Here is a 57,671-nt window from a genome sequence, read left to right as displayed (position 1 = left end):
CCGACGGCTGCCTTTCGCCCGTCGGCCTATTGGTTCTGGCATTCCATTCCCGACGAAGCCATCTGCCGCGCGCAGCTGGCTGATTTCCAGGCAAAAGGGATCGGGACGATCCTCATTCAGGCCCGTCTTGCGCTGCCGCGCGAAGACTATCTGTCGCCTGATTATCTCGCCGCCTATCGATACGCTGCCTGCATTGCCGGTGAGCTCGGCCTGAAACTGGGCATCTATGACGATTATAACTGGGTCAGCGGTCATGCCGGAGGACGCACGGTTGATGGCTGCGATGCCGTGCGCGAACGGCACCTGTTCTGGTCGTCAACATCCGCATCTGAAGGCACGATCAGCGGCATCCATCCGCCTTTCGTCGAGACAATGGGTCCGGATATTCTGGAGTGGCAATATGAGGCGGGCAAGGTCGAGTGGTGCGACTGGACGGTCGAGGCCGCCGTCCTGCACCCCGTTTCAGGCATTGAAACTCTGGAGGCGATCTCCGATGTGACGGCGCAAATCATCATCACCGCAAGCGACGCTGTATCCTGTGCCTATGCCTTTGATGGCCGGATCGAGGCGGGTCAGGCGCTCACTGTTTTCATCAGCGCCCGCTCCTCGACGTCCCGCCTGATCAACTACCTGCTGCCGGAAGCGGCTGAGCGCTTTATAGACGTCGGCCTCAATCCGCTCGTCAAGACATTGGAGGGTCTGTTGCCGGACCCGGTCGCCTTCGTATTTTACGACCAGCCGGCGGCAGGCTTTTATCGCTGGGACCAGATGTCCGGTGATCTCGGCAACAGCCTGCTTTTTGCACCGGCATTGCAGGAAACAATGGCGCACCGAACCGGCGTGTCCTTTGCGAAAGTCCTTCTGGCGCTGCTCAAAGATATCGGCAGCGGCACGCTACGGCTGCGGGCAGAATTTTACGCCGGATATTCGGCTTTGATGAACGAAGCCTTTTTCGGCACCCTGCGACGATGGTCCGACATGCACGGCATCGCGCTGACCGGACACGAAATCCTGCCGCATATCGCGTCATGGTCGCTGAACGGCGGCTTTACCAGCATCGATCCGCGCGTGGCGCCAGCCGTCGATTTCTTCGGGATCGATGCCTATCGGCATGAAACCGCCGTGGATTCCAACAATTTCAGTGCGCAACTGGCGCCGAAACTCGGCGATTCCGTTGCGCGCTCCAATGGGCGTAGCCGCTGCATGGTCGAAACCTATGCCAGCGCCGAACGGACCACCCGGCGTGCCGCAGGCCAATGGGAACTGACGCTGGAAACGGCACGCGCACAAGCGATCCGCCTGCATTGCCTTGGCATGCGGCAATTCATCTGGCACGGCGTCTATCAGACCGATGGCCGCGACAATGACCCGACGCCGTTCGTCAATCCGAGGTTCGATTTCGCTCCCGGCATCAACTTCGAGCCATGGTGGCACTATCACGATCTGTTTGCCGGCGAGACCGCCCGGATTTCCGTCTTCATCGAACCGGCCAAACCACGCACGCCGGTTGCCATTCTCTATCCGCTCTACACCGCCTTTGCGCAGGGACCGCGCAACGGCCACGCAACGCATATCGGCGCATGGTGCGAACATCTTCTCGCGCGGGGATGCGATTTTATGTTCGTGAGCGAGGCCGATCTTGCTGCTGCAACAATCGAAAACGGGAAGCTCATCGCATCGGGGCTGGTTTTCGATGCCGTCGTGCTGCCGTCCGTAACCGTGCTTGAAACTGTCGATACCTTGCGGACACTGGAGGCTTTCAAGACAGCCGGCGGCGCGATCTGGTCATCCGGCGAACGCCTGTCCGTCATCTGCGACAGCGACGCGCCGATGACGTGTTTTAAGGTTTCCACGCATATCGAAGGGCATCCGGACAGCCGGGATATTGCCGCTCTGGTGTCGTCCCTTCCAGCCGAGGGGCCGAAAGTCGAGAGTGCTTCAGGCGGCAAACCATGGCAGTGGATCGGATATGAGGCGGACGGCTGGTGGAGACTTGTGCTGTTCAACGACGGATCGGACAAACTTGCCGTTGAAATCTCATATGGCTGTGGTTTTGAATCCGAGCAATGGTCGCCGGCGGATGGCGTGATCCATGCGCCGGTCAATCTTGAACGGTCGCTGGTCGTGCTCCAGCCGCACGAGGTTCGATGCATCCGGTTGCGCGAAGCATCCGAGTTCGTGGCGGATCAAGCAGCCACGCAGACCGGGGCCATTCACGATCCTGGGGAAACGATATCGCTTGCCGATGGCTGGCGTTTTTCTCCCGCGCTTGACGCGGATTTCCAATCCATCTCTGTCGATGCGGGCTGGGAAACGCAAGGGTTCGCGGATTTTTCCGGCACGGGCATTTACCGATGCTCCCTGACGATAGCAACGCAAGGCGATTGGCTTCTGGAATTGCCGCAGGTGGAAACAGCTGTGACCGCGTTTCTTGACGGCCAAGAGATCGGGCGCCGGGCTTGGCGGCCCTACCGGTTTGCGCTTAGCACTCTCAGCCCCGGCACGCACAGTCTGGAGCTTCACGTCGCCAACACCGCAGCAAACCGCTATTACAGCCATACGCCCTATCGCGGCGATACCGCAGATAAAAGCGGATTGACCGCCGCACCAAAACTCATCCCGCTTTCAAACTGACCGGATAAGAGCCATGCCAAAACACTCGACAATCCCCCTGATGCGCGCCTGGAACAGCTGGTCGGACCGGCCAGCCGAAATGGTTTTCCTGCCGCTTGGAGTGCGGATCACGCCGGTGCTCTATTCCACGCGCAGCAAGACGACGTCGGCGATCGAACCCCGGCGCAACCCTGTCCGCCTGGGACGTCACGCCATCGACGGCTCGACGATCGAACTCGAAACGGACCACACCGGCACAACGGTCGCCTTCTCCTCCACGAAAACGGATCCATTTGCCGTTTGCGGACGCTGGGAGGGAACGGTATCGGCTGAATGGGGCCTCCGGTTCTGGGTGACGCTGGCGATTTCATCCGATGGCGGCGAGATTGGTGTCTATGACGGCGGTGGCAATACAACCCTCCTGAAGATCGGCACCCGGTTTGTGGCTGTGGTCACCGCGCAAGCGCCGGTCCACGTCACCGGTCATGAGACGATCGAAGCGCTGCGCGTCGATTTCGAGGAAAACGGATATTTTTATACCGCAACCCGCAGCAACGAGGCACCTGTCATTGCGCTGCGCTTCAATCTCGAAATGATGCGCAAGGGCGCATACGCTGCCGCCGTCGCCGACAGTGCGGGCCTTGCCATCGCAAAAGCGCGCGCCTGCCTTGCAGAACAGATGCCGGCGCAGATACCAGATGCGCAGACAGGTCTGTTTCATGGGTCGCTTGACGCGGTTCGCGATGTGGTCGCCTGGAACACAATCTGGGACGACACCAATGCGCGGCCTTACACCGCAGTGACCCGGATCTGGAACCTCGGAAAATTTGCGGTCTGGTACAACGACCAGCTGTTCGCAGCACTTCTGGCCGGTGTTTTCGATGCGGACCTCGCGCGCGAAAACATGGCGACAGCCATGGCCAGCGCCACGCCGCAAGGCAATATCGCCTGCATCGTCACCTCCAACGATGCCTGGGTCGATCGCAGCCAGCACCCGAATGGAGCACTCGTCGCCTGGCAGCTTTATCAGCGCACCGGCGAACGCTCGATGCTGACAGCGAACTATGATGCGCTGGCCCGCAATCAACGCTGGTGGTGGGAAAACCGTGATCCCGATGCGTTCGGCCTCCTGTCCTGCGGCACCTCCAATGTCGGCGAAGGCCTCTACAAAGGGACTGCGTTCGGTGCCCGCAACGAGACAGGCATGGACAATTCGGCGACCCATGACGAGGCGATCTACGACCCCGTCACTCGCACCTTGTCGACGTTCGATCTCGGATTGAACTGCGCGGCCGCACTCGATGCCGAAATGCTGGCGAACATGGCCACGGTGCTTGGGAAGCATGCGGACGCACAGGAATTTACGCAGATTGCAGAACGCTGCCGGACGCTGATTTCCGAAACATTGTGGGATGAGAGCCGCGGTCTCTTCGCCAACCGCCAGCGCAATGGCGGCTTCGTGCGCTCGCTGTCACCCACCAGTTTCTACCCGTTGCTGTGCGGAGCGGCCACGCCGGAGCAGGCCGCGCGATTGCTGGAGCACTTAAGCAACGAGGCGACGTTCGGCGGCGATTTCGTCCTGCCGAACGCCACGCGCGACGACCCCGCCTTTGCCGACAACGTTTATTGGCGCGGGCGCATCTGGCCGAACGTCAACTATATGGTTTGGCTCGGCCTGCGCCGTTACGGCTTTATGGCAGAGGCGAGCAAGCTCGCCAGCCAGAGCTATGAACTGTTCATGACATCCTGGAGCAAGGACCGCATCGCGTCGGAGAATTATAACGCGGTGACCGGCGAGGCGATGGACCAGGGCGATACCGATCCCTTCTATATCTGGGCAGCAATGCTCCCGCTGATGGCGGCGGGCGAAATCATCGATTTCGATCCCTGGTCCGGGTGGACTGTGCGCAATACGGGTGAGGACCTGTCGATCGGCCCCATGCTATGCCCGGCGGGGACATTGCATGTCTCCGTAAACGCTACCGTTCTGTCCATGACGATCAATGACCGGATTGTGCTGCAGACGGACCTGCAGACGAGCTTGTCTCAGATCGAAATCGGCGCCGGACGGTTTGCCTTCACCATCGCGCCCGTTGCCAGCGGCGGCTTTATCGACCTGGGAGGCATCCAGGCGGGCAACGCCACTGTTGCCCGTATGGACGGAACCGTCATCCGTCACGACACAAACGCCGGAGGCATTCGCGTTGAGATCGCGGAAAGCGCTGACGTGCAACGCCTGGAGGTCTATTTTTCGTCTTAGGATGCTTCGATGACACTAAGAAGACCTTGACAGAAAAAGATTCATCCATAATAGTTTGTATACAAATAAAAAATGAAAAGACTGACGTTAAGATCAGAGGGTTTGAACTGAGGACTGAATTGGAAAACCCAAGTTTTCCGCACAGGTCCCGCATCGCGACTTGAAATGCATTGTTGGCTCGGATGTTTTGTTCCGCTCTTGTTCGGGACAGGCCTTGTCTTGCGCTGAAAATCGACATCGCGGTCACGATCACTTCCCTGATTTTACTTTGTACACAAACTATTATGGCGCGTTTTTCGCGCTGACGCTTCGGCTCTGCCGATCCCGTTGAGATCGATGACTGCGGTCACGATCACGTGCAACTGTGTATTTTCAAGAGGGGTGCCAAAAATGACAGAGATCACTAGACGCAATACTTTGAAACTGATGACCACAGCGCTGCTTTTAGCGGGCGTCGGCTTTTCCAGCCTGCCGGGCAAGGCCTTTGCGGCCGGCACCATCACGGTCCTGAACTGGCAGGGATACGGCACCGACGAAGCCTGGTCCCTCAAGGCTTTCACCGAAAAGACGGGCATTGAAGTCGTGCACGATTATTACAGCTCCGAATCGGAAATGCTGACAAAGCTGCGCACCAATCCAGGCACTTATGATCTGGTCGTTCTGAATGCGGCCCGCTGTGCACAGGCCGTCGCCGAAGATCTGCTCCAGCCGATCGATTTCACCAAGGTCCCGAACGCCAAGACCGTCGATGACAACCTCCTGTCCAATCCGAACTTCAGCAAGGACGGCAAGGGCTATGCGGTTCCCTGGGTCTGGGGCATGACGTCGCTTGCCATTCGCGAGGGCATGCCTGTTCCCGATAGCTATGCCGCTCTGGCCGATCCGGCGTACAAGGGCCGTGTCGCCATGGACGACGACGCGATCATCAATGTCGGCGTTGGCGCCCTGATGAGCGGACAGGACATCAACGATCCGAAAGATCTGGCCGCTGTGACTGCAGCGCTGAAGTCGATCAAACCGAACGTAAAGCTTCTATGGTCGACGGAAGATCAGTGGAACAAGTCTTTTGCAGCCAAGGAATTCGACCTGTCGCTGTTCTGGTCCGGTGGTTCCGTTCGTTCCAAGCGCAATTCGAAGCTGCCGGTCACCTTCGTCGTTCCAAAAGAAGGCGGCATCGGTTGGGTCGATGGTCTCGGCATTCCGGTATCGGCTCCGAACGCCGAGGGCGCGCTTGCCTTCGCCAACTGGATGATCGATCCGGCATTCTACGTCGAATGGGCAACCAAGGTCGGCGCTCCGGCGTCTTCCAACTCGGCTGCTCTGGAAGCCCTTCCCGCTGACGACCTCAGCCGCCAGGTGCACAAGCCGGAATATCTGAAGACGATGGGCATCGTATCAGGAATTCCGGATGACCGCCGCGAAGCCTTCAACAATGTCTGGCAGGAAGTGAAGGCTTTCTATGCAGAATGATCAGCTGACATTGGCGTCAGCGCGCGGACCTTCGGGTCCGCGCAGCCAGCGCTCGCTCCCGTCATGGGTCTCGACGACGGCCCTGCTCATGCCGACCTATGGCTGGCTCACGATTGCGGTTTTTCTGCCTCTCTTGACGATGTTCGCCTTCAGCTTTTTGTCGGCAACGCCGATGGGCAAGGCGCCGATCGTATTCACGTTCAAGCAGTACCGGGCCTTCATCGATCAGCCCTATCTGGTCGGGATCGGCATCACGTCGCTTTTGATCGGCTTCTGGACGACGCTGTTTTGCGCCATTCTCGGCTTTCTCGCCGCCGTTGCGCTGGTGCGCTCGACCTTCGGCAAGACGCGCGAAATGCTGCTGATCCTGATTCTCCTGCCGTTTTGGACCAACGGTCTGGTCCGCGTCTTTTCCTGGACGATGGTGCTTCGCGAAAACGGCTTTCTGGACAGCCTTTTGCACATGGTGGCGCCTGAAGCCGGATCGATCGGTTTCCTTTACACGCGCTATGCCATCGTCGTCGGCCTTGTTCACGGCTACCTGCCCTATATGATCCTGACCTGTTATATCGCGCTTTCGACGATTGATGACGCGATCATCGCGGCAGCCGCAAGCCTTGGCGCGCGCTGGTGGACCATCCTTTTCAAGATACTTCTGCCTCTGGCAGCTCCCGGCCTGATTTCCGGCGCCGTGCTGACCTTCATCCCGGTGATCGGCTCGTTCATGGAGCCCCGTATTCTCGGCGGCCGCGTCGGCGTGACCATGGGGACGGTAATCGAGGATCAGTTCACGCAGGCCTTCAACTGGCCGCTCGGCGCATCCCTGTCGTTCACGCTGCTCGCCGTGGTGCTTGCCATTTTCGCAACCTTCTCCGGCGTCCTGCGCCGTGGCACGGCACTGTGAGGAGACGCTGATGACATCGCTTGGCCGCTTCTATCTCATCGCCATCCTGGTTTTTCTCTACACCCCCATCCTCGTGATGATGGCAATGGGCTTCAACGCCTCACTGCTCTATGAGCTGCCCTTTTCGTTTTCGACCCAATGGTATGAAGCGCTCTGGAGCAATACGGTTCTTCTGAAGGCGGGCTTCAACAGTATCGTCATCGCCACCATCACCGCCGTTCTGGCAACGGCGCTGGGAACGATGGCATCGGTGGCGCTGTCGCGGCGCACCTTTCGCGGCAAGAGCCTGCTGCAACTGATGCTGCTCCCGCCGATCGCCATTCCCTGGCTGATCACCGGCACTGCAATGCTGATCTTCTTTTACTGGAGCGGGATCGGCCGTGGCATGCATGCGCTGTTGATCGGCCATGTCGCACTGGCCATCCCCTATGTCGTCCTCGTTGTCGGCACGGGCTTCAAGACGATCCGTGCCGATCTTGAAGAAGCCGCCATGAGCTTAGGCTCGACGCCGGTCCATGCCTTCTTCTCCGTGACGCTGCCGTTGCTCTATCCCAGCATTCTGGGTGCGGCACTGTTTGCCTTTGCGGTTTCGCTCGATCAGTTCGTGATTTCCTACTTTCTCGCAACGCCCGGCTACACGACGCTGCCGGTGCAGATCTATTCCTCGATCCGCAAGGGCTTCACCCCTGAAATCAATGCGATCTCGACCGTGCTTCTGCTCGGCTCCATGACCGTCATCCTGATTTTTGCGCGCTTCGCCAAGCCCGGAGACACAAGTGACAAACGTTAAAGTCGATTCCGTCGCCAAGACCTATGGCACCACACCGGTTCTCGCCGATATCACCACCGAGTTCACCGAAGGCTCCTTCACCAGCCTTCTTGGACCATCGGGCTCGGGCAAGACTACGCTGCTGCGCATCATTGCGGGCTTCATCAAGCCGGACCACGGCGTGGTGATGATCGGCAATAAGGATGTCACCGATGTCCCGGTCTGGGGCCGCAATATCGGCATGATGTTCCAGTCCTACGCCCTGTTTCCGCATATGACGATCGCCCAGAATGTTGCCTTCGGCCTGGAGCGGCGCGGCATCAAGGGAGCAGCCGCCCGCAAGGAAGTCGACCGTGCCCTGGAGATGGTACGCCTCCCCGGCTTCGGCGACCGCACGCCCAAGCAGCTGTCCGGCGGCCAACAGCAGCGCGTCGCCCTGGCGCGCGCCATCGTCATCAAGCCGAGCGTGCTCCTGCTCGACGAACCGCTATCGGCACTGGACCGGAGACTGCGCCAGGAAATGCAGGTGGAACTCCTGCGCATCCAGCGCGAGAGTGGCTTGACGACCATTTTCGTCACGCACGATCAGGAAGAAGCCCTGACGCTGTCGGACAAGGTCGCCATTCTCGACAAGGGCCGCATCGTCCAGATCGGCGAACCGGAAACGGTCTATGAAAAGCCGCTGACCCGCTTTGCCGCCGAATTCCTCGGCGATTCCAATTTCCTCAGCGGAACCGTCGAAAACGGCGCCGTTCGCCTGGCGGACGGCTCTCTGGTCAAAAGCACGAGCCCCCTGCCATCGGCGGGTTCCACCGTGACGCTTGCCATACGCCCGGAGAAGATGTCGATCTCGCCGGGTCAGGCCGGTGAAAACACCATGAAGGCGCGCATCACCACCGTCATCTATGCGGGCCCGGTGCTCTCCTATCATCTGGAAACGGCCGATGGCCTGCCGCTCAAGCTGTTTGCGCAGAACCGCGACGGCACCGTGCTCAGCGAAGGCGACGACATTACCCTGAGCTGGGCTGCCGACCACACTGTCGCAGTCGCGGATTGATCATGGAAACGGTCCCGTTCTCAAAAAATACCTTGCATCTCGTCATCGATATGCAACGCCTCTTTGCCGAAGAAACCGAATGGCACACACCGGCGATTGCCGTCATTCTTCCGAACGTCCTGAAACTTTCGAGAGCCCGGCCCTCGGATACGCTGTTCGCACGCTTCGTCGTTCCCCAAAATGCCGATGCTGCAAAAGGCGCGTGGAAAACCTATTACAGGCGATGGTCGTCCGTTACGCTCGATGCGATCGATCCGGCCATGCTCGGTCTCGTCGCGCCGCTGGTGGCGATCGCGGATGACCGCTCCGTCGTCGATAAGGAAACCTACTCGATTTTCGGCTCAAAAGGGTTTTCCGAACGGCTGCAGGCCGCAGGCATCGATACGCTGATTTTCTCCGGCGTGGAGACCGATGTCTGCGTCTATGCCAGTGTGCTGGATGCGGTCGATGCGGGCTACCGCGTCATACTCGCCGCCGATGCCCTGGCCAGCAGCAATGTGCAGGCGCATAACGCCGTTTTGGAGACGCTCGTCCCCAGGCTCTCGGATCAGGTCGAAGTTTTATCGACGGACGCTATTCTAAAGCTATGGCAGGCATGACTTGAGACACGGCCCACGGACTTCGTAGCGCAGCATGATTGAGGGATCCGGATGGATGTTCCGTTAAAAGACAAGTCTGGTTTGCCAGCCAGTGCGCCGCCATCAAGCGCGCAGATGAACGGCGGCCAGACGCACTATACGCTCGGTGAACAGATCGGTTTTTATCTGCGCCAGGCCAACCAGCGCCATGTCGCCATCTTTGCCAGCCTGATTTCGGAAAAGCTGACGACCACCCAATGGGCAGCGCTCGTGAAGCTCAAGGATTTGCAGCCATGTTCGCAAGGCAACCTGGGGCGCGAAACGGCGATGGACATGGCGACGATCAAGGGCGTCGTCGATCGCCTCGTCAAGCGCGGTCTCGTCCACACCGAACCGGATCCGGCAGACGCACGCCGGCTGGTTTTGACACTGACGGCGGAAGGCGATGCAACGGTTGATCGCAATCTTTCGATTGCCTTGGAAATTTCGCAGGAGACTCTGAGCACGCTCACACCGGCAGAACGGATGATGCTGATGGAACTGCTTCAGAAGATCTGTTGATCTCAGCCAGAATTTGAAGAGACTTTGATGGTTCAGGACACTCATGGCGATCTGACATTGCTTGCCGATCAAATGACGGCTGCGGAAAAGGCCGATCTTTTGAGCGGCCGGGGCCTTTGGAAAACGGCTGCCATCGAAAGACTCGGTATTCCCTCCATTCTGATGACCGACGGCGCCTATGGTGTGCGATACTCGACCACGCAGATCGACGCCGGCGATAGCGACGACAACAGCCTGCAAGGGTTTCTGGCGCTGGTCAACCAGCAGGCTGATGACGCAGGCACCATGTTTGGCACGACGCGGCCGGCCACCTGTTTTCCCAATGGCAATCTGCTCGGCTGCTCCTGGGACCTGGACCTAGCTTACCGCATGGGGGCTGCCCTTGCGGCGGAGTGCCAGAATTTCGGCGTCCACCTGCTGCTCGGGCCGGGGATCAACACGCGGCGCACGCCGCTTGCCGGCCGTGCCTATGAATATTATTCCGAGGACCCGGTCATCAACGGCGACCTCGCCGCAGCCTTGATCTGCGGCCTGCAGGATAACGGCGTCGGCGCATCGCTGAAACATTTCGCCTGCAACAATTCCGAGATCGACCGCACCACGACCAGTTCCGATGTCGATGAGCGTGCCCTGCGCGAAATCTACCTGGCCGGCTTCGAGCGCGCCATCGAAAAAGGCAAGCCATGGACTGTCATGAGCGCCTATAATCCGGTCAACGGCATTCATGCGACGCAAAACGCATGGCTGTTGACGACGGTGCTGCGCGAGGAATGGGGCTATGACGGGCTCGTTCTCTCCGACTGGCATGCGATCAAGGACAGGCCGGCTTCGCTCACAGCGGGAACTGATCTGGACATGCCGGAAAGCAAACCGCGCAAGGCGCAGCTTCTTGCTGCAATTGAAACCGGCAAAGTCGACCGGGAAACAGTTGACGCAGCCTGCGTGCGGGTGCTCGAGCTGGTCCAGCGCTGCAAAGCGAACGAGAGGCCGGGCATTCCGGTTGATCTCGAAGATCACCACACGCTCGCCCGCGAGATTGCAGCAGAATCGATCGTTCTGCTGCGCAACGAAAACGCGGCTTTGCCGTTTGACGCGACCGCGTCACCCCAAATCCTGGTCGTGGGAAATGGAGCAATCGCACCGGTCATCCAGGGCTCCGGCTCGGCGACCACCAATCCTTACCGGGTCGATATTCCCTTCGAGCAGATTTGCAAAAGAGCGGGCGAACACTGCACCATCCGTTACATGCCGTTTGACGTTGACGACGCGACAGCGATAGCATCCGCCATCAATACAGTTTTGCATGCGTCTGAAGACAGCGATGCCGTCCTGATCTTCAGCGAAAACGCCAAGAGCCGCAACGGCGAAGGCAATGATCGCGATACGCTGAAACTGTTGAGAGGCCATGATGACCTCATCAGCGCCTTAGCAGCTGCCGGCCGGCGCGTTATCGTCGTGCTGTCGATACCGGATACGGTGGAGATGCCCTGGCTTGATGAAGTGGATGCGGTTCTCGTTTGCTTTTTCCCCGGACAAGGCGGTGGCGAGGCCATCGCCGGCGTTCTTTTCGGCGACCAGAACCCGTGCGGCAAACTGTCGGCCAGCATGCCCGTCCGCATCGAGGATATCCCCGGCTGGCACACCTATCCCGGCGACCACGGGCGCCACGTCTATAGCGAAGGCATTTTCGTCGGATACCGCTACTACGACCTGAAGGCCATCACACCGGCTTTCCCCTTCGGACACGGCCTGAGCTACACCGAGTTTTCCTATGAAACCATGTCTCTCGACAAGGAAGTGATCACACCCGGCGGGAGTTGCACCGTCACCGTCACCATTCGCAATACCGGGAAGGTTGCCGGCAAGGAAATTGTTCAGCTCTACATACAGCCCGTCGAGCCGGGACTGAAACGCCCGGTCCGGGAACTGAAGGCGTTTGCCAAGGTGCAACTGGAGCCAGGCGAAGCAAAAACGGTTGAACTCACTCTGCAGCCGCGCGATTTCCAGTATTTCGACGTCGCGCGCGCGCAATGGGTGCTGGATGCAGAGACCTTCATCATCGAGGCCGCTGCATCGTCACGCGATGTGCGCCTGAGCCAAACGATCGCCTGCAAATCCCAAATCTTTCCTCCAGAAAAACTCTCCCCTCAATCCCCCCCGTCACTGGTCTTTGCCCATCCGGAAGCGGAAACGGTTTTGGGAGATTTCCTCAAGTTAAGATTATCGCTTTCTGACGAGGAGGCTGTTGCCATTTTCGACAAGGTGCGCGGGTCATTCCTCAGCTTCTACGATACATTGAGCTGGTTTGTGGGTGATAGCGTCCCGGAAGGTGAAATCGCCATCGTGCTTGAGAGGCTGAACGAGATGCAGGAATAGCCATCGTATCTACCAGCGATCTGTGCACGGCCTGAACGCACAATACCGCCTCATCCTTCCCAGAATCTGCTCCCGTCGCGTACATTCCTTTGACCGTCAATCCCGCCGTGTCGCTGCACGACACGTGCCTTACCGCGCCGCATAGTATTCAACACCCAACAACTGCGCTGCCATAGTCACAAAACAGTCGTGACCTTGCGGGTACACATCGTGAGCCCGACCTTCTCAAGGTTTTTCATGATTATACGAGCCCAGGAGGCTAGATGACCGTCGCCGCATGTTATCTCTATCGTGGCGGGCGGCGGATTGAAGCTGTGCCGTTCGAGGCGGCTTTCGTCCCGGCTATGGACAACGAATTCATCTGGATCGGGCTGCATAAGCCCACGCGGGACGAGCTTCTATTGCTGCAAAGCCGTTTTGGGCTTCACGAACTTTCCATTGCCGACGCGCTCAGTTCGTTGCAGATGCCCAAGCTCAGTGTTTATGACGATCAGCTGTTCGTTATCGCAAAGACGGCGCAGCTTGCGGGTGACAGCATCGCCTATGGCGAAACGGCGATTTTCATCGGCAAGCGTTACATCATCACCGTCCGCAATGGCTCGGAGCGCGGCCATGGCGAATTGCGCCACCGGCTTGAATCGTCGCCTCAAACGCTTTGCCACGGCACGGATTACATTCTACATGCCATTCTCGACTTCATCATCGATGGTTATCTGCCTATCGTGCGCACGATCGAGGATGCCGTTCTCGACATGGAACGCAAAATGCTCGACGCGTTTCTTGATCGCAACCAGATCAAGCGTATTTTCAAGTTGCGCCGGGAGGTCATCCTGTTTCAGCGGGTGCTCGACGCAATGCTCGATCTCTGCGGCAAGCTATACCATCTCGATTTGCCGTCAATCGACAGGGAAGCAAAGCCCTATTTCCGCGATGCGCTTCAGCACATGCATCGCGTCGAAACGATGGTTGCAAGTTTGCGTGATGTGATCACCTCGGTGTTCGAAGCGAGCAACCTGCTCGAGCAGCAAAGACAGGGCACCATCACCCGGCAACTGGCGGCCTGGGCCGCCATTCTCGCCGTTCCAACGGCGATCGCAGGCATTTACGGGATGAATTTCGAAAACATGCCGGAGCTGAAAACGACCTACGGCTATTTTGCCGTTCTCGGGATTATCACCATCATGTGCATCGCCCTTTTCATCCGCTTCAAGCGTGCTCGCTGGATCTGATAGGCTAGGAGAAACAGCTGATTGTGGGGCCGCTGGAAGTTCCCCTGAAGCTGCGTCGATCGGAAGATTGCATTGTCATAGCGGCGGGATCGTCACTCTTCAAAGCAAGACGTGGCATCGTCCGGTCGGACGATGCCACGTTTGGAAATTGACGGGAACAGCCTTACTCGGCGGGTACCGGGGTCAGCCCACCCTCGTTCAGCGGGGGACGGGCCTGTAGCTCCCGTTTCGGGGAAACCCGTGAGAGAACACTCTGCCGGTTGACGGACTTGCGCTCCTCATCGATGCAGCGGATCAGGATTTCCGCCCGTTCGACGGAACCGAGAAGCGCCAGGATCGTCCCGCGTTCTGCAGCGCCTGCATTCGGCCCAAGCGCCAATGTCCGGTCCCGCAGTTCGGTGACGGATGGAAGACTGACATGTCCGGCCGGCATGGACGGGCGAACCACGCCATAGTCCGGCATGATATCCTGCAAGGAAGCGTCGAGTTTGCTCAGCGCCAGGTCAACGATCAAAAAGGCGGGATCGCTGAATTTTTCACGCTTCACGCGCCGGGCGACCTGATGCATCGATTCCGTCAAAGCCGCCGTGAAATCTGCCTCCTCGATCAGGCTGGCGACCAGATCAAGCTGTTCGTAGGGCAGATCCTCTTTCATCAGCAATGCGGTGTAGTCCCGGATGTCACGGCTGAGAATATCGGTTGCGAGATAGTGTTCGCCCGGATCCGATGGCGCCGACTTGGCGGACCGGGCGATATCCAGAAACATCGCGCCGGCTTGCAGATGCCGTGCGGTTTCCTGCTGCACGGCCGGCACAGCGCGTGCAAAATCTCCGGAAAGCTTACGGTCGAGGAATTTCGGCGTCGAATAGTCTTCCGCATCCTCGGCATCGGTGCGGCCGATACGCGACAGGACACGGTCGAAGACGCCGACGAACGGAAACAGCAGCGCAGTGTTGAAGACATTGAAGAAGGTGGAATAGAGACCGACGGCTACAGGAACCAGCGGGAATGTATCCTTGCCTTCGATGACCACCGCGACGCCCGGATCGCCGCCGAACCACTGCATTGCCCAGGCGAGGATATCGATCGAGACGAAAAACAGCGGGACGGTTATGCACACGCCGATGATATTGAAGGACATATGGGCGTAAGCGGCGCGTTTGGCGTTCTTCGACAGATTGATCGAGGCGATCCACGATGTGATCGTGGTACCGAGATCAGCACCCAGCGAGAAGGCAACCGCCGTCGTCCAGTCGAGCACACCAGCCGCACCAAGACCCATGACAATCCCGATGGTCGCGGACGACGAGTGGATCATGGCCGTGACAGCGGCGGCGATCAGCACGCACTTGATCAAGTTATAGTAGGAGTCAGCGGTCAGCGTCGATAAGACGGCCATGACCTCCGGTATGTTGCGCAGCGGGCGCAGACCGCCGGTCATCAGATTGAGGCCGTAGAAGATTAGTGCAAAACCCATGCAGGCCAACGCGATGTTGCGGACGCGTTCGTTCTTGGCAAAGCAATAAACGAGCGAGAAAAGACCGGCGAAAATTAACCCGAGCGGTCCGAGCGGCAAGGCGATCAGGCCGTTGCCCAGCGTCGTGCCGATATTGGCGCCCATGATGACGCTGATGGCCGGCCGCAGGCCGACCACGCCGGCATTGACAAGGCCGACAACCATGACCGTCATGGCGGTCGACGATTGAATGACGCCCGTGATCAACGTTCCGGCAATGACACCCTTGATCGGTGTGCCCGCAGCCTTCGCAAGAAATGCGCGCATCTTGTTGACGGAGAGCGCCTGAATGCCGTTCGACATAAATTCCAGGCCAAGCATGAATATCCCAAGCCCGCCGATGACAGGCACAAGAATATCCTTGAAAATGTCAATGTCCATTACGCCTTAACCCCCTTGGCGCCACGATGGCGCAATTCAAACATTGCCCAAGCCCTGCGTTGCACAGGTCTTGAATGCTTTCCTCATGCGATCGGAATGATCCCGCTGGCCAAGGCCGCGCGCGAACTACTGGCTGGCAGAAACGTCCTCAGCCAGCCAGTATTTGACCACCCGGCTGACCAGTTGCGGCGGTAAAGGCACATAGCCCAGTGCTTCGGCATCGCCACTACCCGCCTCGAAAGCAAGCCGGAAAAAGTCACGCACGCGATGATACCGGTTGGGCTGCTGTCCGGTTACCGGAACAACCGCGAATGTCGCGCCGCTGATCGGATAGGCCCCCTCGCCTGGCTGATCGGTCAGCGACACCGAGAAATCGTTTGCTTCGTCCCATAAGGTGGCGCTGGCCGCCGCCCGGACACCATCCGGGCCGGGCCGCACAAACCGGCCCGCTTTGTTTTGAACTACGGCATAGGGCAGATTTGCACGTTCGACCTGGCCGAAATCGGCATAGGCAATCGCCCCCTTGGTCGCCAGCACCGTGCGCAGGAGGTCCTGCGTTCCCTCGACACTGGTCCCGGCCGGCCAGGCAATCCGCGTATCGGCGCCGTAAGCCGCTTTCCATTCCGGGCTCGCCGAGGACAGATATTCGGTGAACATAAAGGTCGTGCCTGATCCGTCCTTGCGGCTGACCGGACTGATTTTGAGGTCCGGAAGGTTGATATCCGGATTGACAACCTTGATGGCCGGATCGGCCCAGGACTGGATCTTCCCCAGATAGATATTTGCCAGCAGCGGACCAGTGAGGTTGATGCGGCCCGTTTCGATGCCGTCGAGATTGACAGCAATCGCCACGCTGCCAAGCACGATCGGAAACTGCTGCCGCCCGAGCTTCGAGAGTTCCTCGTGCGAGACGGGTACATCCGTGGCAGCAAAGTCCATCTCAGGCTGGTCAAGGCGCATCAAACCTGCCAGCGAGCCGACGAGTTCGTAATCAACCGTCCAGTCGGGCGAACTAAAGTCGCCATCATCCATCCGCGCTGTCTCGTAGTTCTCTGCCCATTTTGCGATGATGGGCGCCGCGAATGTCGAGCCGGCACCGCGGATGGGCTCCGCCATGACAGGTGGCGCCAACAGCAACGAGCCGGCAGAGATCGCCAGTCTGGCCAAGCCACCAGCCACTGCGCGCGCACCGAACACCTGCTGCAAAAAACGCCCCATCAGCATTCCTCTTCGCAGCCATAAATCTACAGATGGATCAATTCTCGGGACTTTTGGACACTATTTCGCCCGGGACAGTCGCAAAATGTATATTTATGACAATAAGAAATCACAGAGGCCTTATCGTATTTCCGTTCGTTAACATTTTAATGACGATCTATTTAAAACGATGCTTTCACCACGCTCCGGACATTCGAGAAACGCTTCTGCGCCTCAGAACGACCGACCCGCAACACTTTAAGAGCGAAAAATGATCCTGCGGAAAGTGGGCAAGCGGACCGTCGGTGGCGGCGATCGTAGCGATGGCCGGGCGGGCGTCAGCGGCGCGCGTCGCATCGTGCTTCGGCGCGCCGAAGACCTGTCAAACAGGGCCTCGACAATGCGTCCCTGTTTGAAAACGAACGATTTCGCAGATTTGGATCACGGTGATCTCATGCGTGACGAGTGTGATCGTAGCACCGAGGCTGCGTTCGGTATCTTTCATCTGTCGCGTCAACAGTTTGCCAGCGCCTATCCCTCGTCGATCATGTGTGCGGTCGGAAAGCGACCTGACATGCGGTTCGTTTAACGAGGTAAACGCTGGTTATTTCAATCTTGCGCAGACATGCGAAAATTCGTTCCACTGCGGGAGATGTGCGCTTTCGGGTCTCAGCCAGGGACGAACCTGTTGCCGCTCCTAAAACAGGCTGCCCAACTCCCTACCTCACGACCCGAAGAATACCCTTGACCACCTCGTCCTGAAGCGAGGCCTGCTTCTCGACATTGAAATGATTGACGCGCAGGTCGCGCGATAGGTCGCGGTTGTCGAGCTTGCCTTTGAAGCCGGGGCCTTTCGTCAAGATCGCGCCCCAGCTATGGCTGGAGAAATAGAAATTCACGACGCGGGTGACATTGGCTGGCAGGGGGCTGGGGCTCGTTGCTGCAAACGACGCCATGTAATCCACCCGGATACCGCGTTGTTCCAACGCCTGCGCTAATGAGATGATAGCGTTTGCTCCAAGCGAATGTCCGACCAGGATAATGGGCGACGGCCCGAATTTCTGCCGGTCGGCTAGGATTTTGTTAAGGGCTGACCGCCAGGCCATGAAGCCCTCGACATGGGCATCGACGCCCGCCGCCCGTAGCTTTCTGCCAATTTCATCGAGGCCCGTCGAAAAGATATTTGCCAATCCGCGAAAGAGATAGACCTGCGGAGGTCCGCCACGCCTGCGCTTAACCGCCGCAACGGCCGGCTCCACCTGCAAACCGGTGACGGTGACGGCCAGAATTGAGGCCAAAAAGGAGCGGCGGCTGGTTAAGTGTTCAATCGGCGTTAGAGGTTTCTTCATTGCGTTACCAAGGTTTGGGAATGATGCGGCCGGTGTTTCTGGCATATTCGTCGTAGGATGCTCCAAACGCGTCTCGCATCATTGCCTCTTCGTGACGAACGCGGGAGAAATAGAGGATTCCAACTCCCACCAGACCGGCTGCCCCCGCAATGACATTGGGCAAAAGACAAAACTGAGCAGCGGCCCAAAGCCAGAATGACAGATACATCGGATGTCTGACGTAACGGTAAAGACCGTCGGTCACGAGCTTATGTTCGTTGCGGATTTCCAATGTCACCGACCAATTTTTACCAAGCTGCCGGTGACTGGCGTAAAAGAGCCAGAGAAATGCCAGCTCGATCAAAAGCCCCAGCCAGCCAAGCCAAGGTTGAAACGTATAGTCGGCAAACGCCGGAAACCCCGTCGCGACAAAAACGATTGGGACGAGACTGAGCCCAGCGGCGGCGGCGGCCAAAGCCAGGCGATCTCTCAGCGTCTTGGCGCTGCTTGCCACCCGCGTTTTGCGCGCGCGGCTCCGATGGGGCACGCGAATGATCACCCACGCGACGAGACCAACGGCCCATACGATTGCAGCCAGTGTCGGTGTCATAGGGACGTCGCCTCTTTCTTAGGAAGTCCGCCAACAACGCGGCCTTCTACTCTTGCCGACAAGAACATTGGTCCGCAGCAAATCTGGAAGAAATCATACCAATACGGCTTCGTATTCGCGTAAACATATTGATAATGCACGCGAAAAAAGTTTCTTTTGATGCGCGCATACGTCTCAGACTGCAGCATATCCCTGACTTTTATAGTTCGAACGACGGGGAAATCCTGACCGGCCTTCGGCGCAAGACCCATTTCCGCAACGGGATCCGTCCTGTAGAAATTGATGGCATCCGTCAAACATTGAATCTCCACCCATTCCAACTGATCGGCATTGATGAGTTGCTCCACGGATTTCCGGAACTTCCGGCCAGCCGGATGATAGCCTGCCTTGAGTGCTGTCGATCCCAAGGTGAGGAGAACCACTTTTCGTGCCGAGCCTGCAAAATCCTTGTCGATGGAAAGGCAGCGTGCGGCGACATCGATCATCAGCAGGCCGCCGGTGCTATGGCCGATCAACAGGATCTCGTCATAGCTTTCTGCCCTTGCTTTGGCGACGATGGTCTCGGCAAAGCGCTGCAAGGTTGCATCGGCATCCGCCCGCCGGCCACGGATGAAGTCCAGCGAAAACGACCACAGGTCCATCAGATGATGGATCGACCATCGTTTCCCGGCCAAGGATAGAGCCAGGACAAAAGTCAACACGCCCACCAGCCAACTTGCTGCACCCAGCCATTGGGCGGTGACCTGCGCGGCACTGTAAGCCACCAGTGCAAACATCATCAGCACGAGAAATGGATAGACGAAATACAGCCCGAAGCGCCAGGCCTTGTTGAAGAAATGGAACGCTGCACCCGAAACCCAAAAATCGAAGAAGGCGCGAAGATAATGGAACAATCTTACGGGCATCGGTCGGGCGAAATCGCGAAGCACGACCTTGTCCAGAGACAGGAAATTGAAATCGGTGCGTGTCGACCAACGTTCCTCAGGCGCGCGCGTCGAGATTGTTGCGGCACCGGCTTCATTGTTCTGGGAGACATCAACAGGCGAGATCTCCGAGCGATAGCCCCAAAGCGCATCGAAGCGGGAAACCTGTCTAAAAAGCCGGCTGAAAAAAACCTCGGGCGTTTTTGGCTCATAGCCACCAATGAAGAATACGGCGCGTTTCAAGACAGTCTGCTGCATTTCGGGACCGTAATTTGCCTTCCGGATATCGTCAAGAACTGCTGATGTGATCACAAAACAAATGCGTGGAGCATCCGCAAACGTCAACGTGATCTAACCTTAGAATTTTTTCATGTCAGTATTTTTGAGGTCTGAACGCCTCAAAGACGCTTGGAATGAGAACTTTGTGGACGGTCTCAGAGCGTTGCTCGTTTCACGCCGCCTGGCAGCCGTTCAGGTTCGAGCGTCAGCCTGAACAGCGCGCCGCCTTTCGTTGGAAGTACCACCGCATCGCCTCCATGCAGGCGGGCGATCTGGCGGACGAGGTTCAGGCCGAGCCCGGCACCGGACGATTGGGGCTTGCTGCGATAGAATGGATCGAAAATCTTTTCGCGTTCCTCGTCCGGTATGCCCTCGCCCTCGTCCAAGACCTCGATTGCACCGTCAGGGCAGAGGCGAACCATGATCTGGCCGTGGTTTCCCGCATGCTGGATGGCATTGCGCACGAGGTTTGTAATCGCTCTTTCGACGGAGAGCCGGTCGGCGACAACGACCATGGAACTGCAATCGCTTTCGAATGCGAGATCATACCCGGCATTGATCGCCAGCGGCGCGAGATCGGCAACAACCTGCTGGCAGAGCCCTACCAGGTCCGTGTCGGCCCGGGTCGGCATAACTGCGAACCTTTGTATGTCCAGCAACTGCTCAGCGACGGCTCCGATACGCGAGACGTCCAGAAGGAGACGGCGGTTTTGCTCGGTGTCTTCATAGCCTTCGATCCGTGTCTGCAGGATCGCAATGGGGGTGCGAAGCTCATGTGCCGCATCTGCGAGAAATCTCTCGCGGGCGGAGACATCGGTGTCCACCCGCGCCAGCGCCGCGTTGATCGTCTTCACCAGAGGCGCGATTTCCTCGACGACATCGTCGGTCGGCAGCCTCACGCCGGGCTTGTTGACGTCGATCTGGCTTGCAAGTGCCGTGATGCGTTTCATGCCCTTGAGGGAACTGTTGACCACAAGCGGAATGATCACCACAGCCAGAATAAGCGGAATGAGCGTTGTCGGGAGATAGATGACGTGCAGAGTGCGCACCATATACTCCAACACCGACCCCGGCGCCGATTTTCCGCCATAGATCGCCTTCACGGGACCAGCGTCGGTTTCGAGCAGGGCGAAGATTGCTGTCATCGGGGAATCATGGCCGACGCGCACATCGAGCGCGCTGATGATATCGAGGTTCGCCAGCACCGAGTCGAGCCCCGCCGGGGACCGGCCGATCCGCGCCTCCCTGCCCTTGTCGTCCCTGGCGACCAGCCAGAAATCAGGGTAGTCGCGGATGATCGTCTGGATGGCGCCGGTCGGGGAAATGCGCAGCGTGCCGCCGTCCAGATGGATCGACGCCGCGATCTCGGCCTTGATCGTATCGTCCACGGGCGTGGCATCGGACGTTGCAGCGACGATCAGCCAGATCAGCGCGGCATAGAAGACCACCATCATCAGGGCGAGAGCGATGGAAAAGCGGGAGACAAGGCGCCATTTCAGCGATCGTGGTTTGAACAGATATTTCACTCGGCCCCCTTGAGCATATATCCGACACCCCGGATCGTGTGGATCATCGCTTCGGCACCGGCGTCGGCCAGCCGTTTCCTCAGCCGCGATATATGGCTGTCCAGGGCGTTGGACTGTATTTCGTCAGCAAAGCCGTACACCGCCTCCTCGAGCGAAGGCCGCATGACGGTACGTCCGGACCGTCTGATGAGGATTTGCAGCGCAAGTGCCTCCCGTCTCGGGAGGTCGAGATTGGTGCCGCCGACCAGAACCTGCAGAGTGCTGATATCCATCGACAGATTGCCTTCGGAGACGATGTTGGAGGCGTAGTTGGAAGCCCGCCGTGCCGCCGCCCTGATCCGCGCCAGCAACTCTTCCGCCACGAATGGCTTACCGATATAGTCGTCGGCGCCCTCGTCCAGACCTGTGACGCGGTCCTTGGATGTGTCGTGCGCCGTCAGGATGATGACAGGCGTCGTGTCGCCTGTGCGGCGCATGTCCGAGAGAAGGCTCATGCCGTCGCCGTCCGGCAGCTGGCGGTCCAGCAGAACGGCTTCGTGAACACCCTCCTTCAGGGCTTCGCGACCCTGCTCGATGGTCGGGACGTGATCGACGATATTGCCGTGTTTCGACAGGACGGTGATGATCGCGGCAGCCATCTCGGGCTCGTCCTCCACCAGCAGCAATCGCATCGTCACCCTCCTCTGCCGAAACCTGCAACGCCGCTTACCAGCGCTCCGTGCAAGTGCCGGTAAGCCTGTATCAACGCTGGCGAGCAGGCAAGGGCTTCCTGTTAAACATCGGATTTTCCGTAGCTTTTAGATCATCTGCAGCTCGCTATCGAAAATTAGCGGTGATATTTCGAACCCGCAATGTTGTTGCAATGTCGGTCCCCGACTGTGGAAGTCCGGCCATGCGCCGGACCGAAACCGCGCCATTTGTCTGGCGCACGGGAGAATAAGATGAACACAGGAATGAAATTGTACGGCAGGCCCGCCCTGGCTCTGGCGCTTGCCTTGTCGCTGATGGCTCCGGACATTGCCGAAGCCGGAAAGAAGGAACGCGCCATCGCGCTCGGGATCGGCATCGGTATGCTCGGCGGCGCACTCGCCTCGAACGGCGACCCCCGCGCCGTCATCGGCGGAGCGGTCGCCGGCGGCCTTATTGGAGGTGCTGCCCACAGGGATAGACGGGACTGGCACCAAGACCGCCGCTCATGGCGTGACGACCGCTGGGATCACAGACGGCCCCACCGCCGCGACTGGCGCTAAGAAGACGAAAACAAAGGTAAGACTTGGAACACAGGAATGAATGACATGAAAACATTGCTCGCAACTGCCGCCGCCTTGATGGCCGTCACTTTCGCCCCAGCCATCGCGCAGGAAAAACCTGTCGATGAAAAACCTGGCGACAAGGAGATGATCGACAAGGCATTTTCCGGCATGGACACGAACAAGGACGGCAAGATCGACGGGGAAGAGGCCAAGGCGAATGCGATCCTGGTAACGTATTTCGACGCTCTGGACACCGACAAGGACGGTTTCCTGTCAAAGGCGGAGATGGACGCCGCGCTGGCTGAGGCCGCCAAGCTGAAAGGCTGAGATCCAAGACTGGCAATCACGTTGCCTCTGCGCCATCTTCCGTGAGGCGGGCTCCTCCAGTCCCGCATACGCGGCGGGTGGCGCAGAGGTGCTTGATTGTCAGGCATAAAAGCCAACCGGCCAAAGACCCTCCCAAACACCTCCTTGTGCGGAACCGTCCATGCTCCCGACCAGACCCATTATCTTTTCAGTCATGCTGATCCTCGGTGCCGGCTTTGCAGGCAAAGCGTTTCCACAGACCGCGCCAGGCGGACCGGTGGAACTGGCCAGCGTCGATGTCAGCACAGTCGTTCCACGCAACATCGGCAGCGAGGTGCGGATATCCGGCTCCCTCACCCCGATCCGCCGGACCAGTCTGACGGCACGGGTCGCCGGTACGATCGTCGAGCTCCCGGTGCAGATCGGCGACGTCGTCAAAAAGGGCGATCTGCTGGTGCGCTTCGACACCGAGGGGCTGAACTCAGCACTGACCGCCCGCTCAGCCGAACTCGAGGCGATCGCTGCCCAGCTGGAACTGGCCGAAAACGTTCTCCAGCGCAATATCAGCCTGCAGGATCGCGGCGCGTCTTCGCAGGCATCCCGCCTCGAGGCGAACGCGCAGGTTCTCAATCTCAGGGCGCAGCTCCGGTCCAAACAGGCGATGGTCGCAGATGCGAAGCTCGCGCTTGACGATGGCGAGGTTCATGCCGAATTCGACGGCGTGATCGCCGCTCGCCCTGTCGAGCAAGGGCAGACCATTCCGGTCAACGGCGAATTGCTGACGGTCGTCGATCCAAAACGCATGGAAGTCGATGCGGGTGTGCCTACAAGCCGGATTCCGCGCGTGCGGATCGGACAGCCGGTGGAGCTTTCCGTCGAAGGGTTTCAGGACCGCAAGTTCACCGGCGAAGTGACGCGGATAGCGCCAACCGCGGTCGCGGGATCGCGCGCCGTCCGGGTCTTCGTCGCCATCCGTAACGACGATCTGCTTCTGAAGGGCGGCATGTTCACGACGGGTGTCCTGAGGGTGGACGATCAGCAGAATGTCATCGCACTGCCGATGCCGGCGATCCGGCACGACAGCGGCGGCCCGTTCGTCCTCAAGGTCGAGGAGGGATATTTGCGCAGACGCGAGGTTTCGCTGGGAACGGTATGGAGCGATCAGGATCTGGTCGAGGTTAGAGGGCTGTTTTCCGGCGATGTCGTCGTGTCTGCGCCCTTGCCGCAGCTCGTTGCCGGCGTACCGGTCATCGTGGAAGGTCAGTAACGCCATGTTCCTCACCCATATCAGCGTGAAGCACCCGGTCTTTGCCACCATGATGATGGTGACCATCCTGGTCATCGGCCTGTTTTCGTTCAACCGGCTCGGCATCGACCAGTTCCCCGAGACCGACCTTCCCATCGTGGTCATCACTGCCGGCTATACGGGAGCATCCCCCGAAACCGTCGAGAGCGAGGTCGCGCGGCCGATCGAGTCAGCACTCAACACGATCGGCGGCATCGACACGATCACGTCCGAATCTTACGAAGGCCGCGCCGTGGTCGTCGTACAGTTCGAACTCGACGTTGATTCCCAGGCGGCCGCGCAAGAGGTCAGAGACCGCGTGGCGCGGCTCGAAGCCGGATTTCCGGACGGCGTGGACAGCCCGCAGGTCACGCGGTTCAATCCCGAGGACGCACCCATCGTGTCGCTCGCGGTCTCGTCGTCCAAACGCTCGCTTTCCGAGATCACCACGCTCGCCGACCGTGTCATCACCAGCCGCCTGAGTGTCATTTCCGGGGTCGGCAAGATCACGCTCGTCGGCGGCAGCGAACGCCAGATGCTCGTCGTCGTCGATCCCGACAGGCTGGAGGCCTACGGCGTCGGCGTTGCCTCGGTGATGGATGCCATCCGGCGCGAGAACCAGGACCGCGCCGCCGGCACGCTGATATCCGGCATCAACCAGCGGATCGTCACCGTCGAGGGCCGGATCGAGGATGTCGCAGGGTTCAACAGCATCATCGTCGCCCAGAGCGGCGGATATCCCGTCTACCTTTCCGATGTTGCGACCGTGGTCGATACAGGCGCCGAGGTGACCAGCCGGGCGACCTATCAGGGGGTGCCGTCGCTTGGACTGGATATCGTCAAGGTCCAGGGCGCCAATACCGTCGCCGTCGCTAAAGATCTGCGCAAGGAGATCGAAGCCTTGAATTCCGAACTCAAGGCCGAGGGCATCGAGCTCAAGATCACCCGCGACAACGCGCGCGCCATCGCAGCACAGGTTTCCGAGGTGCAGCGAACGCTGATCGAGGGCGGCGTCCTCACCGTGGTGATCGTGTTTCTGTTCCTGAATTCATGGCGCTCGACTGTCATCACAGGTCTGACTTTGCCGATCTCGGTTATCGGCACGTTCGCGGTGATCTACGCCCTCGGGTTCACGCTCAACACCATGACCCTGATGGCGCTCTCCCTGTCGATCGGCATTCTGATCGACGATGCCATCGTCGTGCGGGAAAACATCACGCGCCATCTGCATATGGGCAAGGACCACGTGCGGGCGGCACTGGATGGCACCAACGAGATCGGTCTTGCCGTGCTTGCGACGACGCTGTGCATCGTTGCCGTGTTCCTCCCCATCGCCTTCATGGGCGGGCTGATCGGCCGCTTTTTCCTGCAGTTCGGCGTAACGGTGGCTGTCGCCGTGCTGATCTCGCTGTTCGTTTCGTTCACGCTGGATCCGATGCTTTCCAGCGTCTGGTACGATCCGCAGTCGGAGAAGGATGCCCGTCGCGGACCGCTCGGCCGGTTGATCCTGCGCTTCGACCGCTGGTTCGAAAGGCTTGCCGGCCGGTACAGGACATTGATCCACTGGACCTTCGGGCATCGCAAGACGACGATCGGCGCCGTGGTTGCCCTATTTGTCGCGAGCCTGATGCTGGTGCCGATGATTGGTGCTGAATTCCTGCCGCCTGCAGACCAGGGCGAGGTGTCGATTTCTCTGGAAGCAAACCAGGGAGCATCGCTGGAATACATGACGGCCAAGGTCGGACAGGTCGAGACGGCGCTGCGGGCATTCGGCTATGTCGATACGATCTACTCGACGATCAATGCCAGCGGCGCGCGCGGTTTCAACCAGGCCGTCGTCGCGGTGCAGCTCACTGCCGGTGACCGCCGCGACATCACGACGGCCGAAGCGCTCGAACCCATTCGCCAACGGCTTTCGGCAATTGCCGGTCTCAAGATTTCCGTCAGCCAGTCGGACGCCGGCGCGACCGCCAAGCCGCTCCAGCTTTCCATACTCGGCGACGGTGACGACCAATTGCGGAAGATATCCGGCCAGATCACCTCTGCGCTTTCGAAAATTCCCGGGGCGACGGAGGTGGAGTCTTCCATCGAGAACGAACGGCCGACACTGGCCGTCAAGGTCCGGCGCGAAGCGGCAAGCGATCTCGGGGTCTCCATCGCGATGATCGGCGACACGTTGAGACCCCTTGTTGCGGGCGATGCCGTCTCCGTCTGGAACGCACCCGACGGAGAATCCTACGATGTCATGGTCCGGCTTCCTGCCACCGGCCGCCGTGACGCGGCCCAGCTCCGCAACCTGACGATCTCCACCAACCGCACTGACGCGGACGGCAAACCGATCACGGTACTCCTCGATCAGGTCGCCGACGTCGTCGAAAGCACGGCCCCGGATGCCATCACCCGCAAGGACCTGTCGCGGGAAATCCGCATCTCCAGCAATGTCGAGGGACGAACACTTGGCGATGTGCGCCAAGACCTGGACGCTGCCATCGCAGCGATGGATATTCCAGCGGGCTACCGCGTTTCTTTCGGCGGCGATGCGCAAAACCTCGAAGAAAGTCTTGGTTATGCGGTGCAGGCCTTGGCGCTGGCAATCATCTTCATCTACATCATTCTGGCCTCCCAGTTCGGTTCGTTCATCCAGCCGATCGCCATCATGATGACCCTGCCGCTTTCGCTGATCGGCGTCCTGATCGGACTTCTGGTGACGGGATCGACGCTGAATATGTTTTCGATCATCGGCTTCATCATGCTGATGGGGCTCGTCACCAAGAACGCCATTCTTCTCGTGGATTACTCCAACCAGGAGCGGCAGGCCGGAAAATCACTGGAAGACAGCCTCGCCAATGCGGGCGCCGTCCGTCTCAGACCGATCGTGATGACGACGCTCGCCATGATCTTCGGCATGTTGCCCATGGCCATCGGCATGGGCGAAGGCGGAGAATCCCGGGCGCCGATGGCCCACGCGGTCATCGGCGGACTGATCTCCTCAACGCTTTTGACGCTGGTCTTCGTTCCGGTCGTTCTGACCTATCTCGACGGTTTCGGCATGCGCGCCGCTTCGCTGTTTCCGAAAGGGCCGGACAGCCGCGCGGCGGAAAAGGCGCGCTGACGCCTTTTTCAGTCTCCTTCCGAAACCTGCAATGTTGTCACAACGTTGCCACGGCAGAATTCGCCGTGTGGTGCCGAAGTCTTGGCGAAGGACAAGAAAGCCATCGTCAAGCGGACGCGCAAGGCCGCCGGTACGGCGTCTGCGAGAACCGGAGATCAATCCATTCAAATGAACTTTCCTGAGAGAACTATGACAATGACGAAATCCAATCCTGTGATGAAAACCCTGATGCCGATCTGCGCAGGCGGCATGATTCTCCTGACCTTGGCGAGTTGCACGACGGCCGGAGCAGACGATTACGGCGACAGACGGCGGTGTTCCGGGTCGCGTGATCGCTATGACTGCATGTCCATTCAGCAGCATCGCCGCGACCGCGAGCAGCTCATCAATCAGGAAAAGGCGCTGATCAACGCGGAGCAGGCGCGCGAGAACCTGCGGATGCTGAGGGAAATCAGAAGGAGACGCGGTGAATACTGATTTCCCCGGCGCGTGTGCCCGGCCTCGCAAAAGCAGCGACCCAGGCCGATACAAGAGATGACGATCAAGACCATGATCTGTCGAAAGCCGGATGGACAACGCTCATCCGAGGCGGCCAAATCAAGAACTGGCCATTCTGCTCACCACCCCGTGAACGGGCCCAAGCCGTCGCGGAATCACTTTAGGAGTTTTCCATGTCCGAGAAAAGTTGCACACCCCCCTCACCTCAGCAAAGACAGTTTATGGAGATCCGGGAGACCACCGAGAAAGCCATGCTCGAGACCATCTACAAGGCGATCGACGATGCCGCTGCGGAGATGGCTGAAAGGGTGCGCTCGGCAGGCATAGACATCCGCCCGACCGAGCGCGACTATTTCACCTTTGCAGCCCAGCAGGTGCTGTTTGTCCGACTCTGCGGTGGCGATCCCAACACCTTCGAGGGCGGGGACCCCGTGATCGGGGAGCGGATCGTCAGCAACGGGCGATATATAATCGATCACCACTGGAAAAATAATGGCGCCCAGCCTGCGGAGACGTCCTCGCAATGATCACCGCAGCGGTACCCCTGAAGGGGCATCGTTGGTGTGCATTTCTCCAGCCCAAAAAAACCCTCACAGAAATGGACGCGAGCCCCAGCGTTGCGCGAGATCGAGGCATTCGCGCCAGGACATGATGGCACCCGTGGTGGAAACACTGCGCAGAGAGACAGCAGCACAGGCATGGGCAAGGCTCAGGCTCTCGTTCGTGCTCCAGCTTTCGTGGATGCCATAGAGCATGCCGGCCGCAAAGGCATCGCCGGCACCGTTTGCGCCCATGATTTCAGTCTCGGGGATCGCAACGGAAGGTAGGATGGTCCTTTCACCATCGCGGGTCACAACAAGGGCGAAGGACGGGCAGTGTACGGCAACCAGCTTCATGGCCCCCTTTTCCAGCACGGCACGGGCAGCCTGTTCGCAGGCATCACGATCCGTCGCGTCGCCACGCAACGTATCAACGCCGGCGATCGCCCCGATCTCGAGATCATTCACGATCAGGAAATCGAGATGTGGGAGGCAGGGTGCGACCAGGGCAGCCATCAACCCCTTTTCAACGCTCGCAAGCTCCAGATTGGTCATCAGGCCCGAGGCCCGCGCCTGCTTGAGAACGGCGACCCAGCCGTTCGGTTCATCCTTCCACGGCGCATCGAGAATGCGATGCACTCCGGGCAGGCCGAGATGCAGATAGCGCATGCGCGTCGCCGAAAAGTCGAAGTGATCGGGCGTCAGGAGTGCTGCCGTACCGGCATGAAAGATATGGGTGCGCCGGTGCGACGTACGCGACACATAGGCGTTGCAGAAATGCGTCGCGGCAGCATCGGTCACCGCCATCTGGCTGATATCGATCCCGGCTTTGGCGGAGGCCTCCCTGAGGTAGCGGCCGTCGCCATCGTTCCCGACCAGACCGATCGTCTCGATCGGGATGGACGGGTCGAGTTGCCTGATATCGAGCGCCAGATTGCAGCTCGACCCGCCTCCATGGCGCTCCTCCTCAAACAGCTCGGCAAGGCCGTCTTCGGCTGGCCAATGGCTGAGACTGCGGTTGTAATCCACGCACCATGTACCGCCGGTGAGAATACCCCGCCTTTCATTGCTCATTTTGTCTGTTCCGGCTTGAGGACAGCTTCGGTGACGAGATTGTCGGCGGACAAATCACGGTGCGGTGCAATGCCGTCTTTTTCCAGCTGGCCGTGATAGGCCTTGACCGCCTCACCTGGTGAAACATTGCCGGAAGCGACCTCGCGCATGAACCGGACCATGGCCAGCGGATCTTCCGCCAGGTTGATCTTGCGGCCGAAGAGCGCAACGCGGGCGCCATATTTTTCAGCCTGATAGAGCAGCTCGAAGCAATCGCGGGTCGTGCCGGCACCGCCGCCGAGGACGCCGACAATGACGCTCGGGTCGTAGGATGCAAGCTCCTCCAGCGCCTTTGCGCCGTTGAAGGGGATCTTCAGGAACTGCGGACGATCCGCTTTCATCACACCCGCAAGGCAGCGCATCATGACATCATTGACGTAATGCGGCTGCAGTTCCGGATCGATGCCGGAATCGACGTTCGGGTTGAACACCTCGAGGAAATATTTGAAATTGTTGCGCGCGGCATCGTCGCGAAAATCGGTGAACGCTTCCAGCGCATGGTAATCATGGTCAAGGTCGTTGTTGAAGGTGATGGAATAGAGGCCAAGATCCGTACCGGTGATCGGGGCGCCCGGTGCCGGATCGACCGTACCGGTCGCAACCCGCGACAGCGATGCCGAGCGGAAAGGCCGGGACGGCTGTTTCGAATACGTGGCCCCGCGGCAGACCCATACATCCGTCGTATCGTTGGCGCGGATCGCCGGTTTGACCGCGCTGTTGCGGAAGACGCCCATGTCGGTTAGCGCTTCCATGTTGGACGCGGATGTCAGCATGATATCGACGATATCCTGCTCGACGACGGCGCGGATATTGTCCAGAAATTCCGGGCGCGTGTAGTGACGTGACCAGCTTCCGTCCTTCTCGCGTTTGGGACCACATGAGGTCATGCTTGGTCCCATATCGCCGTCTTTTGCGTCGGCGATGATGAAGTCGTTGCGGGTATATTGGCCGGCACGAATGCGCGCGAGTTTCTGATCCAGGCGATACATGAGTTTGCTCCGTTCGGTGGTGTCCGGTCGTACGAGAACCGGACGGGATGGTTTAAGCAGTGGCGGCGCCAGTCATGATGGCGACAACGTCGTTCATGGAGTGAGTCTTCGGCGTCACCACGGCGGCACGCCGGCCGAGACGCATGATGTGGATGCGGTCGGCAAGGTCGAAGACATTGGGCATGTTGTGGCTGATCAGCACGACGGGCAGACCGCGGCTGCGGATTGACCGGATAAGTTCGAGAACCTGCCCGGTCTCGCGCACGCCGAGTGCTGCAGTCGGCTCGTCCATGATGACCAGTTTGCGTGCGAACAGCGCGGCACGGGCGACAGCCACCCCCTGGCGCTGTCCGCCGGACAGCATTTCCACGGGATTATCGATCGCCGGCAGCCGGAACTGCAGCTCGTCCATCACGCGCCGGGCTTCCTCGCGCATCCGCGTTTTGTCGAGGCGGCGAAACAGGCTGCCCATGATGCCGGGCGCGCGCAATTCGCGGCCGAGAAACAGATTGGACGCGATATCAAGCGCAGGCGCCACGGCGAGATCCTGATAAACGGTCTCGATGCCGGCATACCGGGCATCAAGCGGCCCCCTGAAATGAACTGGCTCACCATCGAGAAGGATTTCACCGCTGGTCGGATGCAACGCGCCGGTCAATGCCTTGATCAGCGTGCTCTTGCCAGCACCGTTGTCGCCGACCACGGCGAGAATTTCGCCGGCCCGCAATTCGAAATCGACGCCGTTGAGAGCCGTGACATGACCATAGGTCTTCACCACATTGCGTGCTTCCAAGACAACATGCGCGGGTGCGGCGGAAGATTGAGCGATATCGGCCGGCATCATCGTCTCCTCCGGGACATCTGGTCGAGCGCAACCGCGATGATGACGAGGATGCCCGTCACGAGGTCCTGCCAGAGCGGATCAATGCCGGCGAGTGTCAGGCCGTTGCGCAGAACGCCGACGATCAAGGCGCCGATCAAGGTACCGATCAGCCCGCCGCGCCCGCCGAAGAGGCTGGTACCGCCGATGACGACGGCAGTGATGGAATCAAGGTTTGCGGTCTGCATTGCGTTCGGATCGGCATTGGGAATACGCCCTAGCGCCAGCCAGGCGCCGATGCCATAGATCAGGCCTGCCAGCACATAAACGGACATGAGATGGCGCCGAACGGGAATCCCGACAAGGCGGGCGGCCTCCGGATTGTTGCCGATGGCATAGACATGCCGGCCCCATTTCGTCTCATTGAGAAAATACCAGACGATCGCATAGAGCGCGAACATGATCACCACACCATAGGTGATCACAAAACCGCTCAGCCTCATCGTATTGCCCGTCCAGGACAAAAACGGATCGCGCACGGCAAAGGCACCGCCTTCGGATATCAGACGAAGGGCTGCTGTCAGGATGCCGAGAATACCAAGCGTTACGATGAAGGGCGGGAGCTTCAGCCCGCTGACCAGCCCTCCGGCCGCAAGTCCCGATATCGTGCAGAGCAGCACGGCAAAGCCCATCGAGAGAACAGGGTCATAGCCGAGATTGACGAGCTTTCCCGCCACGATCGTGCCGAGCACGCAGATCGCGCCGACGGCCAGATCGATGCCGGCTGTCAGGATGACCAGCGTCTGGCCAATGGCCAGAACACCGATGATGACGGTCTGCTGCAGGATGATCGACAGATTTTGCGTTGCGAGAAATCTCGGATTGGTGAATGCGAAAATCACGCAGAACGCGATCAGAACCAGAAGCGGTCCCGCCGAAGGAGCACCGACAATACGGGCCTTCCAGCTTCGCGGCCTATCGGGTGCGGAAGCAATGGCTGTGTTCATGGAAACCTCATGCCTCAAAGTCTTGCGCTATAGGCTTCACGCCAGCGCGACGGACGATCGCCCGGCCGGGACCGCGACCGGCATAAGCCTGACGCGATCCCACCGGGAGAAAGAGGATCAATCACCCCAGCAGTTTTCCAGACCCCAGGCGGTGTCCTTGGATTCCAGGCCCTCCGCTGGCTTGTCGGTGATCAGGAAAGAGCCGGTATTGACGAAGCCACTGGGCTTCTTGCCGGAGGCGGCATAATCGGCGACGGCATCGACGCCCATGGAGGCCATCTTGTAAGGGAATTGCATGACGGTAGCGGCAATCTTGCCGTCCTTGACATCGCGAACGCCAGCGCATCCGCCGTCGATGGACGTCAGCATCACGTCGCTTTCCTTGCCGAAGGATTTCAATGCCGCATAGGCGCCGGCCGCAGCGGGCTCATTGATCGTGTAAACGGCATTGATATCGCCATTCTTGGACAAGAGGTTTTCCATACCGACCTGCCCCTTGTCCTGCGCGCCGTTGGTAATAGCGGCGCCCGCAATCGACGGATCGCCTTCGGCAATGCCGAAGCCCTTCAGGTAACCATCATGGCGGAACGTATCGACCGTGCCGCCCGGCGTCCCATCCAGCATGGCAACGACCGCCTTCTTGTCGCCCATGGCCTTGCGGGCATAGGCACCCTGCTGCACGCCGGCTTCGAAATTGTCGGTCGCAAAGGTCGCATCGACGGCTTCGGCCGGGTCGGTCGCCGTATCGAGCGCGATTACCAGCACACCGGCTTCCCGCGCCTTCTTGATGATATCAAGCATGCCGGACGAATTGTTCGGCGTCACGAGAATGCCCTTGGCGCCGGCGCTGATCAGATCCTCGATCGCGGCAACCTGGCCTTCGTTATCGCCATCGAACTTGCCGGCGCGGGCGATCAGCTTCAGCCCTTTTTCCTTGGCGCGGGCCTCCGCCGCCTGGCGCATCTTGACGAAGAATGGATTGACCTCCGTCTTGGTAACGAGGCCGACAATAACTTCCTGCGCGGAAGCGGCGCCTGCGCTCAGAGCGAAGCCAAACGAAAGACCGAGCACGCTGATCCCGGCTTTGAATGCATTGGAACGTGCGGATACGCACATGCGATGAAACGGCATGAATTCCTCCCAAAAGAGCAATGCCACGGAGCCCCTCCGGCTCCTGGCGAGCTTGGCCTCTCCTCAAAGGCCAAGAGGATTAGGGCATCACTTTTGCATAAAGTCAAATATGTAAAACAACTCTTTTGTATATTATTATACAAATATTGCGTCGCAACCGATTTTTAGGGGCGTTATTGCGTGGCAACACGACGCTTCGAGGCCGTTCGTGCAGTCCAATGGCTTGTGATAAACGGAACCTAATTATGGATGAAATTGTACATAACCGTGCTGAAACGTGAAAACGCGTCCTTTATCTCCACCGGCTTTGCCGTTAAACGGGGCATTGAATAGGAGCAATGCATGGATAGGCCAGAACAGGGACACGGCAAGCCGGCACTGGAAGATGCCGGCGGCATACTTTCTCTGATCGCCACCCGACGCGCATCATCGCGCGCCGAATTGCTGCAGGCATCCGGACTGTCTCGCGTCACCGTCACCCAGCGTCTGAACGCGTTGCTCCTCAGCGGCCTCGTGCGCGAAACGGAGGAAACGCTCCCAAGCGGTGGGCGGCCGACGCGGGTGCTGGCCGTCAATGCCGCAAGCGGCTTCGTGCTCGTCGCCAATATCGGCGAGACGCATATCCACCTCGCCGCCATGGACCTCAAGCCCGCCATCATCGCGCAAACGACGATTCCCTTCACCGTCGAAAGCGGACCGTACGTCATCTTGACGCAGATCGAGGACGCATTTGCCGATCTGGCTGCGGAGGCAGCAAAAACCCACAATTTCTTCGTGGGCATCAGCCTCAGCCTGCCGACACCGGTGGATTTCAAGCGTGGCTGCGTCGTCGGCCCATCGGTTCTGCACGGCTGGGACGATTTCGATATTATCGGCCGCCTGAAAGCCCGTTTCGACGTTCCGGTTTCAGTCGAAAACGACGTGAACCTGATGACGATCAGCGAGCACAGGCGCCGCTTTCCGCCCACAGATGACATGCTCTTCGTGAAAATAGGCACCGGCATCGGCAGCGGCATGATCGCGGCTGGCCATCTGTTCCGTGGCGCACAGGGCGCCGCAGGCGATATCGGCCATATCCAGTTCCTGTCCGACGATGCTCCCCTCTGCCGCTGCGGCAAGTTCGGCTGCGTCGAGGCCCGCGCCGCCGGCTGGGCGATCGCCCGCGATCTCTCCACCCGCGGCTTTAAAGCCGAGACCGCCCGCGACGTGATCGAACTGGTGGAACAGCGCAAGCCTGAAGCGTTGATGCTGGTGAGGGAAGCGGGGCGCACGATTGGCGAAGTCATCTCCGATGTCGTCAGCATCATCAACCCGAGCCTCATCGTCATCGGCGGAACACTGGCGCAGAGCGGCGACCTATTGCTGTCTGGCGTGCGCGAACTGGTCTACCAACGCTGCCTACCCCTGGCGACCCGCGACCTCACCATCGAGCTTTCCACCGCACAGGACGACAGCGCGCTGTTCGGTGCTGCCTATCTGCTGCTGGAGGACGTATTCTCACCGGGAAATGTCAGCCGTCTGATTGGACGTTTTTCCATGCAGCTCGAGGCATAAGCCAAACAGGCAGTCGATAACCCACCAACGCGGCCGGGGAAAGACCGGACAAAATTGTCCGCCCGGCCTTTCCATCGACGCGGCCCCCATTGTTCGCACTTTGAGACCATGGCCGTTCCGCAATTACACCGAGAGGTTTGTCGGAACAGGCATTCCGCATTATACGCATTTGGAAGGTGTGGCTTATTGGCCCTGGCCCATTTCCGTTTCCGGATATCTGCGCCTTCGTTTCGTCCGACGACACAATGCAATTTTGAAAGTGTGCCGATGTCTTTGTCTCTTGCCCAACTCCGTGCTGTCGATGCGGTTGCCCGTCACGGCCAAATTTCGCGCGCAGCACAGAGTTTGGGTCTATCTCAGCCATCCATTTCGAACCAGATCCAGACTTTTGAGGCGGCATGGCAAATTCGCTTCTTTGACCGCGATGGCTATACCATCACGGTGCGGCCCGATGCAGAGGCATTGCTGGGGCGTATCAGATTGGCGCTCGACCTTTTTAACGAGATCGAGACCGGCTTGACTGCACAAAGTGCGATGGAAGCCAGCACGCTATCACTGGGTTTTTCCGCTCACCGGTTGATTATGCCGGCGCTCGCCAAATTTGTTGCACACCATCCGGATATACGGATTTCGACGCTTGGCGCTCCCAGTTTTGATCTCTTAAAGGCGGTGAAGCGGGGGGAAATCCATCTGGCTTCAATTTCATCGCCGGAGGCGCCTGCAGGGCTTCATGCCGTCGAGGTGGCGCGCCGCAAGCTTGTTGTCTATGGGAAACGCGATCATCCGCTGCTTGCCAATGCCCATATCGATCTTGCAGACCTCGACGGTGTCTCCATGGTCCTCTGGAACGAAAACTCCGGCTCCCGCCGTCAGTTCGACACGATCTGCGCCGCCCAAAAGATTTTCCCAAAGGTTGCGATGGCGGTCAACACGCTCGACGTCTCCTATGCCGCAGTCGCTGCAGGTATCGGGCTTGGCGTTGCGGTGGAACATGAGGTTCAGGAGGATGAGTATGTAAAAATCGCGTCGTTACAAGCAGATGGCGCCGAAGTGGGCCAATATCTCGTTTGCCTGAAGGGAGCCGAACTCAGGCCGCAGATCGCGTCGTTCATCGAAATCGCCCAGGAGACAGCTGCGGCTTTTTTATAATTTAGACAAATACATTTTTGATTTCATCAATTTGTTACATACAAATGGCATAGGTCCTGTCGTACTCAAACGGCACGGAATGACTTATGCGAGACAAATATGACGTTGTCATTGTAGGGGGTGGAATCGTCGGCCTCGGCGTGGCGTTGGCTGCAACCAAGGCTCAGAAAACGGTTTGCGTGATCGATCGCGATGCACGCGCCAACGGTGCTTCCATCCGCAATTTCGGTTTTATCACCATCAGCGGCCAGAAGGCGGGCGCTCACTGGGCGCGTGCCCGGCGCAGCCGTGACATTTGGGCTGAAGTCGCGGATCTGGCCGGAATCCAGATTTTGCAACGCGGATTGGTGATGCCGGCCTACCGGCCAGAGGCCTCAGATGTCCTGCACGGATTTCTTGCCACAGACATGGGCGCTGGTTGCAGGCTTCTGTCGCAGGATGAAGCGATAAAAAAATTGCCGCCTCTGAGGCAGGGCGGTCTCCTAGATGTCCTTTATTCGCCCCATGAACTGCGCGTCGAAAGCCGGGAGGCGCTCCCGAAAATCGCGGCATGGCTGGAACAGCACCACGGCGTCGATTTCCGCTGGTGCACGGCCGCACGGGATGTCACGGAAGACGGCGTTGTCACGGCTGGCGGCATGGTCAAAGGCGAAAGCATCGTTGTTTGCCCCGGCGACGATTTCAGCACCCTGTTTCCGGAACTGATCGCATCGCGCGATCTGACGAAATGCACGTTGCAGATGCTGCGCGTGACCGCTCAGAATATGCCGGCATTTGCATCGGCGATGATGTCGGACCACTCGCTCGCCCGGTATGAGGGCTTTTCCCAACTCGAGTGTGCGCAACCTTTGATCGCCCGCCTCGACGCCGAAGCGGCCGCGATCCGGGCAGCAGGCGTCCATCTGATCACTGTTCAATCGGCGGATGGTTCGCTGATCGTGGGGGACAGCCACTCCTATGGCCCCCAGCCCGACCCCTTCGCTCGCGCCGATTTCGATGATCTGATCCTTCAGGTTTTTGACGAGGTCCTCGACCTACCGGCGCGGAAGGTCACGGAACGCTGGTGCGGCAGTTACACGTCTTCGGCGACCCGCACGATCCTGGTCGAGCGCCCTGCACAAAACATCCGGCTGGTCATGGTCACGGGCGGAACGGGCGCGTCCACCGGCTTTGCTCTCGCAGAGCAAGTGATCGCCGACCTCTATAATCCCAAATCTGAAACGGCAAAGGCCCTCGCATGAGCAAGATTGAAGCTGTCATTTTCGACTGGGCGGGCACGCTCGTCGATTTCGGATCGCGCGCCCCGATGGGCGCATTTATCGAAGCATTCGCCAGCCTCGGCGTTACTATTCTGTTGGAGGAAGCGCGCGCGCCGATGGGCCGTGCCAAACGGGACCATATCGAGGCAATCCTTACCCAGCCGCGCGTTGCCGAAGCTTGGGCGAGCGTTTATGGAAAGGCCCCCGATCAAGCCGCTATCGATCTCGTTTATGAGACGTTCCTGCCGCTCAATATCGCGTCTGCCGCAAGCCATTCGGCGGCGATACCAGGGGCTGCAGACGCGTTGATGGCTCTGCGCGAGCGAGGCCTGAAGATCGGATCGACAACGGGCTATACGCGCACAATCATGCAACAGGTTCTTCCTATCGCCGCGCAGCAGAAGGTCGAAACCGATTTCCTGGTTTGCTGCGACGAAGTCATCGCCGGCAGGCCATCGGCAGCCGGCATGTTTCTGAATTTCGTCGAACTTGATCTGAGCGCAGCCCATCTCACGGTCAAGGTCGATGACACACCCGTCGGGATTTCCGAGGGCCGCAATGCCGGTTCCTGGACGATAGGCCTTACTTTAAGCGGCAACGAGACTGGTCTGTCTGAAGAGGAACTGGCCGCCGTGACGCCCGCTGAGCGCGCCGCAATGGCCGAGAAGGCCGCCGCGAAATTCCGCGAAGCCGGTGCCCATTTCACGATCGAAACCATTGCCGATCTCCTGCCGGTGATCGACGAAATTGACCGTCATCTCGCCGCCGGCGAGCGCCCCTGATCCAACCTGAAACCTTCCGATTTGGAGATGTCACCATGACCACAACAATGATGAGCCGCCGCAAGATGTTGACGATGACGGCCCTGGCCACCGGAGCAGCGCTGCTGCCCCGTGCGGCTTTCGCCGCAAATGACGATTGGAAGGCTGCTGCCGATGTGGAAGCAGCGCGCAAGGAAGCCGAGACCTACATCACCTATGGCATGCCCGATAACTGGGCGAACTATGGGGAAGTGCTGGCGTTGATGGCGAAGAAATACGATTTTACGTATACCCATATCGATACTGACATGGGATCAATGGAAGAAATTCTGAAATATGAGGCCGAGCGCGGCAACCCTGTCGCAGTTTCTGGCGACATCGGCATTCTCTTTGGACCGGTTGCCGAAGCGCGGGGCGTGCTGCCGCCCTATCTGCCGCCATCAGCGGACAAGCTTCCCAACGGCCTGAAGGCGAAGACGGGTGGCTGGGTGGCAACCTTTGCCGGTGTGCCCGCGATGATCGTCAATACCGATGTCGTCAAGAACGTCCCGCGCACCTGGGACGACCTTTTAAAGCCGGAGTACAAGGGTCTCGTCAGTGCGGTGGATGCATCTGGAATGGGTGGCACCCAGATGGCTCTGTTTCTTGCCTGGTCATATGCACATGGCGGCTCTGAAAAGGATATGGCTCCGGGCGCCGACTATGCCCGCAAGCTGCTGCCGCAGATGGCATCCGGCGCGAACAATGCGGCGACAATGGAGCGTGGCGAAGTGCCGATCCAGCTCAAGTACGACTTCAATTGCATCGCACAGGCTGCAGCCTTGCGGGAGAAGGGTATCAACTGCGAGGTCATCATTCCGCAAGGGACGATTTACGCCCCCTCGGCGGCAATGATCAACGGCTTCCATACGGCCAAGATGAATATCGCCAAACTTTTCTTGGACTATGTCCTTTCGGACGAGGCTCAAACCGCTTTCGCCAAATTCGGCGCGCGTCCGATCCGGTGGGTGCTCGGCGATCTCAACCTGCCTTCCGAGGCCCGCAAAGGCTGGCTGCCCGACGAACAGTATGCGCATGTCATCAAGATCGACGATTGGTCGGCCGTTGATGTCGCGCAACTGGCGCAGTATTGGGTCGATGAAGTCGCCGGAGGCTGACAATGTCGATCATCGGCGCACAGGACGTTGCGCCGGAAAGCCGGCGGGGGCGATCAGTCCTCGTCGCGGCTCTCCGGCACTGGCTTTTCGCATGGGGACCGGCCCTGCCGATCATCCTCGTTAGCATTTCCCTGTTGGTCATACCCTGCTTGATCCTCATCCGTGGCAGTTTCGCAGACGCCACCGGATCTGGATTCACCTTGAGCAACTGGAGTGACGTGCTTTCAAGCCGCTCTGCCCGGCAGGCAATCTTGAACAGCATCCTGCTGGCTGCAACCGTGGCTTCGATTGCAACAATTGTTGGCACGCCCTTGACTTGGCTGATCACTAAAATGGGACACGCGTCGCGCATCTTCAATCTCGGACTTTTGACAGTCGCTCAGAATTTCTCGGGTATCGGTTTGGCTTTCGGCTTTATGGCCACGCTGGGTGCTTACGGCATGATCACCTTGGCCATGCGCTCGCTTGGCCTGGACTTCGCACCGCCGCCGCCGAGCAGCTTTTGGGGTTTTGTGATCGCTTATGAATATAGTTTCGTGCCGATGTTCGTCCTTCTTACCCTGCCTGCCGTCGCGCTCATTCGTGACGACTGGTGGGAGGCCTGCCAATGCTGCGGTGCGAGCCGAAGGCAGTTCTGGCAATATGTCGGGCTGCCCGTGCTGCTTCCTTATATCGGTGCCGGTTGGATCCTGATCTTCACGTCATCGCTGAGCCTTTACGGTTTGCCGATTGCATTGTCCTCCGAAGGACGCCCGGCCTATCCGCTGATTACGCTCGATATGAGCCGCACCATGCTCGGCTCGCTGTTTGGTAACAACCGGATGCCGGTCATGGCCTCGCTGCTGATGATCTTTGCCTTCGTATCCCTGCTGTTTTACCGCATTCTCTTGAAAAGGGGCGCAAGATGGCTTTGAAACCGCAGTTCGGCTGGAACGGTCTGGGCTTTCTCAGCCTGATCGTTGCCTACGTCACCCTTCCAATGATTGCGACATTTTTGTATTCGCTTGCAACGGTCTGGACGACCAACCCTTTGCCTGAGGGTTACACGATCGCGCATTGGATCAAATCGATGCATGACAGCCGCTTTACGGCAGTGCTGTTGCGAACAATAATGCTCGCTGTCGTCGTCGCGTTGGTGACGGTGATCCTCGCACTGCCGGCGATCTACTGGCAGCGGGTGGTCAACCCTGCCATCAAGAATGTTCTGCAGGTCGTGGCGGCTATTCCCTTTGCACTGCCGATCCTGGTGATCGCACTCGGGCTGCTCCAGTTCACGGGCGACTATTTCCCGTCGCTTCAGGGCACCATCGGGTTATTGATGTTCTCGCATGTCGCTATCGCCTTTCCGTTCGTATACTGGACGCTCGACAATGCCATGGCCGCTGCACGGGTCGAACAATTGACCGAGGCTGCCAGCTGCTGCGGCGCAAACACCGGGCAAGCCATCGGGCATGTCATTCTTCCGAACGTTACGGCAGGCATCGCAACCGCTTTGATCATGGCCTTCGGAACGTCCTTTAACGAAATCGCCCTGGCGCAGATGCTGGTGGGAACGCGGTTCGAGACGGCTCAACTCTATCTCTTGAACATGTTGAAGGGCGCGGATGCGGACTACAATCTTCTGGCAGTAATGACGATCATCAACTTCGTCGTGACCTTGGTCCTTTCGGTTGCGGTGATCTGGCTCAACGGCAACGCCATGACAAACGGAAAGATTTCCAAATGAGCACCCCGATCTCAATCAATAGCATCACGAAGAGCTTCAATGACAAGCCTGCCCTGCGCGGCATCAATCTCCAGATCAAAAAGGGAGAGATGATTGCGCTGCTTGGAAGCTCGGGATGCGGCAAGACCACATTGCTGCGCATCATCGCAGGGCTTGCCAAGCCGGATGGCGGACGTATTCTGTTTGGAGACAAGGATGTCACCGCATTGACCGTGCAAAAGCGCCGTATTGGCATGGTGTTTCAGGGGTATTCGCTGTTCCCGAACATGACCGTCCGTGAAAACATCGGCTTTCCGCTCAAGGTCGCAGGTGAAGCGTCCAAATTGATTGCCAAGCGGGTTGACGAATTGCTGCATCTGACTGGGATGTCGGAGCGGGCCGATCACCATCCGAACCAGTTGTCCGGCGGCCAACAGCAACGCACCGCTCTGGCCAGAGCACTTGCTCCAAACCCGGATGTCCTCTTGCTGGACGAACCTTTATCGGCACTGGACGCGCAAGTTCGCCATCATTTGCGCGATGAAATCGCACGTATCCAAAAGGCGGTTGGCACAACGGCAATCCTCGTCACGCATGATCAGGCCGAGGCGCTGGCCATCGCCGATCGCGTCGTCATCATGCAAGGCGGATATATCGATCAAGTTGCCAGCCCCGAAGAACTTTACGATCGCCCGGCAACCGAATTTGCTGCCAATTTCGTTGGGACACGCAATCGAATTCTCCTTGAGCCACGGGACGGCATGCTTCGCCTTGGAGACTTTTTCACGCTGCCGTCACCGGCGCAGAGCGGCCCCGTGCCGATCTTCGTTCGCGCCGAAGACCTGATGATCTGTGGCGACGGAAAGGGGCTGCGGGCCCAGGTCGAGGCCCGGTTATATCAGGGGCCTGTCACGCGCCTCAACCTCGTCGCCGAAGGTCCCGATGGCCAGATTCGCCTCAGCCTCGACGCTGCAAGCCGCGACGTAAGAACTGTGCGCGCTGGAGACCAGCTGAATGTTGCTTTTCGGTCCGAGGATGCGCATGTCTTCGCAAACTGACGTCTCAAAACGCCCGAATGTGGTCTTCATCACGGTCGATCAGTGGCGCGGCGATCTTGCACCTGGCCGCAAGAGTTGGCTGAACACGCCCAATTTGGATGCCCTGGCGGCAGAAGCCGTGAGTTTTGCCGCGCATTATTGCCAAGCCTATCCATGTGGACCAGCCCGCGCCAGCCTGTTGACGGGACTGTATCCGCACAAACATCGCTCCATTCAAAATGGCAGTCCTCTGGATGCCCGGCATCGTACGCTGTTTCAGGCGGCACGCGCGGTAGGATATGCGCCCATTCTATTCGGCTACACCGATACGACGTTGGACCCGCGTCAGCTGACGGCCGGCGATCCGGCGCGGGCGAATTATGAAAATGTCGCTCCCGGCCTCGACATCGGCTGCCTGCTCGATGAGGCGGCGCGGCCATGGATCGCCCATCTAATAAAAAAAGGCATCAATGTTCCCGATCCGTCGAAAGGACGGGACCAGGTCTTCAAACTTCGCAATCTTGGGGAACCCACCGTCTTCGACGCCGAGGATTCCGAGACGGCCTTCCTCACCGATCGATTTCTGGCCCATCTTTCGACACAGGGGACCGAGCCCCTCTTTGCCCACATATCCTATATCGCACCGCATCCACCGTTTGCCGCAGCGAGCCATTGGCTTGAACAGATCGACATGCAGTCTGTCGAGTTGCCCCAAATTCCTTACAGGGCGAAAGCCGAACACCCATTGATGCAAGCCTACCGAAACACGCTCAGTGTTGGAAGCTTTGTTCCGAACGCGAGCGGAGCGCCGCACCAAGCCTCCCCCGAGGTGATCCGCGCCATTCGCCGGGCCTATGCCGCACTCGCCCTGGAGGTCGACTTTCACGTCGGGCGTATTATCGACGCGCTAAAGGCTGGGAATTCGTGGGAGAACACGATTTTCATCCTATCCGGCGACCATGGTGAACAGCTTTTCGATCATGGCCTGCTGGGAAAGCTGGGCTGGTTTGACGCTTCAGCCCACATCCCGCTGATCATCCGGGCACCTGGAATGCCCGGCGGCAAGACCATCGGCGCGTTCACCGAAGCCGTCGACGTTTTTCCGACACTCATCGATCTCCTGGGCTTGGAACACGATATCAATCTCGATGGCCGAAGCCTTCTGCCGCATCTGATGGGGCAATCGACGGCGTGGCGGGATGCCGTATATTGGAGCCACGATTTCCGGAATTTGCGCGACCTCACATTCGAACGCCAACTGAGCCTGCCTTCCGCACTCTGTAACCTTCATGTCGTCCGCACATCGGAATTCAAATACGTCCATTTTCCCGGCCTTCCGCCGGTCTTCTACAACCTCACAGAAGACCCTCACGAGTCAACCGATCGCACCGCCGATCCCGCAATGCGGACATTTCGCACCGAAGGCCTTGAACGGCTGCTCAACCATCGGCTCAGCCATGAGAACGAAGAACTGTCCTGCCTTCAAGCTGTGGGTGACCGGCTCTATGGAGAGAGATACGCGCAACGTCAGTTTGGACGATGACTGGGTGCGCCTTTAGTGCTCCTGAGTTTAACCGGGCTCAGGTGAGGCCAGCCATGTGGAAAGCCTTGATTTCGAGATATTCTTCGATACCCGCTTCGGCGCCTTCTACTCCGACGCATGCAGTTCGTTGAACGTTGGCGCCATGTTCCCATGGCTGCTCGTCCAGCATTTACCCGCGCCTAAAGAGTGACGACAACCTTGCCAAACTGCGTGTTGGATTCGAGATAGCGGTAAGCTTCGACGATATCGTCAAACACGAAGGTCCTGGCGATCTGCGGCGTGAACGCGCCGGAGGTCAGTCCCTCGACAATGAAGGCCTTCGCAAGTTCCAGGCGGGCCGAATTGCGGATGAGTTCGTGCACCAGATATCCTCGCAAGGTCAGGCTCTTTGATAAAGCTGCAGCCAGTGGAAACGGTGTCGGCAGCGGATCGAGACCGCCATATTCGATGAGGATGCCGCCTTTTGACATGGCATCCGAAAGCGCGCCGACCATCGGCCCGCCGACCGCGTCGAGAATGACCCGGATATTGTTGGAACCGGCAATCTGCCGCAGCCGCTCGGGAAGCGGCTCTTCCATGGTGGCGATCACATGTTCCGCTCCGGCGTCGAGCAAAGCCTGCCGCTTCGCCGATGTGCGGGTGAGCGCAAGAGGGATGGCGCCGATCCTGCGGGCAATCTGGATCGCGGCAATGCCCACGCTGCTCGATGCTGCGGTGATGACAACGGGCTCGCCCGGACGCAATTGCGCCAGATCCACAAGGGCGCCATAGGCCGTCAGGAATGGCATCCAGACAGCGGCGGCTTCCTCCCAGCCAAGGTTTGCGGGGTGTTTGACGATATGGCCGGCCGGCAGGACGGCGAACTCGCCATGGGTCGGATAGGTGGTCATCGATAGCGGAGGAATGACGCTGACCGCATCACTAAGCGACAATCCTTCGACGCCTGCGCCGACCGCGTCAATGATGCCGGATGCCTCAAGTCCGAGCCGTGCCGGAAATGTCGGCTTTTCGATGTAAGTGCCTTCCCGGATCAGCGCTTCGGCGCGGTTAAGCCCCAACGCTTTTACGCGGATGCGAACCTCACTGAGGCCAGGAACAGGCGTGTCGATGTCCTCGATCCGCAACACCTCCGGTCCGCCATGCCGGTGGAATACGATAGCGCGTGCCATGATGATCACTCCCAATATTGTTTGGAATGATCTATGAATCTCGTGCGCGAAGGAATAAATGGCCGATCGCTAACCCCAGAACTAACCAGTGGTTTCGAATATGGATCGTTTGACCAGCATGGCAGTTTTCGTCAAGGCGGTGGAGCTTGGATCGTTCGCCGCCGCTGCGGACGCTTTCGAGATTTCCGGACCGATGGTCGGGCAAGCATGTACGATTTCTCGAAGACCGTCTTGGTGTCACGCTGCTGCATCGTACCACGCGAAAGCAAAGTTTGACGGAGCCCGGCAAAGCGTATTACGAACGATGCCGCTCGATCCTGGCGGAGGCAGACGCCGCCGACGCTTTGGTCGCTGAGGATCTGGCGCAGCCCCGCGGGCGGCTGAGGGTCAGTTTGCCTGTCCATTTCGGCAGGCTTTGCGTGATGCCTATATTTTTGCAGTTGGCGCGCCGCTTCCCGGCGCTCCAGCTCGACCTCTCCTTGACTGATCGCATCAGCGACCTTGCGGAAGAGGGATACGACTTCGCTGTCCGCACCGGAGAGCTGGCGGACAGGACGGATCATATCGCCCGGCGGCTCGCAACGCAGAACATGATCGTTGTCGCATCTCCCGCCTATCTGCAAGCGAGCGAGGCGCCATCAACGATTTCCGGCATCGAGGCTCACAAGGCGATCCTCTACCGCCGCTCAGGAATTGTCGCTCCATGGGTATTCCCACGAGAGCCCGGGCCAGATGTGAAGATCGCTGTCAGCGGACGCTTTCGTCTTGACGATCTGGACGCAATCGCCGACGCCGCAGTCGCAGGAGAAGGCCTTGCGTGGCTGCCGCTATGGCTGGTCAAAGGCAGGCTCGACGCTGGCGCTCTTGTCAACGTCTTTCCTAACGAGAGCCGGTTTCCGTATCCGGTGCATGCGGTGTGGATGAAGACGGCGCATGTGCCGTTCGGTGTCCGGTTGGCGATCGACGAGTTGGCCAAGGCCTTGCCTGCCAAAATGTAGCGTCGGGGATTGCCTACTTTGAGTTTGCGAGAGTGGTGGACGACAGAAGGTTGTCCTGGTGGCTCCACAGTTCTTCGGATCAAGAGCCCGCAACAGAGCGAACGGCTTCCGGATATTTCCAAAAGCTCCAATATCCTCGGTCTCATAAAAAGTACCGCAACACCTAATGTTTTTGCGAGGGGACCGTGACTTTTTCGGTCTGCAGATGGTGGAGTTTTGCCTCCATGGTGAGGATCTCGTCCGTCGAGAGGATATTCTGACCGTTCGGCGCCAGAAGGCCTTTAAGCTGGAGATCGATATACCGGAGGCAACAGACCCTTAGGAACGATGTGAAATTGCCGAGATCGTGACCCTCGTCGATGGACTCGTTGTAGAGCTGGTGCAGAAGCTGGGGAACATTCATGTCGTCTTTTGCGGCGACCCCTTCCAGCACTGTCCAGAACATCGTCTCAAGCCGTACGCTCGTCACCATTCCATCCATGCGGATGGAGCGCGTCTGGCTTTCCCAAAGCTGCGAATTTGCGCCGATGAACAATCTGCACACGGTCCGGTCCTTCTCCACTCCGCAATCAGGATAGCATGGCTTGGAAATATGGACAGGGGCCGCAGCGCTGCGGCCCCTGTCCAACTTCAGATATTGCCCTTCTTGAGCTCATCCGCGATATATTCGGCCTGCCGGATGGCCAGTGCGACGATCGTCAAGGTCGGGTTGGCGGCAGCGCCCGTCGTCATCACCGATCCGTCCGAGACGAACAGGTTGGGAACGTCATGCGCGCGGCCCCATCTGTCGACAACCCCGTCTTCCGCCTTCTCGCTCATGCGGCATGTCCCAAGGTTATGGGTCGAAGGATAGGGCGGAGTGCGGTGGGAATCGATGGCGCCAACAGCCGCGTAGAGCTTTTGTGCGTGATCATAGGCATATGTCCGCATCGCCACATCATTGGCGTGATCGTCAAAATGCACGTTTGGGGCGGCAAGGCCCCATTGGTCTTTGACGGTAGCGGAAAGAGTAATGCGGTTCGTTGCCTGCGGCATGTCCTCGCCGACGATCCACATGCCCGCCGTGTTGTCATAGGCATCCATGATTTCAGCAAACTCCGGACCCCATGCACCCGGCTCGGCAAAGGCGGCAAGGAATGACGGACCCAGAGACAGCGTTTCCATGTAATAGCCGCCGGCAAACCCGCGATCGGGTTTGTGAACGGACTCGTCCGCAATGATACCGGCCATGGTCTCGCCCCGGTACATATGCACGGGCTTGTCGAATCGTGCGTAGACGGATCCGGTCAGATGCCGCATGTAGTTGCGGCCCACCTGGTCCGAGCTGTTGGCTAGTCCTTTGGGGAACCTGCTGCTTTCGCTCAGTAGCAGCAACCGTGCCGTTTCGATGGAATTGCCGGCGACGCAAACGATTTTGGCAGCCTGCTCATGCAGCGCGCCGCTTTTATCTGCGTAAACGACCGTATCGACCTTTCCGGACGTGTCATGGGTTATTCGCACGACATGACTTTCCGGGCGCAAGTCCAAAAGACCTGTCTCCAGAGCTCTAGGGATTTCGCGCACGAGCGTGCTCCACTTGGCCTTGCTCTTGTCGCCCTGGAAGTTGAAACCGTCCTGGATCGATGCCGGCCGGCCGTCATAGGGCTCGGCATTTGTCGCGTAAGGCCCGGTCGCATAGAGCTTGTAGCCAACGCGTTCAGCGCCGTTTGCAAAGACTTTATAGTTGTTGTTGGCCGGCAGTGCCGGGCGGCCATGGCGATGGGTCGATCCCATCGCGATCTCCGCCTTGTCATAGTAGGGCGCCAGATCGGCGAGCGTAATCGGCCAGTCGAGCAGCGTCGCCCCGGCGATTTCGCCATAGGTTGTGCGCGCCTTGAATTCATAGTCCTTGAAGCGCGGCGTTGCACCCGACCAATGGGTGGTCGAACCGCCGACGGCCTTGACGATCCACGCTGGCAGGCCGGGGAAGTCCTTGGCTATCCGCCAGGAACCGCTGGTGGTGCGAGCGTCAAGCCAAGCCATCTGCTGGAACGCTTCCCATTCGTTATTGTGGTAGTCTTCGTTCTTCAGATAGGCGCCGGCTTCGAGAAGAACGCAGGCAATACCCGCCTTGGTCAGCTCATAGGCCAACGTCCCGCCGCCCGCTCCCGATCCGATGATCACGACAGCCTGTTCGTCTTTTGCGATCTGTTTCATTGGCCTGCTCCCGCATATTCCTCAATTCTGGGCTCGGGCAGCCATGTCAGATCGTTGAAGCCGCGCTTGAGGTAACCGCCTTTGTCAAAGCTCGGCCCTTCATAACCGAGAGCACTCCAGACCTCCGCGTCGTCATAGAGCGTCGTGACGGTGGTGCCTTTCACGAGCTTGAAGAAGTCGGTGTCCTGGATGGATTGAAGCTTGGCGAGGGCGGCCTTGCCATCCAGAGCGTTAAAGCCGCTCTCCTGCAGGTCCTGCAACGCGCTTAACAAGGCGAGATTGCCGGCGGGGGTCTTGGCCGCCACGGTGAAGACCGTGTCGGCCGTTCGCTCGTATGGACCGTCCCCAAACTTCTTGTGCGGGAACATGACCTTGATCATCCGCACCAGGGTCTTATGGCTGTCTGGATACCTTCCCTGGCCAAGCGGCAATTTGGCAAAGGCAACCTTCGCCAAGGTCGATGTCATCAATGCTGCCGTCGCGCTGCCGATCAGCAGCCTCCGTTTCGTAGTCTTCATAGCTTCCTCCCATGATAAAACGCGTCGTGCCGTTCGCTGTCAGCGATACCTTCCCTGTTTTTGAATGACCTCGATCTGGTAGCCGTCCGGGTCCTGGACGAAGAAAAACCGCGCCAGCTTGCGGCCGTCATGTTCGAAATCCACCAGTTTGCGCGGAGAAAACCCAGCTTCCTCGAAACGGGCATGTTCGGCATCGACATCATCCACGACAAAGGCGGAATGCCCATAGCCGTTGCCAGGCGCGTATGGCCCGTCCTGCCCTTTGTTGACGGTCAGTTCGAGTTCGAAGGTATTTTCGTGATTGGAGAGATAGACGAGTGTGAAATTCTCAAAATCGAAACGATCCGCAACCTTCAAATTGAAGGCGCGTCCATAGAAATCAACTGAGCGGGCCTCATCCAACACCCTGATCATGCTGTGCACAAACTTCGCCATGCCATCCCTCTCCCTTACTCCCGCTGAAGACTATAAGGCGAAGAAAAGAAAGCAGGTATTATTCGGCTACTACCGGGTCAATTTTGCTAACCGCTATGAGGTTGGTAGAAAATCGTTCTTAGAAATGACGGCCTCGCGATGAAGCATGAGCGACGACGCTCCTGGTCGATCGTGCGGGGTTCATGTCCTCTTAGACCAAAACTCAGCTGGCCGAAGACTAGAAATACCCGGTTGGCAACTGAACGCGCCAACGAGCGCGTTCAGTTCACTGAGATTGCCGATCGCAGCAATCCATTGATGATCCCAGGTTGATGTCGTTAGAAATCAACCGACGTGGAGAACATCAGCGTGCGCGGTGCGCCTCCGGAGAGGAAGCCGCGAGCCGACGAGGCCCAATAGTTTTCGTTGAAAACGTTCGCGACATTCGCACGGAATTCGATCGGCTTGCCGTTTTCCCGTTCATAGACGTAACGGGCACCGAGATCGATGCGGGTCCAGTCATCGACCTTTTGCGTGTTGGCCCGGTCGTAATAGGTGCTGCCACCATAGACGACGCGGCCCGTCAGGGTCATGCCCTCGACAAAGGGCGTGTCATACTCGCCGTAAAGACTGATCGCCGTCTTCGGCACGCCGGGAACCTCATTGCCGTCGAACGTTCCGCCCGCCGTTTTCTTCAGTTGTGCGTCCATGAACGTCACGCCTCCCAAAAGGCGCACGCCGCTCACCGGCTCGCCGAAGACGGAAAGCTCGATGCCGCGGTTGACCTGCAAGCCATCGACGGAGAACACATTTGTGACGGGATTGGTAAAGCCGTTTTTCTGACGGATCTCGAACAGGGCAGCCGTGAGCATGAAGGAGCCGAGATCATACTTGATGCCGATCTCTTTCTGGTCGTGAACATAGGGTGCAAACACCTCGTTCGCGTTCACTGCCGTGGCTGGCGCGATCGGGCCTTCCGTCAGGGCCTCGACGTAATTGGCATAGACGGCCAGGTCGTCGGTGATGTTGACCACGGCGGCCACGGCCGGGCTGAAACGATCCTCCTCGTAGAGGTAGTTTCTGTCTCCCACCGGGAAGGCCGGATTGCCGGGACGCGTATTGAACCCTCTGGAACGGATATCCTGATAGCGGCCACCAACTGTTAGCAGAAACCGGTCGTCGAAGAAGGAGAGCGTGTCCGAGATGGCGACGCTGGTGGAGAGAAGATCGGCAAACAGGACGAGGTCGTTTGAGCGCGGGAAACCGCTCGTATCGACCGAGCCATCCGGCAGGTAGACGGGATCGTAGATGTTTGTGGGATAGGCAGGCGGCAGGCCGAGCGCGCCCGGGAGGAAGCTGCCGCGATAGTTTTCGTTGAGGCTTTTCGACACCGAAATCGCCAGCTGGTGGCCAACCGGCCCCGTGTCGAATTCCGAGCGCAGGCCGACTTCTCCTGAAAATCCCTGGATTTGCTGCGGCTGGATGGCAAGGCTCGCCGTCGCATCGCCGTTCGAATTGAGGATCGTATAGGACGACGTCAAAAAGTCCTCCCGGTAGCGGCTGGCACCGCCTGCGGCATAGATCGTCGTATTGTCGAGAATGTCGAACTCGACGCGGCCTGAAATCATGCGATGGGTGCTGTCATGATATTCGAACGGGCTGGCCGTATTGATCGCGCCGTCCGGTGCCTCTGGGATCTCGATGCCGGGAACCGCGCCGTTGAAAAGCGATGTCGGCGCGTTGATGTCCTGTTTCGAGGCAGTGACATCGAGCGAGGCGCGCACCCGGTCGCCCCGGTAATCCAGTCCAAGGGCTGCAACGCCCACTTCGGTTTCATTGTGATCAAGCCGCGTATCACCGCCGCGATAGGCGCCATTGAACCGCACCCCCCATTCACCTTCCGGCCCGTAGCGGCGACCAAAGTCGAGATGCGTGCCAAGCTGTGAATCCGACATATAGGTCGTCGTCACCCGTGTCAGCGGCTCGTCGGTTGCGCGCTTGGGAACGAGATTGATCGTGCCGCCCACACGGCCTAAACCACCATTGACGAACGCGGTCGGCCCTTTCAGGATCTCGACGCGCTCGATGCCTTCAAGGAAGCTGCGCCGCGGATTGGCGAGATACGGAAGGCCATCGTAGAATGTATCGAGATTGGTGACCGAGAAGCCGCGGATGAAGAACGAGTCGCGTTCGCTAAAGATCGGCGCGTCCTGGCGCACAGAGGGATCGTTCAGCGTCAAATCCGCAACGGTCTGCGCCTGCTGATCACGAATGAGCTTGGACGTCAGCGCGGTAACGCTGAACGGCGTCTCGCGAACCGGCCGGTTTCCCAGCATGCCAAGGCTTGCGCCCGTCGCCACCTCACCGCCCGCGTAAGGCGCTGGAGGCTGTCCCATCGTACTGGTGGACACCGCCTCTCCATTGCTGCGCCCGGTTACAACGATCTTTTCCAGCGCCGTCGCATTTCCATTCACGACATTCGCGTTTCTGCCCTGGCGGCCGGCCTGCCCATTTCGCTGTTCTTCCTGCGCGTTCGCAGACGCAGCCAATATCGCAACAAGCGAAACCCCCGCCAGCGCTACACGGCTCCATCGACGCGGTACCACACTCAAAATTCCCCTCGACACTCTCTCACCCCTTGATCTGCAATTGACGTCAATTTTTTGCTCGTTCGATCTCGATAGGGATCAAACAAACACACACGATCGTAAGACGATCGACGCCGGATGATTTTTCATGGAGTGAGGGTTTTTTGGCAGGCGGCTGTTAAAGGTGGTATCGAGTGGAGACAGGCGGCAGTGATCTACACGCGAGGATCGAATAAACTCATTGATGTAATAAGAGCAATGTGCGGTTAAATCGATAAAAATTATATAAACCGCACATTATAGAGATCGTGTGAAACGAACGATAATATCAAAACTTCTGTCCCACTGCCTATGTGAACTGACAGGATGAGTTCTCGGTGAGGAAGTGCCACGGTAACACGTCATGCCCCAGGCAGCATTCGTCAAAAAAAGCTTATTCGGAGCTGATGTGAAGGAGCGATCACAGGTATCCCGATTGACGACCATGCCCCGGAAATTTTGTTGCACTGAGTTTTGTGGGCAAAAACATACGGGGCGTCGGCTCGCCATTCATCCCCGCCCAAAACCATTTGATGATTGACGGACTGGTTTAACTGATCGCCGTCCATCACCTGCAGCGCCAATCCAGCGAACTTCTCGCCATGAAACCTGCCATTTCGTCCGCCGCCGTCGACCGTGCAATACCAACGTCTGTATAGCTTCGATCGGTGCATAACCGGCGCCTTTTGACGCTGGCTGGGAAATTTTCTGCCTGCATCAACACCCCTGCCCTATTGCGGTTACCTGCACCGTTCCCGAGGAAAAGCTAAAGCCGGGTTGGCATTCTCCCAGTTGCGGCCGCCTGTGATAAAACGACTTATATCGCGGACCCACGCGATGGCGGATACCGGCCTCCGTTGCGAAACCAGGTTCTTGCAGAACCAGCGAAGCGTCTGGTCCGAACACGCTGGAGCAACCATGAAAGGGCCGAAATCGCCGGCAGGCCGAGGAGTTTTTTTCTGACACTGCGCGAACGCGCCCAGGACCGCGTATCCCGCTCATAGCAGCAATTCAATCTGCGTAGACAGTTCCGGGATTGCTCTGCGAATTTTCGTCGCAACTACACTCACACCATCGTAGGTACCGGTGCCGAAAACTCAGTCTTGCTTCGGTCCGATAAGTCCTTTTTCGCCTGCCTCGATTCAGACAATTTCTCCTATGGGTGCCCGACAACCTTCACCGTAAGCCTCTACCGCCTAGCTGTCCCGCACAGCGTTAAAAGATCGAATCACGAAACATTAGATCAACTACATATCCACCAGCGAAACCGGTCATTTGGTGACTGTCAGCTGACGCAGGAGACCGGGCCTAGCATTTTTGATCCCCTCCCCGCTTCGACCTGTTCGGGCGACGGCCGACCATTCCAGCTCGTACAATTATCTGTCAGGCCACGCTTTACCGCCCATCCGCTACTGGCTGCTCATCGAACAGGCAATTGATCGTCATCACTCAAGTCGCCGAATTTGGACCTGATCGATTGGAGTGACTGGATGACAAAGGCAATTGCCCACCGCACCGAATGAAGTTTTTCAATCTGGCTTGATGAGGCGTATGCAATTGCAACAAAGGCCGATGATAACTGTGCGGTGTGCAATCCCATGTCGATATCGCCGGGACAACACTTTGCATCAGCCGCAGACCCGCATGGCGACGCTTTCATGGAGATGAACACTGGTTCTGCTGGTCTGATTGCCAATCATCTGAATGCCAAGATCCTTCGATCGGTTACTAGAAACGCATCAAGTATTTATCGGGACAGCTTTTTCAAGTGCGCGCAACTGCGGTTTTAAATGACCTCGGCCAGCTGCGCCTCCATGACTGTTATTTGAAACCGATGTCGCAAGGCGACGCTGGAGATTCAATAATCTAACAACAGCACTGCAGGGTTGCGTCATCGAGTTTTTAAAGTTTGCCGCGGCAAACTGCCACTCCAAGCGATGGTTGATGCGTGTCTGTGTCCAAAGTCGATCTTTCGCCAAATATGAAGTTGTGCGTATACATCCACTGATTCGACTAACGCGTCGCATCGAAGCGGGACCGCCTTTCCCATACCACGAGCCCAAGTCGCCAGCTCTGTTAACAACCGATCTGCGCGGTCCAGCACCGAGTATCCTTGCCTTCAAAAATTAATACCGCAAAGCGCGTGCTCAAAAAAAGCGTTCAGCTTGAGGTCAATGAAGCTGTCATGAAGCCGACGGTATCAGCTTTTCTGAGAAACATTTTAAGCGATACGTGGAAAGCACAGCACTCGTGAGTGCCCTGTTCGCGGTTGCCTCAAAACATGCTTACTTAGGCCGAGTGAGAAGTTTGCCGTGGCAAACTCCAGTGGCAAACTCCAATAGAAGCCAGCCATCAGCCCAATCGTTTATCCCCGTCACCTCCGTATCTCAGTAAAGCCATAACCATCGGCCCGAGCGAAAACTCGCCTCGTTCTGCTCGCCGGGTCAAATCTCGCAGATATCCACCGGCTGACTTGATCAAGCTGGCTCGTTCAAGGATAGCGGCCATTGCGACGGCAGCGTTCTCTTGACCCATTGCCATGCACGCATCTTGATAGGCTGCAGGACTTACCCCCAGAACGGATCGAACCACGACAGCCGCAGACATTAGGTCCCGCCAGTTGCCGATATCTCCACCCGGTCCATAGTCGAGGATCGCAGGGCAGGCCCTCAAGACCAATCCGAGTGGGAAATTCTTCATCGGTTTTGTGTGGAGTGGCACATTACTCGATTTTGGCGCCAGATCTGCTCGAGCGCTTGGTTCAAATTCAGTAGGATAATTGGTATGTGAATTCTGTATGTGCTGCTCAATATGACCATCATTGCTGCTCAGATTTCCTGATTTTTCATTGAAAGTCAGTCTCTTGAGAACCTCTTCCTGAAGTCTCCGCATTTTATCAAGTAGGTATGTGACAGTCTCCAGCGTTGGCGATGCCGGGAATTTTTCGACGAGGGTAATGTACATGGCCTCGATCGCCAGCCAATCGCCGTCAGCACTTTCAGCGAGGGCGGCGCTGATGAGTTTGCGGGTATCGCGGCGGCATATTGTCAGGTTTTCTCTTGCTGCCTTCAACGCGACCCTGTCGGCCACTACCTGTTGGGCTGAAATGGCCAGTTCTTCGGCGCGGGCGAGGAGAGGTGAGAGGTCGAAGCCGAAGGCCGTTTCAATGGTGCCTGAGCTGCCCTTGCGGGCGTAGCGTTTACCGTTTGCGCTGTCCTTGCGTGCGATCAAGCCGGCGTCCACCAACACGGCGAGGTGACGGCGGAGCGTTGCGCCGGCCATTCCATGGGCCCGGAGCGCCAGCTGAATGTTTGACGGGAAGACGATAAGATTGGCGCCTTCGCGCAGCTCGGTCTCCGGATGGAAGCTCAAGAGTGCGTCCAGCACCGCAAGGCTGTTGGATTGTATCCCGAGCATGCTCATCGACGCGGAGGCGTCTCGCAAGATTTTCCATTTGTCTGCTGTCTTGCCCGGCTTGATATCAGCCAATGCCACTTGCCGCCGCACATGCGCAAGCGTCATCGGCCGCCGCCCGAACGGCGTCGTCACACTTCCTAACTGCATTCTCTCTCACCTTTCAGAAGGCAAAAGAAATTCGCTCGCCAAAACGGCGCCAAAACACTTGACTGTGATTCGAGGAAATGCGATTCTCTAGCTGCTTAGACGAGAGAGGCTTCCACGACGGCAACGTTTAGGGGGCCTTTTTCTTTTCCCGGCTTACTCTCCGTTGGTCTGTTGATCTTTTGCGCGGGCTTTGGAGCGATGCTCCTCAAACAGCGCGGTTAAATGTTCAAGCACGAAGGCCGCAAATTCCGGGGCTTTTCGCGTGTCGATGGAAATGTCGAGCTTGGCATTGGCTTTCGTCACCTTTGCCAAAGGTACACCCGAACTGGTCTTCCAGATAAAAGGATCGGCCTTCTTCGCTTTTGGCTTCAAATAGCTGAGCAAGGCCTTGAACCGGTCATCTGAGGGCAGGCGGCGCATATCATCGGAAGAAACGAATTCCGTCGCTTCTCCGAAGCGATCGTTTTTTTCCAGGAAGTCCGCGAGGTCTGCCCAACTGCGGCGCCCTACTCCCGGCGCGGCCCCAATCGCGTCGATCAAGTCTCCGGTTAAGCGCGAAACCACGGAAAGCATGATCGACACATCGCCCTTGTGGAGCGACATGGCCGACATGATCACTTCTCGCGGAAACTGCGCCTTCAGCCGGTCTGCAAAGCGCGCCTTTTCAATATAGGTCAAATCCTGACGCTGGCTGTTTTCCTGGCCCTGCGCGACAACGAGTTGCTCGTCCGTCAAATCCCTAACGATTGCCTTTACGGACAGGCCGAGTTCCGTCACGGCGCGAAGGCGGCGGTGGCCGAATGCGACCTGGTAACGTCCAGGCAAAGACGGGTGAGGGCGCACGAGGATAGGCACTTGCTGGCCCTGCTCGCGAATAGAATCCATCAGGCCGTCGATTTCACCCGGCATGCGGTCCTGCAGAAAGGACGGATCGATATCCGCAGGGTTCATGTCCACCACGGACTGACCTTCTGCCAGGCGCCGCTCGATTTCATCGGCACGTCCGAGCCGGTCGTTCTGCTCACGCAAGGCGTTGCCAATATTGGCCGTCAGCTTGGTCGCGGGATCGCGTTCCTTGCGAGTGACGCCCAGAAGCGGCATGGCGCGGTTTTTTGGCGGGCCATCCTGCGCGACAGTCGGGACGTTTACGGAAACGCCGAGGAGATCCTTCCGGCTCATGCGGTTCTACCCCATGCTTTTTTGATCAGTGATTCAATTTCATCGTTCACAGCGTTCATCGCCTCCAAGGCGCGGTCATAGGTTGATCGCGTGAACTGACTGCGTTCGACTTCGAACAATGTCTGGTTGGTCAGGCCGGCATCCGAGACGGCTGTTGTCTTCAGCATCGGAAAGTTCAAAACATTCTCGCCGAAGATCGAGCGGAGATAGCCCACCATCTGGTTCTGCGGCCCATCGCTGGGCTCGAAGCGAGTGACCAGGTAGCGCATCCAGTTGAAGTTGAAGCGGGCTCCGGCATTTTCGATCTCGCGCAGCAAGTTCGACGTCATGGCCAAAAATTGGTTCATGGACATGACGTCCAGCATTTGCGGATGTACAGTCACCAGGATCGATGTAGCGGCTGTAAGCGCCGACAGCGTCAGATAACCCAACTGCGGCGGGCAATCGATGACGACGACGTCGTAATTATCAGCGATATCTTCGATGACCTGGCTGATCCTGCCGTAGAACAGGGTATCGCCTTCCTTGCGCTGCATGAGCGCGCGGGGCGTATCGTGCTCAAACTCCATCAGTTCGAGATTGCCGGGTATAAGGTGTAGGTCGGGAATATAGGTGCCACGAACCACCTCCTCAATCGGCCGCTGTTCGTCGTCGTAACGGATAGCGCCATAGAGCGTTTCGTTCGGGCCGACATCTGTTTCCGGCTGGCTGCCGAACAGGGCCGAAAGGCTTGCCTGCGGATCGAGATCGATAGCGAGAACGCGATATCCGCGCATGGCCAGATATTGCGCCAAATGGGCAGCCGTCGTGGTCTTTCCGGAGCCGCCCTTGAAGTTCATCACGGAAATGACTTGAAGCTGCTCGTCACCTCGGCGGTGCGGCAGATAGCGGCGGTTGCCGCGGCCGATCTGATCCAGATGTTTGCGGATGCCGTGGATGTCTTCAATCGAAAAGATCCGGCGCCCGCCTGGGCTGGTGCTGACATTGAGCTCCGGCATATCGCCGGCAATTTGCCGAAGATACGATTCGCCCACACCCAGCAGCTTGGCTGTTTCCGATGGCCCAAAGGTTCGGATTCCCTTTTGCGCGGTCGGCGGGAAGACCTTAAGGTGATGTGCCTGAAGCTGCGTAGACAGCGCTTCGGCATGCCGCTCCATCAAGGCTGTCAAACCTTCGGCTAAAGGGACTGTTTTTTCGGCGGTTTGCGGCAT

The 57,671-nt window shown here is 58.5% G+C and carries 48 protein-coding genes and 1 pseudogene (1 of these 49 running past the window's edge); 27 read left to right on the top strand and 22 right to left on the bottom strand.

What is annotated here, in order from left to right; translation table 11 throughout:
* The 10 genes from PYR65_RS21545 to PYR65_RS21500 form a co-directional block, all read left to right on the top strand.
* On the top strand, positions 1-2,634 hold the 3' portion of the coding sequence (locus tag PYR65_RS21545) for a carbohydrate-binding protein (protein WP_276121512.1). Its footprint begins 33 nt before the window's first position; the window shows 2,634 of its 2,667 coding nt (coding positions 34-2,667); its start codon lies off the left edge, out of view; it ends in the stop codon at positions 2,632-2,634.
* Between the two features lie 13 nt (positions 2,635-2,647).
* Positions 2,648-4,873 carry an MGH1-like glycoside hydrolase domain-containing protein gene (locus tag PYR65_RS21540; protein WP_276121511.1) on the top strand — a complete coding sequence of 742 codons (2,226 nt, stop codon included), beginning with the start codon at positions 2,648-2,650 and terminating at the stop codon, positions 4,871-4,873.
* A gap of 390 nt (positions 4,874-5,263) precedes the next feature.
* The gene (locus PYR65_RS21535; RefSeq protein ID WP_276121510.1) at positions 5,264-6,343 is read left to right on the top strand and encodes an ABC transporter substrate-binding protein; all 1,080 of its coding nucleotides are present in this window, start codon (positions 5,264-5,266) and stop codon (positions 6,341-6,343) included.
* Positions 6,333-7,247 carry an ABC transporter permease gene (locus PYR65_RS21530; protein ID WP_276121509.1) on the top strand — a complete coding sequence of 305 codons (915 nt, stop codon included), beginning with the start codon at positions 6,333-6,335 and terminating at the stop codon, positions 7,245-7,247. The genes PYR65_RS21535 and PYR65_RS21530 overlap by 11 nt, the downstream gene beginning before the upstream one ends.
* Positions 7,248-7,257: 10 nt before the next feature.
* Positions 7,258-8,037 (top strand): ABC transporter permease, encoded by a 780-nt coding sequence (locus PYR65_RS21525; RefSeq protein WP_276121508.1) that lies wholly within the window; start codon positions 7,258-7,260, stop codon positions 8,035-8,037.
* Positions 8,024-9,073 carry an ABC transporter ATP-binding protein gene (locus PYR65_RS21520; RefSeq protein ID WP_276121507.1) on the top strand — a complete coding sequence of 350 codons (1,050 nt, stop codon included), beginning with the start codon at positions 8,024-8,026 and terminating at the stop codon, positions 9,071-9,073. The genes PYR65_RS21525 and PYR65_RS21520 overlap by 14 nt, the downstream gene beginning before the upstream one ends.
* 2 nt (positions 9,074-9,075) lie before the next feature.
* Complete coding sequence (locus tag PYR65_RS21515; RefSeq protein WP_276121506.1) at positions 9,076-9,672, top strand: cysteine hydrolase; 597 nt, start codon at positions 9,076-9,078, stop codon at positions 9,670-9,672.
* A gap of 51 nt (positions 9,673-9,723) precedes the next feature.
* Positions 9,724-10,212, top strand: coding sequence for a MarR family winged helix-turn-helix transcriptional regulator (locus PYR65_RS21510; protein WP_276121505.1), 489 nt, complete (start codon positions 9,724-9,726; stop codon positions 10,210-10,212).
* Between the two features lie 27 nt (positions 10,213-10,239).
* Positions 10,240-12,588 carry a beta-glucosidase family protein gene (locus tag PYR65_RS21505; protein ID WP_276121504.1) on the top strand — a complete coding sequence of 783 codons (2,349 nt, stop codon included), beginning with the start codon at positions 10,240-10,242 and terminating at the stop codon, positions 12,586-12,588.
* 263 nt (positions 12,589-12,851) lie between these two features.
* Positions 12,852-13,817, top strand: coding sequence for a magnesium and cobalt transport protein CorA (locus PYR65_RS21500; RefSeq protein ID WP_276121503.1), 966 nt, complete (start codon positions 12,852-12,854; stop codon positions 13,815-13,817).
* A 163-nt stretch (positions 13,818-13,980) separates the two neighbouring features.
* On the opposite strand, the gene PYR65_RS21495 is transcribed toward PYR65_RS21500, so the two are convergent.
* Both PYR65_RS21495 and pstS read right to left on the bottom strand, forming a co-directional pair.
* Positions 13,981-15,714, bottom strand: coding sequence for a Na/Pi cotransporter family protein (locus tag PYR65_RS21495; RefSeq protein WP_276121502.1), 1,734 nt, complete (start codon positions 15,712-15,714; stop codon positions 13,981-13,983).
* 126 nt (positions 15,715-15,840) lie between these two features.
* Positions 15,841-16,932: a phosphate ABC transporter substrate-binding protein PstS gene (gene pstS, locus PYR65_RS21490; RefSeq protein ID WP_276121501.1), complete on the bottom strand. Its 1,092-nt coding sequence runs from the start codon at positions 16,930-16,932 to the stop codon at positions 15,841-15,843.
* Between the two features lie 250 nt (positions 16,933-17,182).
* Here pstS and PYR65_RS21485 point away from each other — a divergent pair, with 250 nt between their 5' ends.
* Positions 17,183-17,500 (top strand): hypothetical protein, encoded by a 318-nt coding sequence (locus PYR65_RS21485; RefSeq protein WP_276121500.1) that lies wholly within the window; start codon positions 17,183-17,185, stop codon positions 17,498-17,500.
* Positions 17,501-17,630: 130 nt separating this feature from the next.
* Here the strand turns inward: PYR65_RS21485 and PYR65_RS21480 are convergent, their stop codons facing one another.
* The 5 genes from PYR65_RS21480 to PYR65_RS21460 all read right to left on the bottom strand — a co-directional run bounded on the left by PYR65_RS21480 (position 17,631) and on the right by PYR65_RS21460 (position 22,248).
* The gene (locus tag PYR65_RS21480; protein WP_276121499.1) at positions 17,631-18,260 is read right to left on the bottom strand and encodes an alpha/beta fold hydrolase; all 630 of its coding nucleotides are present in this window, start codon (positions 18,258-18,260) and stop codon (positions 17,631-17,633) included.
* Between the two features lie 4 nt (positions 18,261-18,264).
* The gene (locus tag PYR65_RS21475; RefSeq protein ID WP_060637446.1) at positions 18,265-18,849 is read right to left on the bottom strand and encodes a protein-S-isoprenylcysteine O-methyltransferase; all 585 of its coding nucleotides are present in this window, start codon (positions 18,847-18,849) and stop codon (positions 18,265-18,267) included.
* The gene (locus PYR65_RS21470; RefSeq protein ID WP_276121824.1) at positions 18,846-20,030 is read right to left on the bottom strand and encodes a lipase; all 1,185 of its coding nucleotides are present in this window, start codon (positions 20,028-20,030) and stop codon (positions 18,846-18,848) included. The genes PYR65_RS21475 and PYR65_RS21470 overlap by 4 nt, the downstream gene beginning before the upstream one ends.
* 176 nt (positions 20,031-20,206) lie before the next feature.
* Complete coding sequence (locus tag PYR65_RS21465; protein WP_276121498.1) at positions 20,207-21,577, bottom strand: sensor histidine kinase; 1,371 nt, start codon at positions 21,575-21,577, stop codon at positions 20,207-20,209.
* Positions 21,574-22,248 carry a response regulator gene (locus tag PYR65_RS21460; RefSeq protein WP_276121497.1) on the bottom strand — a complete coding sequence of 225 codons (675 nt, stop codon included), beginning with the start codon at positions 22,246-22,248 and terminating at the stop codon, positions 21,574-21,576. Before PYR65_RS21460 ends, PYR65_RS21465 begins: the two co-directional genes overlap by 4 nt.
* A gap of 270 nt (positions 22,249-22,518) precedes the next feature.
* Between PYR65_RS21460 and PYR65_RS21455 the strand changes: the two genes are divergently transcribed.
* The 6 genes from PYR65_RS21455 (at position 22,519) to PYR65_RS21430 (ending at position 28,558) form a co-directional block, all read left to right on the top strand.
* Positions 22,519-22,827, top strand: a complete 309-nt coding sequence (locus PYR65_RS21455; RefSeq protein ID WP_276121496.1) for a hypothetical protein — start codon at positions 22,519-22,521, stop codon at positions 22,825-22,827.
* A 45-nt stretch (positions 22,828-22,872) separates the two neighbouring features.
* On the top strand, positions 22,873-23,157 hold the full coding sequence (locus PYR65_RS21450) for an EH domain-containing protein (RefSeq protein WP_276121495.1): 285 nt from the start codon (positions 22,873-22,875) through the stop codon (positions 23,155-23,157).
* A 160-nt stretch (positions 23,158-23,317) separates the two neighbouring features.
* On the top strand, positions 23,318-24,403 hold the full coding sequence (locus tag PYR65_RS21445; RefSeq protein WP_276121494.1) for an efflux RND transporter periplasmic adaptor subunit: 1,086 nt from the start codon (positions 23,318-23,320) through the stop codon (positions 24,401-24,403).
* Between the two features lie 4 nt (positions 24,404-24,407).
* Complete coding sequence (locus PYR65_RS21440) at positions 24,408-27,533, top strand: efflux RND transporter permease subunit (protein ID WP_276121493.1); 3,126 nt, start codon at positions 24,408-24,410, stop codon at positions 27,531-27,533.
* 81 nt (positions 27,534-27,614) lie between these two features.
* Positions 27,615-28,010, top strand: a complete 396-nt coding sequence (locus tag PYR65_RS21435; protein WP_276121492.1) for a hypothetical protein — start codon at positions 27,615-27,617, stop codon at positions 28,008-28,010.
* A gap of 194 nt (positions 28,011-28,204) precedes the next feature.
* Positions 28,205-28,558, top strand: coding sequence for a ferritin family protein (locus PYR65_RS21430; RefSeq protein WP_276121491.1), 354 nt, complete (start codon positions 28,205-28,207; stop codon positions 28,556-28,558).
* Between the two features lie 63 nt (positions 28,559-28,621).
* On the opposite strand, the gene PYR65_RS21425 is transcribed toward PYR65_RS21430, so the two are convergent.
* The 5 genes from PYR65_RS21425 to PYR65_RS21405 form a co-directional block, all read right to left on the bottom strand.
* Positions 28,622-29,644, bottom strand: coding sequence for a carbohydrate kinase family protein (locus PYR65_RS21425; RefSeq protein ID WP_276121490.1), 1,023 nt, complete (start codon positions 29,642-29,644; stop codon positions 28,622-28,624).
* Positions 29,641-30,672, bottom strand: a complete 1,032-nt coding sequence (locus tag PYR65_RS21420) for a hypothetical protein (RefSeq protein ID WP_276121489.1) — start codon at positions 30,670-30,672, stop codon at positions 29,641-29,643. Before PYR65_RS21420 ends, PYR65_RS21425 begins: the two co-directional genes overlap by 4 nt.
* Before the next feature lie 52 nt (positions 30,673-30,724).
* The gene (locus PYR65_RS21415) at positions 30,725-31,513 is read right to left on the bottom strand and encodes an ATP-binding cassette domain-containing protein (protein WP_276121488.1); all 789 of its coding nucleotides are present in this window, start codon (positions 31,511-31,513) and stop codon (positions 30,725-30,727) included.
* Complete coding sequence (locus PYR65_RS21410) at positions 31,513-32,499, bottom strand: ABC transporter permease (RefSeq protein ID WP_276121487.1); 987 nt, start codon at positions 32,497-32,499, stop codon at positions 31,513-31,515. Before PYR65_RS21410 ends, PYR65_RS21415 begins: the two co-directional genes overlap by 1 nt.
* Before the next feature lie 117 nt (positions 32,500-32,616).
* A complete protein-coding gene (locus tag PYR65_RS21405; protein WP_276121823.1) occupies positions 32,617-33,630 on the bottom strand; it encodes a substrate-binding domain-containing protein in 1,014 nt (337 codons plus the stop codon).
* A gap of 342 nt (positions 33,631-33,972) precedes the next feature.
* On the opposite strand from PYR65_RS21405, the gene PYR65_RS21400 reads away from it, so the two are divergent.
* The 9 genes from PYR65_RS21400 (at position 33,973) to PYR65_RS21360 (ending at position 43,795) form a co-directional block, all read left to right on the top strand.
* Entirely contained in the window at positions 33,973-35,184 is a 1,212-nt protein-coding gene (locus PYR65_RS21400) for an ROK family transcriptional regulator (protein WP_276121486.1), read from the top strand.
* 186 nt (positions 35,185-35,370) lie between these two features.
* Positions 35,371-36,333, top strand: coding sequence for a LysR family transcriptional regulator (locus PYR65_RS21395; protein ID WP_276121485.1), 963 nt, complete (start codon positions 35,371-35,373; stop codon positions 36,331-36,333).
* 86 nt (positions 36,334-36,419) lie between these two features.
* Positions 36,420-37,574: a TIGR03364 family FAD-dependent oxidoreductase gene (locus PYR65_RS21390; protein WP_276121484.1), complete on the top strand. Its 1,155-nt coding sequence runs from the start codon at positions 36,420-36,422 to the stop codon at positions 37,572-37,574.
* On the top strand, positions 37,571-38,374 hold the full coding sequence (gene phnX / locus PYR65_RS21385) for a phosphonoacetaldehyde hydrolase (protein WP_276121483.1): 804 nt from the start codon (positions 37,571-37,573) through the stop codon (positions 38,372-38,374). Before PYR65_RS21390 ends, phnX begins: the two co-directional genes overlap by 4 nt.
* Before the next feature lie 35 nt (positions 38,375-38,409).
* Positions 38,410-39,510: an ABC transporter substrate-binding protein gene (locus PYR65_RS21380; RefSeq protein WP_276121482.1), complete on the top strand. Its 1,101-nt coding sequence runs from the start codon at positions 38,410-38,412 to the stop codon at positions 39,508-39,510.
* 2 nt (positions 39,511-39,512) lie between these two features.
* Positions 39,513-40,424 (top strand): hypothetical protein, encoded by a 912-nt coding sequence (locus PYR65_RS21375; RefSeq protein ID WP_276121481.1) that lies wholly within the window; start codon positions 39,513-39,515, stop codon positions 40,422-40,424.
* Complete coding sequence (locus PYR65_RS21370) at positions 40,415-41,236, top strand: ABC transporter permease (RefSeq protein ID WP_276121480.1); 822 nt, start codon at positions 40,415-40,417, stop codon at positions 41,234-41,236. The genes PYR65_RS21375 and PYR65_RS21370 overlap by 10 nt, the downstream gene beginning before the upstream one ends.
* The gene (locus PYR65_RS21365; protein WP_276121479.1) at positions 41,233-42,273 is read left to right on the top strand and encodes an ABC transporter ATP-binding protein; all 1,041 of its coding nucleotides are present in this window, start codon (positions 41,233-41,235) and stop codon (positions 42,271-42,273) included. The genes PYR65_RS21370 and PYR65_RS21365 overlap by 4 nt, the downstream gene beginning before the upstream one ends.
* A complete protein-coding gene (locus tag PYR65_RS21360) occupies positions 42,230-43,795 on the top strand; it encodes a sulfatase-like hydrolase/transferase (protein WP_276121478.1) in 1,566 nt (521 codons plus the stop codon). Before PYR65_RS21365 ends, PYR65_RS21360 begins: the two co-directional genes overlap by 44 nt.
* Positions 43,796-43,832: 37 nt before the next feature.
* Here PYR65_RS21360 and PYR65_RS21355 read toward each other — a convergent pair whose 3' ends face one another.
* Positions 43,833-43,964 carry a hypothetical protein gene (locus tag PYR65_RS21355; protein ID WP_276121477.1) on the bottom strand — a complete coding sequence of 44 codons (132 nt, stop codon included), beginning with the start codon at positions 43,962-43,964 and terminating at the stop codon, positions 43,833-43,835.
* Positions 43,965-43,974: 10 nt separating this feature from the next.
* Positions 43,975-44,964, bottom strand: a complete 990-nt coding sequence (locus tag PYR65_RS21350; protein WP_276121476.1) for a zinc-dependent alcohol dehydrogenase family protein — start codon at positions 44,962-44,964, stop codon at positions 43,975-43,977.
* A 100-nt stretch (positions 44,965-45,064) separates the two neighbouring features.
* Between PYR65_RS21350 and PYR65_RS21345 the strand changes: the two are divergent.
* A pseudogene (locus PYR65_RS21345) lies at positions 45,065-45,962 on the top strand (LysR family transcriptional regulator).
* A gap of 163 nt (positions 45,963-46,125) precedes the next feature.
* On the opposite strand, the gene PYR65_RS21340 reads toward PYR65_RS21345, so the two are convergent.
* From PYR65_RS21340 to repA, 8 genes are all read right to left on the bottom strand, one after another.
* Complete coding sequence (locus PYR65_RS21340; protein WP_276121475.1) at positions 46,126-46,506, bottom strand: ribbon-helix-helix domain-containing protein; 381 nt, start codon at positions 46,504-46,506, stop codon at positions 46,126-46,128.
* Positions 46,507-46,592: 86 nt separating this feature from the next.
* Positions 46,593-48,158, bottom strand: coding sequence for a GMC family oxidoreductase (locus tag PYR65_RS21335; RefSeq protein WP_276121474.1), 1,566 nt, complete (start codon positions 48,156-48,158; stop codon positions 46,593-46,595).
* Positions 48,155-48,676 carry a hypothetical protein gene (locus PYR65_RS21330; RefSeq protein WP_276121473.1) on the bottom strand — a complete coding sequence of 174 codons (522 nt, stop codon included), beginning with the start codon at positions 48,674-48,676 and terminating at the stop codon, positions 48,155-48,157. Before PYR65_RS21330 ends, PYR65_RS21335 begins: the two co-directional genes overlap by 4 nt.
* Before the next feature lie 39 nt (positions 48,677-48,715).
* Positions 48,716-49,111: a VOC family protein gene (locus PYR65_RS21325; protein WP_276121472.1), complete on the bottom strand. Its 396-nt coding sequence runs from the start codon at positions 49,109-49,111 to the stop codon at positions 48,716-48,718.
* Positions 49,112-49,428: 317 nt separating this feature from the next.
* Complete coding sequence (locus tag PYR65_RS21320; protein ID WP_276121822.1) at positions 49,429-51,642, bottom strand: TonB-dependent receptor; 2,214 nt, start codon at positions 51,640-51,642, stop codon at positions 49,429-49,431.
* 2,427 nt (positions 51,643-54,069) lie between these two features.
* Positions 54,070-55,281 carry a plasmid replication protein RepC gene (gene repC / locus PYR65_RS21315; RefSeq protein ID WP_276121471.1) on the bottom strand — a complete coding sequence of 404 codons (1,212 nt, stop codon included), beginning with the start codon at positions 55,279-55,281 and terminating at the stop codon, positions 54,070-54,072.
* 153 nt (positions 55,282-55,434) lie between these two features.
* The gene (repB, locus tag PYR65_RS21310; RefSeq protein WP_276121470.1) at positions 55,435-56,460 is read right to left on the bottom strand and encodes a plasmid partitioning protein RepB; all 1,026 of its coding nucleotides are present in this window, start codon (positions 56,458-56,460) and stop codon (positions 55,435-55,437) included.
* Positions 56,457-57,671, bottom strand: coding sequence for a plasmid partitioning protein RepA (gene repA, locus PYR65_RS21305; RefSeq protein WP_276121469.1), 1,215 nt, complete (start codon positions 57,669-57,671; stop codon positions 56,457-56,459). The genes repB and repA overlap by 4 nt, the downstream gene beginning before the upstream one ends.

Source organism: Pararhizobium qamdonense (genome assembly GCF_029277445.1).
In the GTDB taxonomy this organism is placed as follows: domain Bacteria; phylum Pseudomonadota; class Alphaproteobacteria; order Rhizobiales; family Rhizobiaceae; genus Pararhizobium; species Pararhizobium qamdonense.
Note: the sequence above shows the minus strand (reverse complement) of the source record. Positions and strands in the feature narration are given on the sequence as shown.

Coding starts and splice junctions, on each gene's coding strand:
- PYR65_RS21400 (WP_276121486.1), top strand. CDS start 33,973: ATGGATAGGCCAGAACAGGGACACGGCAAGCCGGCACTGGAAGATGCC.
- repB (WP_276121470.1), bottom strand. CDS start 56,460: ATGAGCCGGAAGGATCTCCTCGGCGTTTCCGTAAACGTCCCGACTGTC.
- PYR65_RS21365 (WP_276121479.1), top strand. CDS start 41,233: ATGAGCACCCCGATCTCAATCAATAGCATCACGAAGAGCTTCAATGAC.
- PYR65_RS21410 (WP_276121487.1), bottom strand. CDS start 32,499: ATGAACACAGCCATTGCTTCCGCACCCGATAGGCCGCGAAGCTGGAAG.
- PYR65_RS21525 (WP_276121508.1), top strand. CDS start 7,258: ATGACATCGCTTGGCCGCTTCTATCTCATCGCCATCCTGGTTTTTCTC.
- PYR65_RS21535 (WP_276121510.1), top strand. CDS start 5,264: ATGACAGAGATCACTAGACGCAATACTTTGAAACTGATGACCACAGCG.
- PYR65_RS21325 (WP_276121472.1), bottom strand. CDS start 49,111: ATGGCGAAGTTTGTGCACAGCATGATCAGGGTGTTGGATGAGGCCCGC.
- PYR65_RS21380 (WP_276121482.1), top strand. CDS start 38,410: ATGACCACAACAATGATGAGCCGCCGCAAGATGTTGACGATGACGGCC.
- phnX (WP_276121483.1), top strand. CDS start 37,571: ATGAGCAAGATTGAAGCTGTCATTTTCGACTGGGCGGGCACGCTCGTC.
- PYR65_RS21480 (WP_276121499.1), bottom strand. CDS start 18,260: ATGAAGAAACCTCTAACGCCGATTGAACACTTAACCAGCCGCCGCTCC.
- PYR65_RS21530 (WP_276121509.1), top strand. CDS start 6,333: ATGCAGAATGATCAGCTGACATTGGCGTCAGCGCGCGGACCTTCGGGT.
- pstS (WP_276121501.1), bottom strand. CDS start 16,932: ATGGGGCGTTTTTTGCAGCAGGTGTTCGGTGCGCGCGCAGTGGCTGGT.
- PYR65_RS21390 (WP_276121484.1), top strand. CDS start 36,420: ATGCGAGACAAATATGACGTTGTCATTGTAGGGGGTGGAATCGTCGGC.
- PYR65_RS21335 (WP_276121474.1), bottom strand. CDS start 48,158: ATGAAACAGATCGCAAAAGACGAACAGGCTGTCGTGATCATCGGATCG.
- PYR65_RS21445 (WP_276121494.1), top strand. CDS start 23,318: ATGCTCCCGACCAGACCCATTATCTTTTCAGTCATGCTGATCCTCGGT.
- PYR65_RS21375 (WP_276121481.1), top strand. CDS start 39,513: ATGTCGATCATCGGCGCACAGGACGTTGCGCCGGAAAGCCGGCGGGGG.
- PYR65_RS21540 (WP_276121511.1), top strand. CDS start 2,648: ATGCCAAAACACTCGACAATCCCCCTGATGCGCGCCTGGAACAGCTGG.
- PYR65_RS21455 (WP_276121496.1), top strand. CDS start 22,519: ATGAACACAGGAATGAAATTGTACGGCAGGCCCGCCCTGGCTCTGGCG.
- PYR65_RS21430 (WP_276121491.1), top strand. CDS start 28,205: ATGTCCGAGAAAAGTTGCACACCCCCCTCACCTCAGCAAAGACAGTTT.
- PYR65_RS21495 (WP_276121502.1), bottom strand. CDS start 15,714: ATGGACATTGACATTTTCAAGGATATTCTTGTGCCTGTCATCGGCGGG.
- repC (WP_276121471.1), bottom strand. CDS start 55,281: ATGCAGTTAGGAAGTGTGACGACGCCGTTCGGGCGGCGGCCGATGACG.
- PYR65_RS21470 (WP_276121824.1), bottom strand. CDS start 20,030: ATGCAGCAGACTGTCTTGAAACGCGCCGTATTCTTCATTGGTGGCTAT.
- PYR65_RS21515 (WP_276121506.1), top strand. CDS start 9,076: ATGGAAACGGTCCCGTTCTCAAAAAATACCTTGCATCTCGTCATCGAT.
- PYR65_RS21415 (WP_276121488.1), bottom strand. CDS start 31,513: ATGCCGGCCGATATCGCTCAATCTTCCGCCGCACCCGCGCATGTTGTC.
- repA (WP_276121469.1), bottom strand. CDS start 57,671: ATGCCGCAAACCGCCGAAAAAACAGTCCCTTTAGCCGAAGGTTTGACA.
- PYR65_RS21500 (WP_276121503.1), top strand. CDS start 12,852: ATGACCGTCGCCGCATGTTATCTCTATCGTGGCGGGCGGCGGATTGAA.
- PYR65_RS21405 (WP_276121823.1), bottom strand. CDS start 33,630: ATGCCGTTTCATCGCATGTGCGTATCCGCACGTTCCAATGCATTCAAA.
- PYR65_RS21425 (WP_276121490.1), bottom strand. CDS start 29,644: ATGAGCAATGAAAGGCGGGGTATTCTCACCGGCGGTACATGGTGCGTG.
- PYR65_RS21485 (WP_276121500.1), top strand. CDS start 17,183: ATGATCCTGCGGAAAGTGGGCAAGCGGACCGTCGGTGGCGGCGATCGT.
- PYR65_RS21460 (WP_276121497.1), bottom strand. CDS start 22,248: ATGCGATTGCTGCTGGTGGAGGACGAGCCCGAGATGGCTGCCGCGATC.
- PYR65_RS21450 (WP_276121495.1), top strand. CDS start 22,873: ATGAAAACATTGCTCGCAACTGCCGCCGCCTTGATGGCCGTCACTTTC.
- PYR65_RS21355 (WP_276121477.1), bottom strand. CDS start 43,964: ATGCTGGACGAGCAGCCATGGGAACATGGCGCCAACGTTCAACGAACT.
- PYR65_RS21330 (WP_276121473.1), bottom strand. CDS start 48,676: ATGAAGACTACGAAACGGAGGCTGCTGATCGGCAGCGCGACGGCAGCA.
- PYR65_RS21505 (WP_276121504.1), top strand. CDS start 10,240: ATGGTTCAGGACACTCATGGCGATCTGACATTGCTTGCCGATCAAATG.
- PYR65_RS21370 (WP_276121480.1), top strand. CDS start 40,415: ATGGCTTTGAAACCGCAGTTCGGCTGGAACGGTCTGGGCTTTCTCAGC.
- PYR65_RS21510 (WP_276121505.1), top strand. CDS start 9,724: ATGGATGTTCCGTTAAAAGACAAGTCTGGTTTGCCAGCCAGTGCGCCG.
- PYR65_RS21475 (WP_060637446.1), bottom strand. CDS start 18,849: ATGACACCGACACTGGCTGCAATCGTATGGGCCGTTGGTCTCGTCGCG.
- PYR65_RS21440 (WP_276121493.1), top strand. CDS start 24,408: ATGTTCCTCACCCATATCAGCGTGAAGCACCCGGTCTTTGCCACCATG.
- PYR65_RS21360 (WP_276121478.1), top strand. CDS start 42,230: ATGTTGCTTTTCGGTCCGAGGATGCGCATGTCTTCGCAAACTGACGTC.
- PYR65_RS21350 (WP_276121476.1), bottom strand. CDS start 44,964: ATGGCACGCGCTATCGTATTCCACCGGCATGGCGGACCGGAGGTGTTG.
- PYR65_RS21420 (WP_276121489.1), bottom strand. CDS start 30,672: ATGTATCGCCTGGATCAGAAACTCGCGCGCATTCGTGCCGGCCAATAT.